The organism is Trichocoleus sp. DQ-A3, from assembly GCF_039961975.1.
GTDB lineage: Bacteria > Cyanobacteriota > Cyanobacteriia > Cyanobacteriales > FACHB-T130 > FACHB-T130.
The window spans coordinates 1-45,909 of sequence record NZ_JAMPKC010000036.1 but is presented as its reverse complement, the minus strand read 5'-3'; the positions used below and the strand labels follow the sequence as shown (position 1 = coordinate 45,909).

At 47.6% G+C, this 45,909-nt stretch carries 31 protein-coding genes and 3 pseudogenes; 23 read left to right on the top strand and 11 right to left on the bottom strand.

The features are described 5' to 3' along the window. A pseudogene (locus NDI44_RS26340) lies at positions 1-152 on the bottom strand (IS701 family transposase); the annotation flags it as partial. A gap of 80 nt (positions 153-232) precedes the next feature. Next, a pseudogene (locus NDI44_RS26335) lies at positions 233-1,335 on the bottom strand (protein kinase); the annotation flags it as partial. A 601-nt stretch (positions 1,336-1,936) separates the two neighbouring features. On the opposite strand from NDI44_RS26335, the gene NDI44_RS26330 reads away from it, so the two are divergent. The 4 genes from NDI44_RS26330 to tilS all read left to right on the top strand — a co-directional run bounded on the left by NDI44_RS26330 (position 1,937) and on the right by tilS (position 4,802). Continuing rightward, positions 1,937-2,293 carry a DUF565 domain-containing protein gene (locus tag NDI44_RS26330; RefSeq protein WP_190414525.1) on the top strand — a complete coding sequence of 119 codons (357 nt, stop codon included), beginning with the start codon at positions 1,937-1,939 and terminating at the stop codon, positions 2,291-2,293. Continuing rightward, positions 2,293-3,351 carry a glycerate kinase gene (locus NDI44_RS26325; RefSeq protein ID WP_190414524.1) on the top strand — a complete coding sequence of 353 codons (1,059 nt, stop codon included), beginning with the start codon at positions 2,293-2,295 and terminating at the stop codon, positions 3,349-3,351. The genes NDI44_RS26330 and NDI44_RS26325 overlap by 1 nt, the downstream gene beginning before the upstream one ends. Before the next feature lie 78 nt (positions 3,352-3,429). Then, positions 3,430-3,732: a KGK domain-containing protein gene (locus NDI44_RS26320; RefSeq protein ID WP_190414523.1), complete on the top strand. Its 303-nt coding sequence runs from the start codon at positions 3,430-3,432 to the stop codon at positions 3,730-3,732. After that, positions 3,732-4,802 (top strand): tRNA lysidine(34) synthetase TilS, encoded by a 1,071-nt coding sequence (gene tilS / locus NDI44_RS26315; RefSeq protein WP_190414522.1) that lies wholly within the window; start codon positions 3,732-3,734, stop codon positions 4,800-4,802. Before NDI44_RS26320 ends, tilS begins: the two co-directional genes overlap by 1 nt. 77 nt (positions 4,803-4,879) lie before the next feature. Here tilS and hmpF read toward each other — a convergent pair whose 3' ends face one another. Together hmpF and NDI44_RS26305 are read right to left on the bottom strand one after the other, a co-directional pair. Continuing rightward, positions 4,880-6,691, bottom strand: coding sequence for a pilus motility taxis protein HmpF (gene hmpF, locus NDI44_RS26310; protein WP_242037645.1), 1,812 nt, complete (start codon positions 6,689-6,691; stop codon positions 4,880-4,882). A gap of 232 nt (positions 6,692-6,923) precedes the next feature. Beyond that, positions 6,924-7,106, bottom strand: a complete 183-nt coding sequence (locus NDI44_RS26305) for a hypothetical protein (protein WP_190414520.1) — start codon at positions 7,104-7,106, stop codon at positions 6,924-6,926. Between the two features lie 119 nt (positions 7,107-7,225). Between NDI44_RS26305 and NDI44_RS26300 the strand changes: the two genes are divergently transcribed. From NDI44_RS26300 to NDI44_RS26275, 6 genes are all read left to right on the top strand, one after another. After that, positions 7,226-8,530: a response regulator gene (locus NDI44_RS26300; RefSeq protein WP_190414519.1), complete on the top strand. Its 1,305-nt coding sequence runs from the start codon at positions 7,226-7,228 to the stop codon at positions 8,528-8,530. 33 nt (positions 8,531-8,563) lie between these two features. After that, entirely contained in the window at positions 8,564-8,740 is a 177-nt protein-coding gene (locus tag NDI44_RS26295) for a hypothetical protein (protein ID WP_190414518.1), read from the top strand. Between the two features lie 74 nt (positions 8,741-8,814). After that, positions 8,815-9,180: a response regulator gene (locus NDI44_RS26290; protein WP_190414517.1), complete on the top strand. Its 366-nt coding sequence runs from the start codon at positions 8,815-8,817 to the stop codon at positions 9,178-9,180. Positions 9,181-9,291: 111 nt separating this feature from the next. Further along, positions 9,292-9,822, top strand: a complete 531-nt coding sequence (locus NDI44_RS26285) for a chemotaxis protein CheW (protein WP_190414516.1) — start codon at positions 9,292-9,294, stop codon at positions 9,820-9,822. 85 nt (positions 9,823-9,907) lie between these two features. Next, positions 9,908-12,769, top strand: coding sequence for a methyl-accepting chemotaxis protein (locus NDI44_RS26280; protein WP_190414515.1), 2,862 nt, complete (start codon positions 9,908-9,910; stop codon positions 12,767-12,769). Between the two features lie 229 nt (positions 12,770-12,998). Continuing rightward, a complete protein-coding gene (locus NDI44_RS26275; protein WP_199304916.1) occupies positions 12,999-20,708 on the top strand; it encodes a hybrid sensor histidine kinase/response regulator in 7,710 nt (2,569 codons plus the stop codon). Positions 20,709-20,947: 239 nt separating this feature from the next. Here the strand turns inward: NDI44_RS26275 and prfC are convergent, their stop codons facing one another. Next, positions 20,948-22,597, bottom strand: a complete 1,650-nt coding sequence (gene prfC, locus NDI44_RS26270) for a peptide chain release factor 3 (protein ID WP_190414514.1) — start codon at positions 22,595-22,597, stop codon at positions 20,948-20,950. 742 nt (positions 22,598-23,339) lie between these two features. On the opposite strand from prfC, the gene NDI44_RS26265 reads away from it, so the two are divergent. The 7 genes from NDI44_RS26265 to NDI44_RS26235 all read left to right on the top strand — a co-directional run bounded on the left by NDI44_RS26265 (position 23,340) and on the right by NDI44_RS26235 (position 30,411). Next, positions 23,340-25,559: an ATP-binding protein gene (locus NDI44_RS26265; RefSeq protein ID WP_190414513.1), complete on the top strand. Its 2,220-nt coding sequence runs from the start codon at positions 23,340-23,342 to the stop codon at positions 25,557-25,559. A gap of 138 nt (positions 25,560-25,697) precedes the next feature. Then, positions 25,698-26,042 (top strand): DUF4870 domain-containing protein, encoded by a 345-nt coding sequence (locus tag NDI44_RS26260; RefSeq protein ID WP_190414512.1) that lies wholly within the window; start codon positions 25,698-25,700, stop codon positions 26,040-26,042. A 91-nt stretch (positions 26,043-26,133) separates the two neighbouring features. After that, the gene (locus NDI44_RS26255) at positions 26,134-26,298 is read left to right on the top strand and encodes a hypothetical protein (RefSeq protein WP_190414511.1); all 165 of its coding nucleotides are present in this window, start codon (positions 26,134-26,136) and stop codon (positions 26,296-26,298) included. Between the two features lie 57 nt (positions 26,299-26,355). Beyond that, positions 26,356-27,339 (top strand): alpha-ketoacid dehydrogenase subunit beta, encoded by a 984-nt coding sequence (locus NDI44_RS26250; protein ID WP_190414510.1) that lies wholly within the window; start codon positions 26,356-26,358, stop codon positions 27,337-27,339. A gap of 137 nt (positions 27,340-27,476) precedes the next feature. Then, on the top strand, positions 27,477-28,895 hold the full coding sequence (gene secD / locus NDI44_RS26245) for a protein translocase subunit SecD (protein WP_190414509.1): 1,419 nt from the start codon (positions 27,477-27,479) through the stop codon (positions 28,893-28,895). Continuing rightward, positions 28,892-29,869: a protein translocase subunit SecF gene (secF, locus tag NDI44_RS26240; RefSeq protein WP_190414508.1), complete on the top strand. Its 978-nt coding sequence runs from the start codon at positions 28,892-28,894 to the stop codon at positions 29,867-29,869. Before secD ends, secF begins: the two co-directional genes overlap by 4 nt. A 125-nt stretch (positions 29,870-29,994) precedes the next feature. After that, entirely contained in the window at positions 29,995-30,411 is a 417-nt protein-coding gene (locus NDI44_RS26235; RefSeq protein ID WP_190414526.1) for a hypothetical protein, read from the top strand. Between the two features lie 29 nt (positions 30,412-30,440). On the opposite strand, the gene NDI44_RS26230 is transcribed toward NDI44_RS26235, so the two are convergent. Then, the gene (locus tag NDI44_RS26230; RefSeq protein ID WP_190414507.1) at positions 30,441-32,315 is read right to left on the bottom strand and encodes a PAS domain S-box protein; all 1,875 of its coding nucleotides are present in this window, start codon (positions 32,313-32,315) and stop codon (positions 30,441-30,443) included. 396 nt (positions 32,316-32,711) lie between these two features. Between NDI44_RS26230 and NDI44_RS26225 the strand changes: the two genes are divergently transcribed. The 4 genes from NDI44_RS26225 to NDI44_RS26210 all read left to right on the top strand — a co-directional run bounded on the left by NDI44_RS26225 (position 32,712) and on the right by NDI44_RS26210 (position 35,763). Further along, complete coding sequence (locus NDI44_RS26225; RefSeq protein ID WP_190414506.1) at positions 32,712-33,515, top strand: prolipoprotein diacylglyceryl transferase family protein; 804 nt, start codon at positions 32,712-32,714, stop codon at positions 33,513-33,515. 132 nt (positions 33,516-33,647) lie between these two features. Beyond that, positions 33,648-33,899 (top strand): hypothetical protein, encoded by a 252-nt coding sequence (locus NDI44_RS26220; protein WP_190414505.1) that lies wholly within the window; start codon positions 33,648-33,650, stop codon positions 33,897-33,899. Positions 33,900-33,966: 67 nt separating this feature from the next. After that, the gene (locus NDI44_RS26215) at positions 33,967-35,391 is read left to right on the top strand and encodes a radical SAM protein (protein ID WP_190414504.1); all 1,425 of its coding nucleotides are present in this window, start codon (positions 33,967-33,969) and stop codon (positions 35,389-35,391) included. A gap of 54 nt (positions 35,392-35,445) precedes the next feature. Next, entirely contained in the window at positions 35,446-35,763 is a 318-nt protein-coding gene (locus NDI44_RS26210) for a hypothetical protein (RefSeq protein ID WP_190414503.1), read from the top strand. 408 nt (positions 35,764-36,171) lie between these two features. Here NDI44_RS26210 and NDI44_RS26205 read toward each other — a convergent pair whose 3' ends face one another. Both NDI44_RS26205 and NDI44_RS26200 read right to left on the bottom strand, forming a co-directional pair. Continuing rightward, complete coding sequence (locus NDI44_RS26205; protein ID WP_190414501.1) at positions 36,172-36,498, bottom strand: hypothetical protein; 327 nt, start codon at positions 36,496-36,498, stop codon at positions 36,172-36,174. Positions 36,499-36,680: 182 nt separating this feature from the next. After that, positions 36,681-37,691 carry a phosphoribulokinase gene (locus NDI44_RS26200; protein WP_190414500.1) on the bottom strand — a complete coding sequence of 337 codons (1,011 nt, stop codon included), beginning with the start codon at positions 37,689-37,691 and terminating at the stop codon, positions 36,681-36,683. Between the two features lie 552 nt (positions 37,692-38,243). Between NDI44_RS26200 and petH the strand changes: the two genes are divergently transcribed. Continuing rightward, positions 38,244-39,530 carry a ferredoxin--NADP reductase gene (gene petH / locus NDI44_RS26195; RefSeq protein WP_190414499.1) on the top strand — a complete coding sequence of 429 codons (1,287 nt, stop codon included), beginning with the start codon at positions 38,244-38,246 and terminating at the stop codon, positions 39,528-39,530. Between the two features lie 554 nt (positions 39,531-40,084). Beyond that, positions 40,085-41,971: an ATP-dependent zinc metalloprotease FtsH2 gene (gene ftsH2 / locus NDI44_RS26190; protein ID WP_190414498.1), complete on the top strand. Its 1,887-nt coding sequence runs from the start codon at positions 40,085-40,087 to the stop codon at positions 41,969-41,971. A 115-nt stretch (positions 41,972-42,086) separates the two neighbouring features. On the opposite strand, the gene NDI44_RS26185 is transcribed toward ftsH2, so the two are convergent. The 3 genes and pseudogenes from NDI44_RS26185 to NDI44_RS26175 form a co-directional block, all read right to left on the bottom strand. Next, positions 42,087-44,123: an ankyrin repeat domain-containing protein gene (locus NDI44_RS26185; RefSeq protein ID WP_190414497.1), complete on the bottom strand. Its 2,037-nt coding sequence runs from the start codon at positions 44,121-44,123 to the stop codon at positions 42,087-42,089. A gap of 170 nt (positions 44,124-44,293) precedes the next feature. After that, positions 44,294-45,682: a photosystem II reaction center protein CP43 gene (gene psbC / locus NDI44_RS26180; protein ID WP_190414496.1), complete on the bottom strand. Its 1,389-nt coding sequence runs from the start codon at positions 45,680-45,682 to the stop codon at positions 44,294-44,296. A gap of 117 nt (positions 45,683-45,799) precedes the next feature. Next, positions 45,800-45,909: pseudogene (locus NDI44_RS26175) on the bottom strand (photosystem II protein D2); the annotation flags it as partial.

The window sequence follows — 45,909 nt, the reverse complement described above, 5'->3', positions numbered from 1 at the left end:
TGAGACAGGTTTTTTCGTTCACTTTCCCCCAATAATCCGCTTATATAGTTCCTAAACTCCCGTTTTTGGGCTTGATGCGTCAATATATCATCAAAGCGTTTGCACCATCTATTGAAGCAAGGGGGCATGGCGGCGGGAGTTGTCTCTTTCATTTATCACACCATAACGTGAAATGGTTGCCATGCCTGTATTATACCTTTTTAGAGTCTTGTTTTTCGTTTAAGCACCGTTAAGGAATATTTCGCTTAAACTGGTCAAACTTACCCGCAATAAAATATCCATGCTGACGCACAACGGGTTTATGAACTTCCTAAACTAAGCAAGATTTACCGATGCCTGAATAACCAGAAACTAGCATCATCTCGGTAGTTCCAGCACTGACTCGGTCAAAGGCATCCATTAGGGTGGTTACTTCAGTTTCACGACCGTACAGTTTTTGGGGGATGAACAATTGCCCAGATTTATCTCGCTGACCTGGAAGGAAGTATTCACTTTTGCCATGTCTTTGCAATTGAACGAGACATTCTTCTAAATCCACCTTTAATCCTTGGGCGCTTTGATATCGAGCTTCAGCGTTTTTAGCTAATCATTTCATTACAATCGCTGAAATTGATGCTGGAATTTTTGGATTGAGCTGGTCGGGAGAAGCAGGTTGTTTAGCAATGTGAAAATGAACGAGTTCCAGCGGGTCAGTAGAAGAGAAAGGTAAATTTCCCGTCAGCATTTGATAAAAGGTGACACCTAAGGAGTAAAAGTCGGTACGGTAGTCAATCGACCGATTCATTCTCCCTGTTTGTTCGAGCGACATATAGGCAAGGGTGCCTTCTAGTAAAGTGGGATGACCTTGTGTCTGAGTTTCTCTAGAAAGACGCGATGAAATACTAAAATCTATAATTTTAACTTGACCAGTTTTAGAATTTATCAGGATATTGTGGGGTTTAATATCTTTATGAATAATCTGTTTTGATGCAGGGCAGCCAGGGTATCTGCTAGCTGAATGGCAATTATAAGAAAATGGTTTAAATCATTTTTTAGGGAAGAATTGATAACTTTTTCAAGAGATTCTCCGTCAAAATATTCTAATACCAGTGCTAGACCGTTGTTATAGTTTTCCAATGCCAGTGATTTGATAACTCCTTCTATATCCAAAGGCAGTAAAATTTTATATTCATGTCTCAATCGAGAAATTTATTCAAGAGTAGGATATTCTGCTTTAAGGGCTTTTATACTCACAGAGGTTAGTTCAGCCTCTCTATTACCCTGATAAATAACCGTTTTGGCTCCTTCATGAAGGGGCAAAGGAGAAAGCTGATAACCCGTTACGTTGATACTCATTTTTGGAAGTTAGATAAGTATAGTATTGATGTGTGATATTGATAGATTCTAGGAGAGGAGACTTCTTTCGAGAAATTCCTCCGGCATAAGTTGTCGCGAAATTGACACAAATTGAATTTATACCTTTTTTTCTATAAACTCCGAATTCAATTTTTAAATCTTATAGAGCGTATGAGAGGTGTTGGGTTTTGGTTATTGCGTTTTATAAGTTACTCACGATTAGAAAATGAATTTGGACGAAGTGCAAACCTACGCTGGATATGTAAAATGGAGCGATCGCTACCCCATTGCCGCAGCGCGATCGCTCCAATCCTAAGTTGTCTCCTGATTACCGTTGCTAGGGCTATCTGTATGCTGGTTGGCATAGGAGAAGGCACGGACACATCATCTCATCTGTATTGAGAATGCCCTTACTTTTAAGAAATTTTTTGATTCTAAATAAATCTCTATATTACAAACACAAATCTTTATTAAGGCGGCGATCGCGCTAAGCGCCGCCTCCAGCTTTATAAAACTTCCCAATCGAGGAAGTGGTAGGAGCATCAGATAATTAAAAAAAGCTTTTGGAAAGCAGGACATTACTTCGGAGTCAGCCTCAACGATGCAAAGGACTCGTCTCAACAATCTCTTTGATGTTGTCAGCCAACAGCTGAGGCGATGGTTTCGCAATCCCTGGCGACGGATATCGCTGGTGGTGATGAGCCTATTAGTGGGCGTGTTTCTAGGAACCGCTATTCCCACAACAGCGGGACAAACCGCTAACTGGGATGTGATTGCCGCTGGATTTTTAATTTTTTTCACCGAAACCGTGAATCGGTTCGTTTACGGCAGAAACCGGCGAGTTGTGCCAACAGGTGAAGGCGTTCCCAACCGCTTATTAGTGACAGAAATGTTGAATGCGCTGAAAATTGGTCTGACTTACAGTTTATTTATTGAAGCCTTTAAACTTGGTTCGTGATGGACTCTCTTCGCCAAATTTTTAACGATTGGATCGCTAGAAAAACGCCGACTTCAGCACAGTTGGAACATTTGGCAGCACAGGCGCTAGCAGATGACTTCCGGGCGAAAGCTTTTGGGATCGCACCCGCCAATGTGGAGGAAGTCATCCGCAAGCGATCGCATTTGTTCCTCTTAATCTATCCCCATCTTTCCTCAGTCCTTAGCCCGCAGTTCCTATCCCTCAGTTTAGAAACGCTGTGGAACCTCTGGCTTCCCCTAGCCACAAAACTAGCGCAGGATCGGCAACAGTTAGGATGCCCCCTCATCCAGGGAATTTTAGGGGGACAGGGAACTGGCAAAACGACTCTGGGAGCCGTCCTTACCTTAATTCTCAAACACCTAGGGAACTCGACACTCAGCCTGTCTCTAGATGACCTCTACAAAACCTATCGCGATCGCCTTGCCTTAAGAAAGCAAGATCCCCGCTTGCTCTGGCGCGGGCCACCTGGAACCCACGATATTCAATTGGGTTTAGACGTTTTGGACTGTCTGCGTCAGCCATCCGGACAACCGATTCCAGTCCCCCGCTTTGATAAATCTGCCTGGGAAGGTGCCGGTGATAGGACGCAGCCAGAAATTGTCCAAGACATCGATATCATCCTGTTTGAAGGGTGGTTTGTCGGCGTCCGTCCCATAGACCCCGCTGCCTTTGACAACGCGCCACCGCCGATTCTAACCGCCGCTGAGCGAACGTTTGCCCGTGACATGAATGCCCGATTGCAGGACTATGTACCTTTGTGGGAACGGTTAGGTCGGCTGATGATGCTGTATCCCGTTGATTATCGTCTGTCTGTGCAGTGGCGACGGCAGGCAGAACACGACATGATTGCTGCTGGTAAATCTGGCATGACAGATTCGGAAATTGATGAATTTGTCAAGTATTTCTGGAAATCGCTCCACCCAGAGTTATTTATCAAACCGCTGACGAGAAATCCTAGGACGGTAGACTTGGTGGTTGAGATTAATCCCGACCACTCTCCCGGTGACGTTTATCGACCGAGCGATCGCACTGATTAAAACCAATAGCAGCCTAACAAGTAAACTCGCGGCTACTTCTGAAAAAATCTAGAACAAGTGCTGGAACTGGAGATTCACATGAATAATGGATTCGAGCGGATAGAAGCGGACAATGTTTTGTGTGTTAATACAAATACTCAGAGACTTTTAATTAATCACTCCACTTTCCAAGTGGGTGAATTCATTAACCGGATGCAGGCTCAGGTAGGAGCAACTGGTGAGCAAATAAAGTGGTTTAGTGAGGGTATAGATTGCAAGGTTCTAAGACCCGGTGCTAACTGGAAACAAGGAAAGGTTAGAGTAACTCTAGAATTTTGCCCGGATGAGCCAGAATCACCACTAGAGGATATTCGTCAGCAACTCAAAGAAGATGATAGCTAATGCCTAATCTTCCGCCTTGGACGCCTCTCCATGCCCAATTGCATCGAATTTTACGCGAGCGCCATCTCTTACCGCGAAACCAGCCCCTATTAGTTGCAGTCTCCGGGGGACAAGATTCTCTCTGCTTAATCAAATTACTGCTAGATTTGCAGCCAAAGTGGGGATGGCATCTAGGAATTGCTCACTGCGATCACCGCTGGCGTCCGGATTCCCAAGCAAATGCTAACCATGTGGAACAGTTGGCGAGAACCTGGCAAGTCTCCTATTACTTGGAAACCGCCCCAGAAACGCCATCTATCACCTCAGAGGCAGCGGCGCGGCAGTGGCGTTATCAAGCCTTGAGTGCGATCGCCCAAACCAACAACTTCCCATACATTGTCACAGGTCATACAGCGAGCGATCGCGCTGAAACCCTCCTCTATAACCTGATGCGCGGCAGTGGTGCCGATGGATTACAAGCCCTAACCTGGCAGCGTCCGCTGACTTCAACACTGCATCCAACACTGCAACTGGTGCGCCCTCTTCTAGAAGTCACTAGGGCACAAACCGCTCAATTTTGCCAAGAATTTCAGATTCCCGTTTGGGAAGATTCCACCAATCAAGACTTTAAGTATGCTCGTAACCGTATCCGCCAAGAGTTACTGCCATACTTACAAACTCACTTCAACCCCCAAGTTGAGCAAACACTGGCGAAGACAGCGGAACTTTTACGGGCAGATGTGCAATATCTTGAAGAAGCCGCTCAGAAGCTGCTGCAACAAGCCCTAGAAAACGAAGACTCGCCACTCAGCCCTGAGCATAAGCAGGAAAACCCCGCCCCTACAGCACTCAGCACTGACTACAGACGTGACCCAAGACTCAATCGCCTCGTATTGCGTCAAGCCCCCCTAGCCCTGCAACGTCGCGTCATGCGACACTTTCTCGCCTCAGTTCTAACCATCACTCCCAGCTTCGAGCAAATCGAAAAACTGACTGCCTTAATTACAGCCCCCAACCGCTCTCAAACCGATCCCTTTCCTGGGGGCGCGATCGCACAAGTAGATGGAGTTTGGATTTCAATTAAAAATTAACAATCCAAAATTAAAAATTCAGAACGACTCATTTTTAATTTTGGATTTTTAATTTTTAATTCTCATGCCGCATTCAACTAACCACCGATCAAGGTGAGGAGAACTTGCCGCATCTCAGTAATTGATTGCAGCTGATAGTCACCCGTTTCCTGTACCTGAGCCAACGTCCCCACGATTGCCTCCAACTTCTGCCGCATCTCATTCAGGCGATCCTGCATTGGCTGTAGCGTTTCCTGATAGGTATTTACCTTGCCCACGAGTTCCGCCGCCGCCGCCCTCATTTCCTGCAATTTCTGCTCTAGCTGCTTAATCTGCTGGCGCTCTTGCTCCTGTTCGCCAGCTTGATGGTCAATCATGCCTTGAGCTTGCTGAATACTCATCCGCACCTGCTCAATCTGGCTTTCCAGCTTTTGTAGTTCCTCTGCCTGTTGTTGTCGTTGTCCCTCCAACTGACTCAGAACCGGACCCAAGTCAATCTTTTGATTGTCCTGCCCTTCATTGTCCACAATCCCTTGCCGTCGCCGCAGCACCCGCAAGTGTTGATTTAAAACTTCTTCTCGCTCCCGCAGGTAGATGCGTTGACCCACCAGCGTCTCATCCAGCATTTGGTAGCAATCCTGCTCCTCTGCTAGCTCATTTTCCAAACTGAGGCGGTCATACTCGCTGGCTTGCTCGATCTTCGTCTGCAATTCCTCAACCGTTTGACGCTGCAAGGTCAACTCTTCTTCTTGGTCATTGACAAAGCGCATCACTTTTTCCAAATCTTGCTGAAGATTTTGCACGGTTTCTTGCAGCTCGCCTAGGGGCATTTTCTCCAGCGCTTCCAGATCCACCTTTTGGCTAATCTTGACACCCGTTGAAGTTGTTGCCAGACGGTGAAGTTGCTCGTACAGCTCCTCCTGATTTCGCAACTGGAGACTCTGCATCTGAGCGTACTCCTGCTTGATCTCCAGGGAATTTTGAAGCACCATCCGCTCTAAACGCACTTTTTCCAGAGCCTCTTGAGCCTGCTTTAACTCCTCCGTGCGCCTTTGCAGTTCCTGAGTTTGCTGGTCTACTTCCGCTTGCTTCTGTTGGGCATTGTTGCGTTGTTGCTCCAGATTTTGCCAGTGCTGGTCTAGGGTTCCCTGCTGCCCGTTGACAATTTCAAAAGCCAGATTCAGTTGTTCTCGCACTGCTTCCGTAGGAGGGATCGCCGAAGCTAAACGATCTAGTAATTCCCGAATCTTTTGACCTTGCTCCTCATCTAATACCGTTCCCTGTTGGAACTCCGCCTGTCGTTCCTCCAAGCGTCGCTGCTCGCCCCGCAAGTGTTCCCACGCTCCCTCCATCTCGATGCGGTTGCGATCGCACTCTTCCCGCAGTCGCTCAATTTCCTCCCGCGAACTGTCAATTTCTTGACGTTGCGCCTCCAACCGTTCAAAGTCTTCCTCCAACTGTTGCAGCTGTTCCACCCGCGCTTCCATTTCCATTTCGCGCCGGTTTAACTCCTGACTCTGATAAGTCAGCGACTGCTTCCACTGTTCAATTTCTTCTTCCTGAGTTTTCGACTTTTCCAGTTGGCGAGAGAAATTCTGCAAAATATTCACCAACTGACGCCCCGCCTCTGTCGGCGGACGCTGCACTTGCCGATTCCCGCTTAGCTCAACCAGCACCAAGACGCCACCATTAAAATTATTGGCTTCTTCAGGAGCGGGAATCACTTCATCAGACGCAGCACGCCAACTCTGGTCATTCTGCTGACAAGCCAGCAGTTTTAGTTCGGCCTTGCCACCACCAAAAACACCGCCACTCTTTTTTTGTACTTCTGCTAGATACAGCACGCTGATGGTCCTCTTGATGTATCTTGTGCCCGCTTGTTGACCGATCTCTGGTCCCACCAGAGCCATGCCGCCATAATTCTCGCCCAGGCTTCATAACCAGAACGATCCTAACCTTTTCAGACCTTGTTGTGGAAGTGCCGACCCACGAGGCGCTTCCACCTTTGAATTCACACCCCGATCTAAAACGCGATCGCCTTTTGGTCAGTTTCTCCCTGAAGACTCCGTAATTTAGCCCGTGTTGGCAGCCACGTCAAGTCTTAAATTAAACTAAATATGTTTCGATTTCTTTCTTATTTACTTATTTAATATTTAACTTGAATCCTAGGCAATCCTGCCACAGACACTTCTCGGCTAGTTCCATTTCTAATTGAACCCAGGCAAAAGCAACCAGACAAATCACTTGCATGGGTTTGACTTCTGCCAGTAAAGATTGTGCCTTCGCCAGAATCTCTTTCCCTGGTACTGTATTATCTGGCTCCATCCTTTACTCAAAGAAAAACTACCTAATTGTAAAGATTTTTATAGCAGGCACCGCGTAAAACTTGACAAATGCAACATTAACTCAGATTCAAACGGTTATTAGGAGCGCATTTTCATTACATGCAGGGAACGTTAAATGAAATTGATATACGCAGCATCCTGCAACTGATCGAATTAGGTCAGCGAACAGGTGAATTATTCGTGGAGGCATACAGCTCACCTGTTCAAGGAACGGGTGAGCATGTAGGGGCGCGACGTACCAGCATCCCCTACCGAGACGCAAAACTCAAAGAACCAGGGCCGTTCTGGTTTGTCTTCTTCCTCAACGGACAAATCGCCTATGCTAGCGATGGAACCGGCAGTTTGTTGCGTTTGCGCGACTACCTACGCCGTTATCGAGCCGAAACCTCCCTCAAAACTCTGGAAGTCCCCTTAATTGATGCGATTAATGCGCCCGAATACGGCTACTTGTGGGCACTGTTGGAAAATCATATTTTGACCCCCGCTCAAGGGCGCAGCATCATCCGCAGTATGGTGCATGAAACCTTATTCGACCTCCTCAGCCTTCATCAAGGCTCCTTCATCTTCGACATTGGCCCAGCGCTAGCACCACAACTTACCACCCTAGAAATTGCCCCCCTCGTCGCCAAGATCATGAAGCAGGTGCAGGAGTGGAAACAATTTCATCCCCACATTCAATCTCCCAATCACTGCCCAGTCATTGCCGATGCAGTTTCTTTACGCGCTGCCCTGCCAGAAAATGCTTTTAAAACCCTAGATCGCCAGCTAGATGGAAAAACCTCCCTACGGCAGCTAGCCCGATATCTAAATCGTGAAATTTTAACTGTGGCAAGAGCCATTTATCCCTATGTACAACAAGGTTGGGTACAACTGCAAAGTTGTACCAGCGACGAAACAGCAGCCAGTCGCCGAGTCGGAATTAGCATAGAATCCGATTCGACCCCAGCCAACAAAATTCCTCGCGTTGTCTGTATCGATGATGACGTTGCCATCGGTAAAACCGTCGAATATATCCTAAAACCACAAGGTTATGAGGCAACCGCGATTAGCAATCCTCTTAAAGCACTCAGTCTCGTCTTCCAACTCAAACCCGACTTGATTCTTTGTGATATTGCAATGCCCGACCTCGAAGGCTATGAAATTTGTGCCATGCTCCGGAAATCAACCGCTTTTCGGCAGACCCCCATCATCATGCTGACTGGCAAAGATGGATTTATCGATCGGGTCAGAGCCAGGATGGTAGGCGCAACCGACTACCTAACCAAGCCTTTTGGAGAAAGTGAGTTATTAATGCTACTAGAGAGATATATTGGCCCTGGTGAAAAAGAATCAACGATATCAGAACCTTTAGACCCTACAGAGTTAAATCGAGAGATAGAAGAAACAGATGTACGAGTCGGGTAAAATTGCCCCACCGATGAGGCGGGGCTTCATTCAATGATGAAATTAGGAATAGACTATGGACTAGGGACTATCAACGACGGGCTACCGACTACAGATACTAAGCAAGTCGTGGGGGCAATCGTTTACCAGCGACTCTCCAAAGCAGGGGAGATATTTCGTAAACAGCGCCCGTACAGGAGTCTAAAGTTAGATGGGATACTTAAGTCATGACATGGTTGAGGGGTGAACCAATCGTGGCTTACGAGCGTTCATGTTTGAACCGGCAGACAGGTAGGTAGGGAGTTATGAGTGTAGTTCTGGTTGTAGAAGACAGTCCCGCACAACGGGCAATGATCTCAGACCTCCTCAAGGGAAGTGGGTTAACCGTAACGATTGCCACTGATGGTGTCGAAGCCTTGGAACAAATTCTCAAGTCTTGCCCCGACTTAGTGGTATTGGATATTGTCATGCCCCGAATGAACGGTTATGAGGTATGTCGTCGGCTCAAAGCCGACCCAAAAACCCAGAATGTTCCTGTGGTAATGTGTTCGTCGAAAGGAGAAGAATTTGACCGCTACTGGGGAATGAAACAAGGTGCAGACGCTTACATAGCCAAACCCTTTCAGCCAACCGAGCTAATAGGGACGGTCAAACAGCTGCTACGAGGCTAACAAGCCATTAGCCATTAGCCCAAAACTACTGACCTCCAAAGTTCTAGTAGCTTTTAGGTTTCGAGAAGTAACAAAAGCTAACAGCTAACAGTTAACAGCTAAGGAGATAGAATGGTCGGCAATCCGGACTTTTTAACAGGCAGCGGTCAAGATCACTCACCCGGATTTCAGGAACTGGAGAGTCCTGAAGGTGAATTACACCTGCGGTTTTACGTTCCATCCGGTAACGAATTTGCCCTAGGAGCTAGTGGAATCCGTGAAGTGGTTTCTCCATCACCAGACAGGATTACTCCAATTCCCAACGCTTCTCCCCTCCTGTTAGGAACCCTGAACTGGCGCGGGCAAGTGATTTGGGTCGCAGACCTCGGGCAGTTTTTAGGGGATTCATCTGCCCTGAACACAGACAAACCTGAGATTCCAGTGATTGCCGTTGAAGACCAGGACACCATGTTAGGCTTAGCCGTTGAGCGCATTGTCGGCATGGACTGGCTTGATATCGATCAGGTACAGATGCTTACTAACGTTCCAGACAGTATGGCACCTTTTCTTAAAGGTGAGTGGTTATTAGACAAAGAGAAAAATCAGTTTCTCCGACTATTAGACCAAGTCGCAATTGTTCGCTCAGCGCGATGGGCAGCATGAAATCAATTAAAAATTAAAAAGTAAAAAGGCAAAATGAATTTTTTAATTTTTAATTTTTAATTTTTACTTGTTTTGGGGGAAGCAAATGAAATCAAGTACAGATTACACACAAGAATATCAACACGCATTTTCGGCTTACACGCTGGGCAACTACGAAGAGGCAGCTGCCATCATCGATCGGTTAGTCGAAAATTTTCCCAATGACCCAAATGCTCGGATTCTACGGGGTCATATTTACTGTTATGGATTACAGCAGTATGCGATCGCGCGAGAACAATACGAGTTGGTGCCTCAGCTCACCGACGACCAAGAGTTTATCGATTATGCCAATCAGGGAATAGAATACGCCCTCTCTTGCGAAAATTACTCCGAATCGGTTGGTGCAACTTCCGATCCCGTTGGGGGCGAGTTGGAACCTGACGAATTTGCACTCAACCATGATGATTATGCGATTCCAGAAGCCAACGCAGCATGGCCATCCCTAGAAGAACCAGAGATGGCAACTCAGGACATCTCTTCTCTAGATGATTTCGACTCCGGAGATTTTCAGGATATAGAGTCTTACTCAGCGGCAAATCCGTTTGTCAGCTCAGACTATACAGATAGTGCAACAGCACAAACACCAGAAGCCTATCACGACCCCTTTGCACAATCATGGTCGCCCAGCTCTCTGGATGACGAAACTGGATCGCCCGCAACCAATACAGATTTTGATGCAGAGGCATTTCCGCTGGACGCCTTTACTGACTTCGATCAGACGGGGACTCCTGAATTTCAAATGCCATCGGGCAGCTTCGAGAATGACAATTCGACATTTGAAATTCCCAATTCTTCCGACACCTTAGAAGAACCCAATTTCAATTACTTTCCTCTGGAAGACGAAACACTGTTAATGAGATCCGGAGAGCTGGAATCCAGAAGAACAGAGGAGGAAAGTTTCGGATATGACAGTCAGGACGCCTTAGGCGATACCGAACCTTATACCAGTAGCAACGATCCGAGCAGATCTCGTCACCGCCCGTTTGAGACTCATTCCTACGAAGACGATGCTACTTATGTCGCCCATTCCGATCAAAACGGGAATACCCGAAATGACCAGTTTGACTTTGAAGCCTTTGACGATGCCATTGGCTATGACTCGTTTTCCTCAGAAAATCAACAGCGCAACCGGCTCAATGAAAGTAGCAGCGACTTCTTAGACGAATTTGGTGATTTTGGAGACGATTTAGGGAGCATTCCGGATTTCGATCTGTCCCATTCAGAAGGCAATAGCCAAGGATTCTCCGCAGGAATTTCCGACTTGGGAACCTCTTCAAGACGGGCATCTGGAGATTCCAAGCGGAAAGTAGAGACGCGAACTTTTACCGAATCCTCCGGAAGTTCAAGCTTGGGCGTTCACGATGATGAATTCAGCATCACCGGAACCTCCGAACAAAGCCCCGGAACGATTTCCTTTACTCCAGAAGGCTCCAAAGCAGAGCCAAATGTCACCATTGAACAAGGCCCTTTGGCTGCCTTTGAAAACGCCCCTCTGAGTAAAAAGCCGCTGATCTCTGCCGCTGCTGCCGGAATTGTCTCCGCCGTTGTCGTTGCACTTGTCAGCTTCATCTCCGCGAGTGCTGCTCCCCAAGACAGCAAAAACACTACAATCTCCCACCTCCGTAACACCAGCTGGGTGATGAGTCTGGCAGCCGGTGCCGCCACCTTTGGGACTACCCTGGCTTTAGGACGAATCACGACTCGGCAAATCAAAAAAACCACCGAAGACCTCCAAGCTCAATTTGAGTCTGTCTCTGGTGGCAACTTTAATGCCCAGGCAACCGTTTACTCAGAAGACGAATTCGGTTCTCTTGCCGCTGGGTTCAACCAAATGGCTCGTGTCATCCTGACCACTACATCCGAAGCTCAACGCAAAGCGGAAGAGCAAGAACAAGCAAAAGAAGACTTGCAACGTCAAGTGATTCGACTGCTGGATGATGTAGAAGGTGCTGCCCGTGGGGATCTGACCGTGCAGGCAGAAGTCACCGCAGACGTTTTGGGAGCTGTTGCCGACTCCTTTAACCTGACCATTCAAAACCTGCGGGAAATCGTTCAACAGGTGAAGATGGCGGCTCGACAAGTCAGTAAAGGGGCAACGGATAGTGAAGTCTTCGCTCGCGGTTTGTCTTCCGATGCGCTGCGACAGGCAGAAGAGCTAGCGGTGACTCTCAACTCGGTTCAGGTAATGACTGGCTCGATTCAGCGGGTTGCTGAGAATGCGAGAGAAGCCGAAGAAGTCGCCCGCGCCGCCTCTGCCACAGCCTTGAAGGGTGGTGAATCTGTAGAACGAACGGTGGCAGGGATTCTGCAAATTCGGGAAACCGTTGCAGAAACGACTCGAAAAGTTAAACGCCTTGCTGAATCTTCCCAGGAAATTTCTAAGATTGTCGCGTTAATTTCAGGGATCGCTTCCCGAACCAACCTTCTAGCACTTAATGCCAGTATTGAAGCAGCACGGGCCGGTGAGGCGGGTCGGGGCTTTGCTGTGGTAGCTGATGAAGTGCGACAACTTGCAGACCGAGCCGCGAAAGCTTTGAAGGAAATTGAACAGATTGTGCTGCAAATCCAGAGCGAAACAGGTTCGGTGATGATGGCAATGGAGGAAGGCACCCAACAGGTAATTGATGGAACGAAACGGGCAGAACAGGCAAAGCGGAGTTTGGAAGACATCATTCAGGTGTCAAATCGAATCGACGCCCTGGTTCGCTCGATTACTGCTGACACGGTGGAACAGACAGAAACTTCTTCTGCTGTTGCCCAGGTGATGCAATCGGTGGAACTGACCGCGCAAGAAACTTCCCAGGAAGCGCAACGGGTATCCACTGCGCTGCAAAACTTGGTTGGAGTGGCACGAGACCTGCTAACTTCCGTCGAACGCTTCCGCATCGAAGCTACTGAGGGGAAATAAATTGAGAAATCAGCAATTGTGGGGCAAAAACGACTGAGAATTGCCCTAAAAACTCGATTAATCGGGTTTCTACAAATCGGGCAAAAATCAATGATGTCGATTCTGTATAGATTGGGTACATTAAAAGCAATCTAGTGGAGAAAAAAACTTCTTTCTCCTACTCAGCACTCCCTACGGGAAGCCGCCGTATGGGCGTCAATAGCACTCAGCACTCTCGAAGGATACTGCTATGCAGCCGGAGCAACAACAGCGAATCATGGGCTACTTCATTGAGGAGGCGAAAGACCACCTCAATACCATTGAACAGGGATTGGTGAATCTGCAAAGCACCATTGAAGATTCTGAGATGGTGAATGAAGTTTTCCGCGCCGCCCATTCGGTCAAAGGCGGGGCGGCAATGCTGGGAATCAACAGTATTCAGAGAACCTCCCACCGCTTAGAAGACTGCTTCAAAGTCCTCAAAGAGTGTCCGGTGAAGATTGACCAAAAACTAGAGTCCCTCTTTTTGAAGGTTTCCGATACCCTCAAGGAATTGATAGAGCAACTCAGCGGCCCATTTGGTCTGACTGAGGAAATTGCTAACGGTATCATGTCAGGCGTCGAGCCGGTATTTGAGGAACTGAACCAGCATATGGCATTCCTAGTGAATGGGGCTGGCGGGAATGTCTCCTTAGAGGCGGCTAGCGGCGCTCAAGAGGCAGGGGTGGCAACAGCGGCAGGCGGCTACCTTCGAGATGGGCAAGCCCAAAAACGCTTTCAAAGCGACGTACTCAACCAGCTGCGCGAAATGTTGCAGCTATTTAAACAAACCGACCAACCCAGGTGCAGACAACAGCTTCAGGAAATCTGCGGTTCTTTGGAACGGATGGGCGAACAATATGAATGCCCGAAGTGGTCAGAACTGATTCAGGCTTCGGCAAGCGCGATCGCAAATCCAGAAAATTCCTATCGCACTCTGGCTACTGTCGTTATTAAAGAAATTAAACAAGCCCAAGAGCTGGTGCTAGCAGGTCGCGCTAGCTCAATTGAGCCGAGTTCCCAGCTCAATGCACTCCTACCATCCTCGGCCACTCCATCGCTTTTGGAGCAACTGGATGCCGAACCCTCGCTCATCTATTCAGCCCAAGAACTAGCTGGAGCAACAACTGCCGATTTACAGACCCGAATTGCGTCTGTACAATCGCAGCATTCTATGACCCCAGCAGAAGCCGGAACCCGTCAAAGCCGACCAAAAGCAACCGACCGTTTCAACTACTCAGAGACGTTTATCCAAGAAGAACGGTTTGCGGCTGGTGAATCGGGGGCTGGTTTGAAAGAACCCTCCCTCACCTCCGCGAATTCAGATACGACGTTCTCTCAACCGAGTATCAAATCAGGTCGGGGTAAGGAATCTGCCAATCATCCAGCCGATCCCAACGGGCCGGAAGTCGGCATGGCAGAACTCAATAGCCTTGCTGATTTGTTTGAAGGGGAAGCCCCGGATCTGGATGAAACCTGGCAAGAAGAACAAGTCATTGGCGATGGGGCAGAGAATATGGGCACAGAGCGTCAGGAATGGTTGAATCTTGAACAAGAAAACGACTTTTCTGACTTACTGGGTGGTGATACAGATGGGTTAGGAAAATCTGCCACTCCAGCAACCGAAGAAGATGATTTAACTTTGTTTGGATTTGGAGAAGACTTAGTAGAGGAAGGCGAAACGCCTTCAGCCGAAAGCGAACGGGAAGATGTCGCACAATTGTTCGCAGGTAGCGTGTCAGATGGAGATGAAGATGATTTTTCTGACCTGCTGTTTGCGGCAGATGCCCCAAGCGCAGCTTCAGAAGCAACCCCATCAGAGAATTTAGCCAATCTCTGGAGTGACAGTTTCTTAGAAGATGAAGGCTTTGAGCAACAGGAGAATGCCAACCCTTTAAGCGAGTCGCTTGCGGCTGCTACAGATGAAGATTTATTAGGCATTCTTACCTCTGAGAATTTGGACTTGGCACTCTTGGCGACAGAATCTGAAGCGTTAAAGTCGGATTCGGATGAAGATCTGTTCGGTGCTGCGGGTATAGATACTAACGAAAATGACTCGATCGAGGCAGCAGCGAATCAGGAGTCGTCAGACTGGGAATTGATGACAACAGGAACGCTGTTTGGCGAAGCAGCCGAGAACAGCAACCAGGAAGTTTCAGAAGAGTTAGAAACTCCATCGATCATGTCTACAGAAGGGTCGGACTGGGCTACAGATTGGTCGAGCGAGGATTTGCAGGTACTCGATAGTGTTGCTGCCGCCGAGCCAATCGCCGCGACTGATAACGATTTGCCAGATTTTGTGTTTGAGGATGAGCAGAGTACGAGTATAGCTTTGACAGGCGATTTGGAGATGGGTAGCCTGTTGGAAGATGAAGTTGATTTAACGGCAGCAGGTTGGGAAGAAGAACCTGACTTTAGCAACTTGGATCTGTTTGAAACCCCACACGCCAGAGCAGACAATGGCGATGTTCTCGATGAACTGATGTTGGATGACAACACAGATCTGTGGCTTGAAGAAACGATGCCAAGAAACGAGACAAACGACTTGCTGGACTTGAGTGCAGCAATAGGAACTCCCTTTGAGTCAGAAGCGATCGCACCCGAAATCGAAGCGGATGCGGTAGGAGATGTTAACCTCGACTTTAATTGGCCTGCCATACCAGGTGTGGAAGATATCGATGCCAGTACAAGCAGCGTTGACAGAGCTTTCCTAGAGGATTGGTCAGCAACAGACTTGGCGTGGGACGAGACAATCCAACCCGCGGGCTTCTCAGAAGTAACAGCAGCTCAAATGCCAGGAACGGCACGAGAAGACCTAGAAGATTGGGAAAACCAACTGGAGTTCAATGAAACTTTGGTTGAAGAGCCATTCTCAGCTTTAGACGATTTAGATATTCCCAGCAATTGGGCGTCTCCAGATGCATTTGCACTGGATACAAGCGCCTCAGACGCAAGGAACGAAGAAGCACTGGACTTGTTGGAGTTGGACAATCCACAAACCAGTCCCTTTAGCCTGGATTGGGAAAGTGAAGCGGAAAGCACTGGTAGCGAGATCGAGAACCTAGCGCTACAAGAAGATGCAGATGCGAATGGGGCGCTAAACGCTGTTCCTAATCTTACCGAAACTGTCTCGGTAGATGAGTTAGGTGATTTCTTTGGGTCGCAAGCAGCAGAGCTAGAAACAACAGAATTCGCATCTTTAGATGAATCTCTTGACATGAATGGGGAAAGCCATGAAGTGCCCCAACTTGACGCATTAGATAACTTCTTTGAGGCAGAGCCAGAAGCAACTGCAACAACTGAGTGGGATAGTTCTCTGGACTTTGCCAGCATGAGCCTATCCGATGGAAATACAGATGCTTTTGATGCTAGCCTAGGCGAGCCGTTATCCAGTTTGTTTGATCCTAGTCAGGAAGAGCCCCTTGTTTCGGCAGACGCCTCCGATGATTTCTTCGCTACAACCGATGCGTTTTTAGAGCTGCCGTCAGAGGAAACATCTCAAGAATCTCTGGATGCCGCAGAAAATCTAGAAACAATGTTAGGCGATGAGCCATCTTCCAGTACCGATGCGCTGGATGCGCTGGATTTGAATGAAGAAAATCTGTTAGCTACTGAATTCGACGCTGAGTGGGGAATCGACTCAGCAGCAGTACCTGTGGACGCAGCTTTCGAGCTTGATGAGGATCTCTTAGATTCCTCGTTGCCTGCGGAAGCCCCAGAGAATCTGGAAGCAATGTTTGGAGAAGCACCTGCACCAACTCCAGAAGCGCTGGAATTAGCAGATTCAGACCTATTTGGCAGCGACATGGACGATGCTGAGTGGGGAATCGACTTGGCGGCGGTGCCGGTGGAGTCAGAGAATTTGGAAGCAATGTTTGGAGAAGAAGCATCATCTGCACCGACTCCAGAAGCGCTGGAATTAGCAGATTCAGACCTATTTAGCAGCGAAACGGAAGCTGAGTGGGGAATCGATTTAGCCGTGATGCCGGTGGAGTCAGAGAATCTGGAAGCAATGTTTGGAGAAGAAGCATCACCTGCATTGACTCCAGAAGCGCTGGAATTATCAGATTCAGACTTATTTGGCAGCGAAACGGAAGCTGAGTGGGGAATCGACTTAGCAGCAGTGCCTACGGAAGCCCCAGAGAATTTGGAAGCAATGTTTGGAGAAGAAGCATCATCTGCATCGACTCCAGAAGCGCTGGAATTATCAGATTCAGACTTATTTGGCAGCGAAACGGAAGCTGAGTGGGGAATCGACTTAGCCGCGATGCCGGTGGAGTCAGACAATTTGGAAGCAATGTTTGGAGAAGAAGCATCATCTGCACCGACTCCAGAAGCGCTGGAATTAGCAGATTCAGACTTATTTGGCAGCGAAACGAGCGAAACGGAAGCCGAGCGGGGAATCGACTTAGCCGCGGTGCCGGTAGAGTCAGAGAATCTGGAAGCAATGTTTGGAGAAGCACCTGCACCAACTCCAGAAGCGCTGGAATTAGCAGATTCAGACCTATTTAGCAGCGAAACGAGCGAAACGGAAGCCGAGTGGGGAATCGACTTAGCCGCGGTGCCGGTAGAGTCAGAGAATCTGGAAGCAATGTTTGGAGAAGCACCTGCACCAACTCCAGAAGCGCTGGAATTAGCAGATTCAGACCTATTTAGCAGCGAAACGAGCGAAACGGAAGCCGAGTGGGGAATCGACTTAGCCGCGGTGCCGGTAGAGTCAGAGAATCTGGAAGCAATGTTTGGAGAAGCACCTGCACCAACTCCAGAAGCGCTGGAATTAGCAGATTCAGACCTATTTAGCAGCGACATGGACGATGCCGAGTGGGGAATCGACTTAGCAGCAGTGCCTGCGGAAGCCCCAGAGAATTTGGAAGCAATGTTTGGAGAAGAAGCATCATCTGCACCGACTCCAGACGCGCTGGAATTAGCAGATTCAGACCTATTTAGCAGCGAAACGGAAGCTGAGTGGGGAATCGACTTGGCGGCGGTGCCGGTAGAGTCAGAGAATCTGGAAGCAATGTTTGGAGAAGAAGCATCACCTGCATTGACTCCAGAAGCACTGGAATTAGCAGATTCAGACTTATTTGGCAGCGAAACGGAAGCTGAGTGGGGAATCGACTTGGCGGCGGTGCCGGTAGAGTCAGAGAATCTGGAAGCAATGTTTGGAGAAGAAGCATCACCTGCATTGACTCCAGAAGCGCTGGAATTAGCAGATTTAGACCTATTTAGCAGCGACATGGACGATGCCGAGTGGGGAATCGACTCAGCAGCGGTGTCTCAAGAGGCAGCTTCCGAGTTAGAGGATCTCTTAGGTAGCGAACCAGTAGAGTTTGGGGATGGATTGGATTTTGAAGAGAATCTGTTAATTGGAGAAATTCCTTCAGAAAACCAAGCGTCAGACGCAGATGAGTTGAAGGAAGTTGGCGATCTCTGGGACTTAGTGACAGAACAACAAGAGATTGCAAATCCTTCAGAGGCTGCTGTTTTAGATGAGTTGTCTTTGCTAGAGACAGTTGGAGAACAAGACCAAGACTTAGCCATCTCATTAGTGGAAAACGATGAGTTTGACGAATTAGAGGCAATGTTGGGTGAGGAAGTGTTCGCAGAACCAGCATCTAACTTGGCAAGTAACGATGAGTTTGACGAGTTGGAAGCACTGCTAGGCGAAGAGGAATCCGTGCCAGCGGCTTTTGATGCAGAAGACATGAATGAGTTTGCTGACTTGGAAGCTCTCTTGGGGGATGATGAACCTCAGCTTGTTCCTCAATTTGCTCAATCGCAGCGTTCTCCTACGAAGCCGATAGCTGAAACAACTACATCCGCAGACGCCCTTGACGATGGATTTGGGGATTTGGAGGAACTGTTGGGACAGGCTGAGGAGACGATGGGTGGGCCACGTAGTGTGAAAACAAGCCCAGGCCAAGTTCGCCCGGTTAATCGTCCCCGTCCGGTTAAAGTGTTTGAACAGACCATGCGGGTGCCGGTTAAGCACCTAGACAACCTCAGCAACCTGGTGGGGGAATTAGTGGTGAACCGGAACACTTTGGAACAGGATCAAGAACGCCTGCGACAATTTCTGGATAACTTGCTGCACCAGGTACAGCAACTCAGTGACGTGGGAGCGAGGATGCAGGATCGGTACGAGCGATCGCTCTTAGAAAGCTCTCTACTCGCCAGTCGTCAAAGCAATCGGTTCAACGCCCGACCTGACCATACGTCGGCAGCGCAGGAGGCTCCCGCCAACAGCCGTTTTGGTTTGGGTGAATTGGAACTCGATCTGTTTACGCCTTTCCACAGCCTTTCCCAAGAAATCATTGAGCTAATTGTCCGCGTCCGAGAGTCGGCGGCTGACATTGAATTCCTCGTTGATGAAACCGACCAAGTCGCCCGGATGCTGCGGCAGGTGACGACTCAGTTGCAAGAGGGATTGACGCGATCGCGCATGGTGCCTTTTGCCCAAACTGCCGACCGCTTGCCCCGTGCCGTCCGCGAGATTTCTCTCAAGTGCGGCAAACAAGCCGAGCTACAGATTGAGGGTCGGGAAACCTTGATCGATAAAGTGATCCTGGAACACCTCTACGATCCGATGACGCACCTGGTGAACAATGCCATCACTCACGGCATTGAACCGCCAGAAGTGCGTATAGCCGCTGGAAAGCCTCCCGTAGGTCGGATTACCATCCGAGCCTTCCATCAAGGCAACCAAACCGTTATCTCCGTCTCGGATGATGGCGCAGGCATTGATTCAGAACGGGTAAAGGCAAAGGCAGTCGAAAAAGGGCTGATTACCGCATCTGAAGCCAAGTCCATGACCCGTCTGGAAGTCTACGATCTGCTTTTCCATCCTGGTTTTAGTACCAAAGACAAAGCCGATGACTTCTCAGGTCGCGGCGTCGGGATGGATGTGGTTTGCACCAGTTTGAACGAAATTCGCGGTGTAATCACAACAGACTCCACCCTAGGCAAGGGCACTACCTTTACCGTTCGTCTGCCCCTTACCTTAAGTATTTGCAAAGCACTTTGTTGCCTGAGTGACAAAGCTCGCATTGCCTTCCCGATGGATGGGGTGGAAGATATGTTGGATGTGCCCCAAGACCGCATTCAAACGAACTCAGAAGGTGAGACCTGTATCTCTTGGCGCGACTCTCTCATGCCCTTCCAACCTCTAGAGGAACTACTGACCTACCAGCGTCACCTCAGTCGAGGCACCGTTTATGGTGGAAACAGGGAAGATGACATGATTTCGGTTGTCGTGCTACGCAGTGCTGGCAATTTTATCGCCGTCCAAGTAGATCAGGTGCTGGGAGAACAAGAAATTGTGATTAAGCAACTGGAAGGCCCTGTGCCCAAGCCCCTAGGCGTCGCAGGTGCTACTGTCTTAGGGGATGGTCGGATCATGCCCATTGCTGACGTTCTAGAGCTGATTGACTTAGCGACGGGTCGGATTGGCAAAGACCGTAACGTTTCTCTGTGGGATAAGGCGGGTGTTTCCCTTCCTGTAGAGGCTCCAGCAGTGAAGACCGATCCGATGGTCTTGATTGTAGATGACTCAATTACGGTGCGCGAACTTCTCTCCATGACCTTTAACAAGGCAGGATACCGAGTGGAACAAGCCCGTGACGGTCAAGAAGCTTGGGATAAACTTCGGTCGGGTCTGCCTTGCGAGATTGTCTTCTGCGACATTGAAATGCCTCGCATGGACGGACTCGAGTTGCTCTCACGGATTCAGAAAGACCCCAGCCTCAACCATCTGCCAGTAGCCATGCTAACTTCTCGTGGCGCTAGCAAGCACCAGCAAATGGCAGCTCAGTTGGGAGCCAAGGGCTACTTTACCAAGCCTTATCTGGAAGAAGCGCTCCTCGATGCCGCCCAACGGATGATCAAAGGTGAGGTGCTGCTGAGTATTAACACGAATGCCTAATAGAAAGGGCGGGGAAACCCCGCCCTTTCTAGATAAAACGGAAGATGAGAGTAGGTAAGGTAGGCAAGTGTCCACCTTCTAGATAAAACGGAAGATGAGAGTAGGTAAGGTGGGCAAGTGTCCACCTTTTTTGATATCCGGCTCCGGCGGGACAGTGGCACCCAGCCTGAAACAGGCTGGGAAACATCAATCATGACCCAGGAAACCAGTGAGGTATTGGCTTTCACCAAGCGCTTGGGTCAAAAATCTACTGGTTGTTGCCCCGCCGCTACAGGCGCTACAGAATTTAACTTCAACTCTGGATGATCCGCTTGCACCTGCTGACAATTCCATTCGTTTCGGAACAACAGCACCGGACGCCCCCAGCTATCCTTCACCGTCACAGTGTTGAAAAGACGTCCCACTTTTTGCAGAGCCTCCCAGCCACCGGCTACCCAACGAGCCACACTATAAGGCAATAATTCTGTGTGAGTTTCAACACCGTATTCATTCTGCAAGCGAAATTGCACTACCTCAAATTGCAATTGTCCCACCGCTGCTAGGATTGGGTCGCGTTTGCCTTCATCCACTGAGTACATGATTTGCACTGCACCTTCTTCCCGCAATTCCGAAACCCCCTTGTGGAATTGCTTGAACTTAGAAGGGTTGGGGTTTTTCAGATAAGCAAACAATTCCGGAGAGAAGCAGGGAATACCTTCGTACTCTAGCTTCTGACCCGTATAAATCGTATCGCCAATTGCGAAGACGCCAGGATTGTTCAATCCAATAACATCGCCGGGATACGCTTCTTCAATCGATTCTCTATCTTGGGCAAATAGTTTCTGAGGACGAGACAAGCGAACGGTTTTGCCAGTACGGGCATGATTCACTGTCATGTCTTTTTCAAACTTGCCGGTACAGACGCGCACAAAGGCTATCCTGTCGCGGTGCTTCGGGTCCATATTGGCTTGCAGCTTGAAGACAAAACCCGTGAATTCTGGGTAAGTGGGTGGAATTGCACCATTACTGCTTTGCCTGGAACCGGGTTTGAGGGCGTAGTCGAGAAACGCATCCAAAAATAACTCCACCCCAAAGTTGGTCATGGCGCTACCAAAAAACACGGGCGTCATGGTGCCATTGTGAACGAGGTCTAGATCCAGTTCTGAGCCAACGCCTTCCAGGAGTTCTAAATCTTCTTTGAGCTGATAGTAAAGTTCTTGCTCTAGCAGTTCTTCAATTCGGGGATCTCCCACGTCTACAACGGTATCCAGGGCTTCCCGCTTGCCATGTGCGCTGCGCTCAAATAGGTGAATTTTCTGCTGGCGTCGGTCGTAGACGCCCTTGAAGCGATCGCCCATTCCTATTGGCCAGTTTACGGCATAGGTTTGCAATCCCAATTCCTGCTCAATTTCATCCAGCAGTTCCAATGGTTCCCGTCCGGGGCGGTCGAGTTTATTCACAAAAGTGAAGATGGGGATTTTTCTCATCCGGCATACTTCAAATAGCTTCCGTGTTTGCGGTTCCAAACCTTTCGCTGCGTCAATCAGCATCACCGCATTATCTGCTGCCGCCAGCGTCCGATACGTATCTTCACTGAAATCTTGGTGTCCCGGAGTATCCAGTAAATTAATCTGACAGTTGTGATATGCAAACTGCAACACCGTCGAGGTAATCGAAATTCCCCGCTGTTGCTCCATCTCCATCCAGTCAGAAGTTGCCTTTTTTTGCGCTCGACGCGCCTTCACCGCCCCCGCTTCGTGAATCGCACCTCCGTACAGCAACAGCTTTTCGGTCAGCGTCGTTTTACCGGCGTCAGGGTGAGAAATAATCGCAAAGTTACGCCGACGCTCAACCGCTGCTTGTATTTCAGATTGAGTGGTTGCTTCTGGGGACTGGAAATCAGTAAACATTCGGATGCCTGGTTCGGTACTTTCAACAAAAATTATAAAAGGTTAGATTGTGAAACGATGAAGCGTATCCGTATACAACAGACAGAACAACCCAAACCGGAGATAGCCTTTTTACTTTTATTCGTTCTAGCGTTCCGATTGGACTAAGACGCGATCGCTTCTTTCAGTAACATTCCCGATTAACAACTCTCACCTTCATCAAAAATTTAGATTCACTCCTGCTAGCCGCAATTCGCTAGCAGTTTTGTCTAAGGAGGTAAGTCCAATTAACCGGAAGACCTTGCCCATGCGCCTGCTGTGTTGACAAGCGTTGCTCTTCCATTCGCGAGAACCTAATGCTAACAGAGGAAACCTCTGTTTAGACTTTTCGCCCCGAAAAAGGGAGAAAGTTTCTCTCTTTCGTCAATAAAAATTCTCACCATTCTTCCCCTGACTTGTGGGTGAACTGAGAACGCAGGGAAGTTTCGTTTAAGGTTGCACTTTCTTTATATCTATCTACTTAATTTAATTCTAAGCGGATATATTCCGTTAATACTCGTCTCCTATCTAAAATTACGCACTGCTGACGAATCCAAATACAAGGCGCTAAGCAAAGCAAGTTTTTTTTAAGTTCTACGCTAAGAAACCAACCGTCTTTTTGCAAGAGCAAAACAACTGTAATTTATCCGGTGCAGACCTACCCGTGCCAACTCTCGCAAGCGAACGATATTCAGCTATAAAGTAGCAACCCCAAGGAGACTTTATGCCATCACTCTTGCACAATCTTTTTACTTCCGGGCAATTTATCCCGCACGGACACTGCTATTTGTGGAAAACAGGGCTAGTGTGGCTGCATATTCTGTCAGATGGTTTAATCGCCCTGGCTTATTATTCAATTCCGCTGCTGTTGGTTTACATTGTCCGCAAGCGAGGCGATTTGCCCTTTGATTGGGTATTTCTGTTGTTTGGCAGCTTTATTATCGCTTGTGGGACAAGTCATGTGTTGGAAATCTGGACCCTATGGCACCCAATGTATTGGCTGTCAGGGTTAGTGAAAGCTGTAGCTGCTGTGATTTCTGTGGCGACAGGTATCGTATTGATGTCATTGATTCCTAACATCCTAGCACTGCCCAGTCCCGCTCAGATCGAGGAAGCCAACCGCCGACTGAAATCAGAAATTCAGGAACGTCAGCAGATAGAGGCGCAGCTGCGAAGTCAAGAATACTGGCTGAATACCCTGATTGATGCGGTTCCGAACGTGGTGAATATGAAAGACGGCGAAGGACGCTGGCTGATCTCGAATCAAGAAGGACTGAAGCTTTTTCAGCTCGAAGGTGTCGATTATCAGGGCAAGACAGACGCAGAACTAGAAGAGTATACAGAATTTTATCAAGAAGCTCTTTTTGGTTGTCAAGAATCCGATGAAAGAGCGTGGCGTGCAGAAACCATTAGCCATTACGAAGAAGAGATTTCATTACCCGATGGTTCAGCGAAGAAGTTTGATGTCGCCAAGGTGCCCTTATTTAACCCAGATGGAAGCCGTAAAGGGATTGTAGTCGTAGCAAGCGACATTACTCAACGCAAGCAAGTAGAGGCGGCATTGCGTGAAAGCGAAGCGAAAAATCGCGCCTTCATCCAAGCCCTACCGGATATGTTGTTTCGGATTTGCAGTGATGGGACTTTTATGGACTTTCAAGCGCCCAGAGAAGATGCTCTGGCGATGCCTCCCAGTCACTTTTTGGGGAAAAGCGTGTGGGAGGTATTACCTGCCGAGTTGGCTGAAGCTACCATGTACAACGTATCGAAAGCGATCGCTTCCGGTGAAACACAACTCTACGAGTATCAAATGACTTCCCTAGACGGCAACCAGCACGATTATGAGGCTCGGTATGCGCGTAGCTTAGAATCAGAAGCTTTGGTAATAGTACGCGATATTAGCGAACGGCAAGCCGCGCTTCGCGAACGCAAGCAGGCAGAAATCGCTTTACAAAAATCGGAAGCGCAATTAAGAGAACAGACGCTGCATCTAGAAAAAACCTTATGTGAGTTGAAACAAACCCAATCTCAATTGATTCAGAGCGAAAAAATGTCTAGCTTGGGTCAATTGGTTGCTGGTGTTGCTCACGAAATTAATAACCCTATTAACTTTATTTACGCCAACCTAATTCACACCGACGAATATACAAAAGAATTACTACATCTGATTCGCCTCTATCAGCAACACAATTGCGAACCTGTTCCTGAAATTGCCGCAGTCGTGGAGAACCTTGACTTAGATTTTCTTCAGGAAGACTTACCCAAAATGCTGTCCTCAATGAAGGCGGGGACGAACCGTATTCGCGAAATTGTCTTATCGTTGCGAAACTTCTCGCGCTTGGATGAGGCAGAGGTGAAGGCGGTTAATCTCCACGAAGGCATTGACAGTACCCTGCTGATCCTGCAAAACCGCCTGAAAGGGAAACTGGGACGCCCAGCGATTGAAATTATTAAAGAGTATGGTAATCTGCCCCCCATCGAGTGTTATGCGAGGCAACTGAATCAAGTATTTATAAATATCATCACCAATGCAATTGATGCCCTGGAAGAGGTAGAGGCACAGAGGCGCAGAAGTGCAGAGGAGAATTTGGTACACTCTCCCCAGCAGCTTTGTTCCCCAGCGTCCCTGCCTTGGATTCGGATTCGCACTGAAGTTCAAGACGACCGTCAAGTTGTGGTTCGGATTTCTGATAATGGTCTTGGGATAACGGAGGAGGTACGCCAAAAGCTTTTTGACCCCTTCTTTACAACTAAACCTGTTGGTAGCGGCACAGGTTTGGGGTTGTCCATCTGTTATCAAATTGTGGTCGAAAAACATGGTGGCAGCTTGAAATGCATTTCAGCACCGGGACAGGGGGCAGAGTTCGCGATCGCAATTCCCGTTCAGCAGCAACATCAGCAAACGGCTGCGGTCAGTGACCGAAATTCTGCCGCTGTTTCCGGATAAATTCTCTCTGCTTTAGTACCAGAAACTTTTGTGCCTTTCGGGTACGGAAAGCCGTTCGCTAGCGTGCGGCTCACCCCCAGCGATCGCGTGTTACAGTCTTGACTAGAGGCAACGCAACAGAAGCATTAGGGGGTTTAGATGTACGACACGGACAAGCGAAAGTTGTTGTCGGTACTATCTCATGGCTCGATCTTTCTTAGTACGACACTGGTGTCTATCGGGATACCCGTCGCGATGTTATTTGTATCCGATGATCCAGTTGTGAAAGACAATGCCAAAGAAGCAATCAACTTTCACTTCAATGTTTGGTTCTATGGAGCGATTATTGCCTTCTTAACTTTTATCACCCTTGGTTTATTGGGCTTTATCCTCGGACCTATCGGGTTTATCGTTCATTGGGCACTGACGATTCTGGCAATTACTCACTGTTTGGGTAATCCCGATCAACCCTACCGCTATCCCTTCACCTTCCGCCTGCTTTAAAAAAGGGAAAAGTAAAAAGGAAAAATTGTTTGAGTTTCACTTTTTACTTGCATGGCTCTTAAAAGGTACGTGAAGTCAAAAAAGCTGTAGGTTGATTAATCATAATTTTCCCATAAAACCCGTCTTCTTTGAGAAAACGGGTTTCTGCATATTTTTAAGCTTTTGTCAATACTGCGATAGATTTGCCGATGAACAAAGTGCGATCGCTTCCGGTTCACCAATCCAGAGCGATGTGCGATCGCTGGCAAAATTCTAGAGCCTCAAGAGGTTAAAATCCTAATCTGACCCGATCAAACTCCTCTCTCCTGTACCGATGGCAGAAACTTTATTCTTCAACGCCCTCCGCGCAGCCATAGACGAAGAAATGGCCCGCGACTCAGCCGTATTTGTCCTTGGTGAAGATGTCGGTCACTATGGCGGCTCGTACAAAGTCACCAGAGACCTGTACAAAAAATATGGTGATCTGCGCGTACTCGACACCCCCATTGCCGAAAACAGCTTCACCGGCATGGCAGTAGGTGCTGCAATGACAGGTCTCAGACCGATTATTGAAGGCATGAACATGGGCTTTTTGCTCCTTGCCTTTAACCAAATTTCTAACAACGCTGGAATGCTGCGCTATACTTCCGGCGGCAACTTCAAAATTCCGATGGTGATTCGGGGGCCAGGTGGCGTCGGTCGTCAATTGGGTGCCGAACACTCTCAGCGCCTAGAAGCTTATTTCCAAGCAGTACCGGGTTTAAAAATTGTCGCCTGCTCCACACCTTACAACGCCAAAGGATTGTTAAAGGCAGCCATCCGCGACGATAATCCGGTTTTATTCTTTGAACACGTCCTCCTCTACAACTTGAAAGAAGATTTACCAGAGGAAGAATATGTGCTGCCCTTAGATAAGGCAGAAGTCGTGCGGCAAGGCAAGGATGTCACGATCCTCACTTATTCGCGGATGCGTCACCATGTCATGCAAGCGGCAAAACAGATGGAAAAAGAAGGTTTCGATCCGGAAGTGATTGACCTGATTTCCCTCAAACCACTGGATTTCGATACCATCGGCGCTTCCGTCCGGAAAACCCACCGGGTGATTATCGTAGAGGAATGCATGAAAACCGGCGGGATTGCGGCAGAATTGACAGCCTCAATTAACGATCGGCTATTTGATGAGCTAGATGCGCCCGTTCTGCGGCTATCTTCCCAGGATATTCCCACACCTTATAATGGAGCGCTGGAGCGGTTGACGATTGTCCAACCAGAGCAAATTGTGGAAGCCGTGCAAAAGATGATGGCACTCCAAGTGTGATTGGTCATTAGTCCTTAGTCCCTAGTCTGAGTCAATTGCCAATGACGAATGACTAATGACTAATGCCCGCTGACAATCAATCCGGATCGACCAGCCCAAAAGGGATTATCATAGCATTTGTTTGAGCGGGTCGTGGTATGCAGAGACAGCGTTCTTTATTAGCCTTAATTCTGGTTCTGGTGATTGCTTCTATCACCGTGCTTGCCAGGATTCCAATTCGGCTGGGATTAGACCTTCAAGGGGGATCGCAACTGACGCTTCAGGTGAAACCCACTGAAGGCAAAGAAATCACGCGAGAAGATTTAGAAGCAGTTCAGAAAGTCGTAGAGAACCGGATTAACGGTCTTGGGGTCTCTGAAGCAATTGTGCAAACGGTCGGACAAGACCAGGTTTTGGTGCAGCTACCGGGGGTCAGCGATCCGGAGCAAGCAGAACGGGTGCTGGGTGGCACTGCTCAATTGGATTTCCGCGAACAAAAACCGGGTTCGGAAACCCAGTTGCAAATTGAACAACAGCTGCGACGGGAATTAAAAGCGAAGCAGGATGAGTTGAGAAAGACGAAAGACGAAGCGGAGATCGCTAAAAATCAGGAAGCTCTTCAGCGGAGTAACCAAGCGATCGCAGCTTTGTTTGAGCGCACCAACCCCCCACTTACAGGCAAAAACCTCACAGGAGCCACCGCTCGACCTTTTCAGACGAGCGACAACTGGAGTGTCAACATTTCCTTTGATCCTGAAGGAGGCGGACGCTTTGCCCAGTTGACCAAAAATATTGCTGGGACGGGACGCACTTTAGGAATCTTCTTAGATGAAGAACTGCTCAGCGCTGCTACCGTTGAAGTGAAGTATGCCCAAGAAGGCATCAGCGGCGGCGGTGCCGAGATTACAGGCAACTTTAGCTTAGAAGAAGCCAACGAGCTAGTCGTCCAGCTGCGGGGCGGTGCCCTACCCTACCCAGTGGAAATCATTGAAAACCGTACCGTGGGGGCAACCCTGGGGCGAGATAGTGTCCAAAGCAGTATCAACGCTTCTATCGGCGGTCTGATTCTAGTGTTGATCTTCATCGGTGTCTATTACCGCTTACCGGGGGCAATTGCTGGGATAGCCCTATTCATATATTCGCTATTGTGCTTATCTGCCTTTGTTTTACTCGGCGTTACCTTGACTCTCCCTGGGATTGCTGGTTTTATTCTCAGTATCGGGATGGCAGTAGATGCCAATGTACTGATTTTTGAGCGGACGCGAGAAGAATTAAGAGCCGGGAAGAGTTTATATCGCTCGGTAGAATCTGGTTTTTATCGGGCATTTTCCAGCATTTTGGACGGTAACGTCACAACGTTAATTGCTTGTGGTTTTATGTTTTGGCTGGGTTCGGGTTTGGTCAAAGGGTTTGCTCTGACGCTAGCAATTGGAGTTTTAGTGAGTATGTTTACAGCGATTACTTGTAGTCGCACCCTGCTCATGACAGCCATCAGCTTTCCAGAATTACGCAAGCCACAATGGTTTTGTCCAAATCTACCAGCATCAAGGAAGTCTGAGCCAGGGGTAGGATCATGAAACTAAATCTAATCAAACGGCGATCGCTCTGGTGGACGATTTCTGCCGTCCTTATCCTGGTTGGGCTGATTGCAATGGCAATCAACTGGACGCAGATTGGTGCGCCGTTACGTCCCAGTTTAGATTTTGTCGGCGGTACGCGGTTACAGTTTGAACTCGACTGTTCTAAACCAAATAACTGCGATAAACCGATTGATATCGGGGCAGTTCGGGAAGTTATCGCAGCTCAGGGTTTGGGTGACAGTAGCATCCAAGCTTTAACTCAAAACGCTTTAGGGCAAACTCAGCCGGGTTTGTCCATCCGCACCAAGGCGTTGGATGTTAACCAACGTACCAAACTGCAAAATGCCTTAAACCAACTCAGAGCCTTCGATCCCCAAAAGACTCAGATAGACACGGTTGGCCCTACCCTCGGACGCCAGTTATTTGCCTCTGGTTTACTGGCGATCTTGCTCTCCTTTGTGGGTATTTTTGTTTACCTGACCTTTCGCTTCCAGTTCGACTACTCCTTATTCGCCTTTGTTGCCTTGCTCCACGATGTTTTGATCACCCTGGGGTTTTTCGCCATCTTGAGCTTGGTGTTCGGTACTGAGGTAGATAGCTTATTTGTCGTTGCTATCTTGACTATCATCGGTTTCTCGGTGAACGATACGGTGGTGATCTACGACCGGGTTCGGGAAGTCATTAAACTGAATCCCGGAGAGCATATTAACCAGATTGTCGAGGATGCGGTGAATCAAACCCTCACCCGATCGATCAACACTACATTTACGGTGTTGTTGACTTTGTTTTCCATCTTTTTCTTTGGTGGAGAAACGCTGAAAAACTTTGCCCTAGCCCTGATTGTTGGGTTTGCCGCCGGTGCTTATTCCAGTATCTTCATTTCGAGCACCCTTTTAGCTTGGTGGAGAGAACGGACGGGTCAAGCGATCGCTATTGCGGCAACGGAACCCAAAGCTTCTGATGAAATCTGAAGGGCATAAGGCAAGAAGCAATGAATCAGGCAAGAGACGATCGCTGGGAGCAAGGGCGCAGAGGAGCTGGAGAGCCGGAGAGTGGGGAAGTACAGGATAATCTAGATTCAACTTCTCCTCTACCCCTGTGCCCTTCTGAACCTCTGACCCGCAACCCCCTCAGCCATGCTGATGACCCAAGCTTCCAACAGCAAGTGCAAAGGTTACACCGGCTGACTGTCTACGGCAGGTGGTTGGTCGCCGGGTTGCTTTGGATTACGATTGGTCCCTTGAGTCTCTGGGGCTTGCGCTACCCAATTTTTCTATTGCGGGAATACTTTACCTGGGCGGCAGTGCGATATGGACTTTATTACAATCCACTGCCAGCTCTGGGACTTGCTTTGTGCATTGGCATGACAGCTTCTGTATTGGTGTGGCAAAGCCGGAATATTTTACTAGGAATATCCAGCCGGGAACAACATCGCTTAGAGCAACAGGTATATCGGATTCGCCAGCAAGGGAAAAGTCATCCACTTTGGAAGTGGGTTTGTCAAGTCAATTAAAACTTTAATTTCTAACTTTTAATTGTTTCTCAGGCGCACCGAGACAGAGCTGGTTCGGAACGAGTCTGCCGAATCGGAATTTCAATTAAAAACTCTGCCCCCTTTCCCGGTTCGGAAACACAAGTCAATTGACCGCCGTGCTTTTCGACGACAATCTGATAGCTAATGGACAAGCCGAGTCCCGTACCTGTGCCTATCGGTTTCGTGGTAAAGAAGGGGTCAAATAACTTACGACGGACTTCCTCGTTCATCCCAGGGCCATTATCAGCAATCCGGATGGCGATGCGATCGCAGTCTTTGACCTCGGTACAAATCCGAATACAAGACTGGGGAGTCGGAGAGCCAGAAAGCCAGGGAGATACCATCTCCTGTGCCTGTTTGCTTCTGGGTCCGTCTGCCTCCTCCAGGGCATCAATCGCATTATTGAGGATATTCATTAATACCTGGTTGAACTGACCGGCATAGCACTCCACCAATGGTAGGTCGCCATATTCTTTAACGACCTCGATCGCCGGATGGGTAGCGGTAGCTTTTAAGCGGTCTTGCAGCAATCTCAGAGTGTTGTCAATGCCTTCGTGAATGTTGACCGACTTCTTTTCTGCTTGGTCATGGCGCGAGAAGTTCCGCAGAGAGGCGACAATTTGCCGAATGCGGTCAGCCCCTAACTTCATTGAGGAGAGCAGTTTGGGCATATCTGCGATCACGAAATCGAGATCGATTTCATCAATCAGATCCTGGATTTCCTCAGGGGGTTCGGGGGAGTGTTTTCCATAAAGTTGCAACAACTCGATCAAGCTTTGAATATAGTGAATGGCGTAGTCGAGATTCCCGTAGATGAAACTGACGGGATTGTTGATTTCGTGGGCAATACCGGCAACCAACTGTCCCAGACTGGACATTTTTGCACTTTGAATCAGCTGGGTTTGAGTTTGTTTTAATTCGCTTAAGGCTTGTTTTAGCTTTGCTGCTTTTTCCCGCAATTGCGCTTCTGATTGTCGCAAAGCTTTCTCCGCTTGCTGACGCTCTTTAACTTCCCTTTTTAGAAGCTCATTGGCGGCTTTTAATTCAGCGGTGCGTTCCTCGACTCGTCTTTCTAAGTCGTTATTTGCTTGTTCCAGTGCTGCTTGCGATCGCTTGCGTTCGGTGATATCCCTCGTTATTGTGGCAAAGCCGCGCAGCCGTCCATCTTCGCCTCGTAAAGCTGTCACGACAACATTTGCCCAAAACTGCGACCCGTCTTGGTGTAAGCGTAAAGTTTCCCATTCACACCGACCGTCTAATGCTGCCTTTTGTAGAACTTGCTCAGGTTTGCCGCTCCTGCTCTCGCTGGAAGGAAAAAAGCAGGAGAAATGCCGACCAATAATTTCCTCTGCCTGATACCCGTTGAGCCTCTCCGCCCCTTTGTTCCAACTAATAACTTTCCCGCTGGTATCGAGCATATAAATTGCATAGTCTTTGACATTTTTGATTAACAAGCGGAAACGCTCTTCGCTTTGCCGCAGTTCCTCTTCTGCCTGTTTGCGCTCGGTAATGTCACGGGCAGCGGCGTAAATTAATTGTTCTTCCGCGCACAGGGCGGCATTCCACAGCAGCCATTTGTAGGTTCCGTCTTTGCAGCGAAAGCGGTTTTCAAAAGTGACCGTCTCCCCGGTGCTGGATAGTTCCTGCAATTGAACCAGAGTAGATTCCCGGTCTTTGGGATGAATAAATGCAATCCACGGCTTGGCTAGAAATTCCTCAGATGTGAACAGGAGCGTTTTTTCGCACATCGGGTTCAGTCGCTTGAAATAGCCATCGAAACCAGCGATGAAAAACATATCCAGTGAGAGCGTGAAGAAACGATTATTCTCTGCTTCCACTTTGCTGCTCTCGGTAATTGGGGATTCTGCCGCTGGGATTGCCATTTTTCACTTTACCTACCTAGTTCGCTCAAATCATCTCCTTGATGCTTTCCCTGATGTTGACGGAGACTCTAGTCCTGATTAATTCTCAAATCTGGCGATGCATGTTTACACATCATATAGTTTTTTATTTATTACTTGACAGTTATTAACAATTTTTATGCGGAAGATTTAGATTTTGCATGTAAAATGCCTTGCCATATATTGCTGGCAAGAAATTTTTAATCCTTTAGCAGAGGATAGCAATCTTCTGTGAAGAGTTCCAGGAAATATAGCTTCTACAAGCTTGGGTGGGTATGATATCGTCTAGGCAACCTCTGTCTAGCTCCAGGCAACAGGGCTTGTCGGGTATATTTTCAAGCCACGAGGAGGCACTATCCTCAAGCGGAGATACAAATAATGAGTTTCCCGGTTTATTTGTGGCTGGGTTCGGTGCGGATTCACCCTCATATTTTGTTTGAGTCGTTGGCGTATGCGATCGCTTTCCGTTTATTAATCAAAAATGCTCGCAAAGATGCGATCGCACCCACGCAGCGCAGTTCGGTAATTGTCGGTGGCTTGGTAGGGGCGCTAGTTGGTGCGAAAGCGCTGGTTTTACTACAGCACATCGATTTAATTGGGAATAATTGGCAACTATTCTTTTTGGTTCTCCTTCAAGGAAAAACGGTCGTAGGGGCGTTACTCGGTGGATTGATTGGTGTAGAAATTACCAAGAAAATGATTGGTGTCAATCGATCTACCGGCGATGTTTTTGTTTATCCCTTGATTATGGGAACGGCGGTGGGACGGATTGGCTGCTTTTTGACGGGATTAAGCGATCGCACTTACGGCATTCCCACTCAATTACCTTGGGGAGTAGATTTTGGTGATGGCATTCCCCGGCATCCGACTCAATTATATGAAGTTATTTTTTTACTAATTTTAATGATATTTTTACAAATTCGCAGCTGCTACCATCGGCAAGAAGGCGAATTATTTAAGTTTTACATGGTTTCTTATTTAAGCTTTCGTCTATTAATTGATTTCATTAAGCCAGATTTTCATCCCATCTACGGGCTAAGCGCCATTCAGATTGCTTGTTTATTGGGAATTTTATATTATCGGAACAGCATTCTAAAATTGTTCGTTTTTGAATCATCTAATGCAATTTACTGTCAAGGGAAATCAAGAAAAAGTAATCATTCGCATTCAAGGGATAAATAATCTCATTGCAGACGATTATTGGGATAGAAATTGGATTAATTCAGAAATTGAGATAATCTTACCTGGCTATCACGCTAATTTTTTGGGTGATATACGGACTGAGGAAATATTTAGTTTCAAATATTTAGTTTCTTGGAACAACTTATAGAGATATCTCAAACGCTATCTGGTATTGCAGAGCTAAATACAATGGAAGGATTGATAAACCTAAAAGCAGAAATTAATAATTTAGGACACATCCAATGGACTGGAAAAACAACTTATCCAATTGGTAATGGCAACACTTTAACCTTTAATTTATCTAACGATCAATCTTTTCTCTCAAATCTTATAACTGAGTTGCAAATGATAACGAAGCATTTTTCTATAATTGGAAACCTGTGAATCCATACACCTAGAATCAATCAGGAAAGCTGCTCAACCGATTGTAATCATTTTAACAAAAAAATATATGCCTACTCGAAACTACCTTTTCTATGCTTTAACTAACAGCGTTTGCTCAAAATGTCTCGTCAAAGTCGAAGCAAAAATCATCTTTAAAGATGATTGTGTTTACCTAGTAAAGCACTGTGCTACTCACGGACATCAAGAAGTTTTAATTGCTGATGATATCGATTATTACAAACTATCCCAGGAATTTATCAAACCAGGGGATATGCCGCTGAAATTCAATACTCCTATAAAATATGGCTGTCCCTATGACTGCGGACTTTGCCCCGATCACGAACAACATAGCTGTTTAACTTTAGTAGAAGTAACAGACCGCTGCAATCTTTCCTGCCCAATTTGCTATGCAGATTCCGGAACAGAAGAAGTTTCTCAACATTCTAGTCAATACCGACGTCATCGCACCTTAGAGCAAATTGAAAGAATGATTGATGCAGTGGTGGCGAATGAAGGAGAACCCCAGGTTGTGCAAATTAGTGGGGGCGAACCAACGATTCATCCAGAGTTTTTTAAAATTCTGGATATTACTAAAAGTAAGCCAATTCGCCATTTAATGATCAATACCAATGGTATTAAAATTGCCAAAGACCGAAATTTTTGCGATCGCTTAAGTCAATATATGCCCGGAATTGAAGTCTATCTCCAATTTGATAGCTTTGAGGCGGCAGCATTAGAGGAGTTACGTGGGGCAGATTTGCGAGAGATTCGGGAACAAGCGATCGCACATCTCAACGAGTTTAACATCTCTACAACTTTGGTCGTTACCTTGAAAAAAGGGCTAAACGACGGCGAAATCGGCAAAATTATCGAATACGCCTTGCAGCAGCGATGCGTGCGGGGTGTTACCTTTCAACCGATTCAGGCAGCAGGGCGTCTGGAGGGATTCGAGCATGAGCGCGATCGCTACACTCTCACAGAAGTTCGTCGCTCTATCTTACAGCAGAGTCCCTATTTTAAACCAGAAGATATTCTCCCAGTTCCTTGCCATCCCGATTGTTTAGCAATGGCTTATGCATTGAAAGTAAAGGGCAAAGTGATACCCTTAACTGGACTTTTAGAGCCAAATACCTTTGTAAAAATCATGCCAAATTCTGTTCTTTATGAACAGGATGATGAGCTAAAGCGAAATATTTTTAATTTGTTTTCCACTAGCCATTCACCCGCATCTTCTGCAACATCTTTAAAACAGTTACTTTGTTGCTTGCCACTACTACCTGTTCCTGAAGGAATTACCTACGAAAATATATTCCGGGTGATGATTGTACAGTTTCTCGACCCCTTTAACTTCGATGTCCGTTCTGTGAAGCGTTCCTGTATCCACATTGTGCATCCCGATGGGAGGATTATTCCATTTGATACGTTTAATATGTTTTACCGCGAGGGAAGTGCTGGATATCACTTGGTTAATAATCGTCCCCTCTTGGTTTAATCTATCTAAAACCATTATTAACAACAAATATTAGTTTAATTCAGCAGGAGTTTTATGGAACATCAAAATGAATTTCTTGGGGTACTTTCCGGAATGCTGTTGTTATTAGGTATGCATCTTATCGCCGGTCTAGCAGTATTTTTAGTAAGTTTTCCTATTGCTGCTTTGCTAGGAGGAGGATACGCTATTTTAATCGTTTGGGCGTTTTCTGCTATTTCTATATTCTTATGGCAGCTTTTATATGTGATTCCGCTTATTTTTTGGCTAAGACGGCGACAGCGAAGGGCAATGGTGAAAGGGGTAATTATTTGTGCAGTTCTTACCGCTTTATTAAATGGAGCCTGCTATTTACTGTACTTTAGTCCTAAATAAAACCCTAGATTTTATAACACTTTAATATAGCAGCAATAATTTCATGTTTATAAGAACAAAATTATGCGCTCAAGGAATGAAATCACTGAAATGATTAGCGGTATATTCTTAGTATTAGGAATACATATTTTAGTTTGGATTATTTTAGAATTTTTATCGTTTATAATTGTAAATTTATTGTCTATTTATAGCATTGCTCAAATTCTAGCAATATTAATTTTTTCTATTGGATTGTCTCAACTTCTGTATGTAGTCCCAATAATTTTTTGGCTAAGACGGCAACAAAGATGGGGATTGATGAAAGGAGTGATTATTGGTGCAGTTCTTACTGCTTTACTCAACGGTGGTTGCTGGATCTTAATCCTTTCGGTAAGCCGGTAAATATTACAATTCTCCGACCCAGTGGCACTAGATTGAGTGGCTGCTATTCGCGCCTTTTTTAGTCTTCTTTTCGATTTTGAAAGAAATGGGACGAGGCGATTGAGGCGTGAGGTTCGATGGAGATTGGCTAGAAACAGAACGCATGGCTAGCGGCGTCTGGCCTTTAATCGACGCTGGTTCGTCTTCGTGGCTTCGCAAAAAAGGAAAGCTAGATAGTTTGTCGTAGTTAGATGCGATCGCTAAAAACGCACCTCCCAGAATATACACCGGCAACGGCAGCGTGAACTGTTTCAACCACTGATAGATTTCTGCAAAGCCAAACAGCAGCAAAAAACTGGCAACCCACACTCTCATATTTCTACTCAACCCAATCCCAAAATTTATATCTCTATTAAAACCTAGATACCTAAAATAAAATGCGAGAGCCTTTTGTCAGTCTCTCGCGTCAGCAATTCACTTAGATAGCCCTTGCTAGAAGGCTTTGAACGCAGTCGTAGGGACTCACGAGCGTGCATCCCTACCCTTGGGGGTCTAGTTTATACTTTCGTCGCTGCCAACGGTTGGCTCTTTCCAGACGTTAACCGCTCGTAGGTTGCCCGCATCTTCAGACCGACCAGCACTTGGAACAAGCCAGTTCCGTTATTAGAGCCTGGATATTCCCGATGCTTGAGCAACAGTTCGGTCAGTTCCCCGTGGTACTTAGCCGCAGTCTTGCTGAGGTGGCTTTCAATGTAGATGACTTCCTCTAGCTTGTCGAACTGACCATCTACTTCCAGAACGGACACCTCATGACCATAGTAAGAGTCTGGGCCATAGTACATCTTGATGCCAGGGTAGCCGCAGGTTAGCTTACGACCGCAGGGTCTCCAATCAATCGTAGACCCTTCATCAAATAGATAAGCTGGCTCAAAGCCTTCCACGCCATCGCGCTGAAGCAAGCGCACCCGCAGGATTTGACCTACCTTCTCTTCCTTGACTAATTGCGTCGGCAACACCTGGATCACAACGTCAGCGTGTTCCTTCTGCGGCTCGATGTAGGCAGTAAAATCTGGGCGGCGAGCGTTGATGGCAGCGAGTACGTCTTCGTATCGGTGCCCGCGCTCAGCCATATCCCGCTGAATCTTCCAGGCAATCTTAACGTCATCGCTGATGTCGAGATAAACGCTGAAGTCGAGGAGCGATCGCACCCGCTCATCATACAAAGGATGAAGCCCCTCAATCACAATAATATGGTTAGGATCGACTCGCTCTGGAGGATCGATCTCGCCGGTTTCGTGGTTGTAAATTGGCTTTTCAATGGACTGACCGTTCTTGAGCGCTTTGATCTGCTCGGCCATCAGATCGAAGTTATTCGCCTTGGGGTTCAGCGCCGTAATTCCAGTTTCTTTGCGCTGTTTCCGATCCAGGCTATGGTAATCGTCCAGGCAAATCACCGTGACGAAATCTTCCCCAAACAAATCTGTTAATCGGCGCAAAAATGTAGATTTACCGCATCCGGAGTCTCCAGCAACACCAATTAGAACCACGCGATCCAGCTGACTGGTCATAGCTTCCCTCTAACGCAAAAAATTTTTTCTCATTGAGTTTTAAGCAATCTAAATCCTCAGCCCGGAGGGCACCCCGTTGGTTACTCTTGCAGCTCTTGCGACACAGCAAGAAGGCATAACCAGTAGGAGCTTACAGCACCCTAGAGTAAGGCCCGTTGGGGAAGACTCAAGCTTCGTCCAGTAAGTATTTAATACTAGATGTTACACAGTATCTTACCAGAACGGGATAGACGCTACAAGCTAACCCCAGTGGAATCATCTCGCTCAGTATTTATGCTACGGCGTGCCGTGCATTTTTAGAAAGGAAAAATTAAATTGACTCAATGGAGACATTATTTAAATAAATTGCTGGCTACCCTAAAAAAAGCTAGCGAAGGGTTTCCGAATCGCCATCCGGCGAGGAAGAATATCCCTAATATTAGCGACGTTAACTATCCAGATTCAGTCATTGCCCTCTTTTACCTGCCCTCGGTCAGCAGAGCGATATGTGGTGGAAAGACCGCTTTGTAGCAGAATGTTAACAGAAGGTGGGTTCGGAGATATTTAAGAGCAATGTACAATTCCACAGCAGCCAACGGTACTGCCAATTCAGAATCTGGTAGCCGCGTCTTTGTTTATGAAGTGGTGGGCCTGCGTCAGAACGAAGCAACTGACAACGTAAACTACCCGATTCGTCGTAGTGGCAGCGTGTTTATCACAGTGCCCTACAATCGCATGAATCAAGAAATGCAACGGATCGCTCGTTTGGGCGGCAAAATTGTCAGCATCCACCCTCTGGGTGCTGACAACGGAGCAAATGGCTCTAAGGGTAGCTCCCCCAGCTCCCCTGCTGCCGCAAGCGTTGAGTCAAGTGCAACGAATGCTCCTGCCACTTCGCAAACCGTCGCACAGGACACTCAAGCACCAAAAGAGAGTAAGCCTATGACTCAAGCGAAGGAAAAAACGGAAAAAGATATTCCCGTTAATATCTACCGCCCGAATAATCCCTTTATTGGTAAGTGTCTGAGTAATGAAGAGTTAGTTGGTGAGGCTGGGATCGGCACCGTTCGTCACCTGATCTTTGACATCTCCCAAGGGGATCTCCGTTATTTAGAAGGTCAAAGTATTGGCATCATCCCGCCGGGAAATGACAACAAGGGCAAACCCCACAAACTAAGACTGTACTCGATTGCCTCGACTCGTCATGGCGACAAGGTTGATGACAAGACTGTATCGCTGTGTGTCCGGCAACTAGAGTATAAGCATCCAGAAACGGGCGAAATGGTCTATGGTGTTTGCTCTACCCATCTGTGCAATCTCCAGGTTGGGGACGATGTGAAAATTACCGGACCAACTGGTAAAGAAATGTTGTTACCAGAAGATCCGAATGTCAACGTGATCATGTTGGCAACCGGAACGGGTATTGCGCCATTCCGCGCTTACCTGTGGCGGATGTTCAAGGAAAATGAAAGAGCAGTTAACACCGACTACGAATACAAGGGTTTAGCTTGGCTCATTTTCGGGATTCCCACCAGCCCCAACATCCTGTACAAGGAAGAACTTGAAGAACTGCAACAGCAGTACCCTGAAAACTTCCGCCTCACCTATGCCATCAGCCGGGAACAGAAAAACCCCGAAGGCGGCAGAATGTACATTCAGGATCGGGTGGCTGAACACGCTGATGAACTCTGGAAAATGATTCAGCAAGAGAATACCCACACCTATATCTGCGGTTTGAAGGGTATGGAAGGGGGCATTGATGAAGCCCTCTCCGCCGCTGCTGCCAAGGATGGGGTGACTTGGAGCGAATACCAAAGAACGATCAAGAAGGCTGGTCGTTGGCACGTAGAAACCTACTAGGTTACTACTGGCTGGAAGTCCTGCCTAGTCGTCTCTCCTTGACTCTCATAAAAACCCAGTTTCTTAAAGAAACTGGGTTTCTCAGTTTGATGGCGCTCGCTTCAAGTTAACTGGCGCGTCTGTCTTACCAGAATTGAAACTGGGAAGCAGGCGCGTCAATCCTTTGGAGGAAGGTTATTTTCCTGATTCATTGCAAGATATTCAGGCGTGGGTCTAGATTAGCACAGCCGAATATCTTCAATGATTATTTTTTGTTGACAAAAACCCTTAAATAATATATGTAAAGCAGTTGGTTGATCCAATGATGAGAATTAAGTTAAATTTAATTAAGTTCACGTTTAAGGTGCCAATGTTCGCTCTATAGGGACAAGCCTAAATGTCCTGGTGGTAGCAAATCCAGCTCTTGGCTGGAATTTCCTGCCTAAAGTTTTGCTCGATTAGGTAAAAAAAAGGAATGTTTCAGTTCCTTCAATCAGCCCTCATCCCTAGTTTGTGATAACGCTTTATCTGCGCTGAATCTGCTTCTATTAGCCGTATCTAGAGACAACCGATTTATGAAATTTTCCTGGAGAATATTAGTACTTTGGACATTACCCGCCTTAGTCATAGGGTTTTTCCTCTGGCAAGGGGCATTTGCTGCTGCTCCCACCGACCTGGGCAAAAACACTGCTAGTACCCGCATGACCTATGGGCGCTTTTTGGAATACCTAGATGCCCAAAGAGTTACTAGTGTTGACCTCTACGATGGGGGTCGGACAGCAATTGTCGAAGCCGTCGATCCGGATCTGGATAACCGCATCCAACGGCTGCGGGTAGATTTGCCAACCACTGCCCCAGAATTGATTGCTAAGCTCAGAAACGCGAATATCAGCTTTGATACCCATCCCGCTCGCAATGATGGAGCTATCTGGGGATTTTTGGGGAATTTAATTTTTCCGATTTTGTTGATTGCTGGGCTGTTCTTCCTATTCCGTCGCTCTAGCAACATTCCTGGCGGTCCGGGGCAAGCCATGAACTTCGGGAAATCAAAAGCCAGATTTCAGATGGAAGCCAAAACCGGCGTCAAATTTGACGACGTTGCTGGCATAGAAGAAGCCAAAGAAGAACTCGAAGAAGTCGTTACCTTCCTCAAACTACCAGAGAAATTCACCGCCGTCGGTGCGAAAATTCCCAAAGGCGTTCTGCTAATCGGTCCTCCCGGAACCGGGAAAACATTACTCGCCAAAGCGATCGCTGGGGAAGCCGGAGTTCCCTTCTTCAGCATCTCCGGAAGTGAATTTGTGGAAATGTTCGTCGGCGTCGGTGCATCCCGCGTCCGCGACTTATTCAAAAAAGCCAAAGAAAACGCACCCTGCTTAATCTTCATCGATGAAATCGACGCAGTGGGACGGCAAAGAGGCGCAGGCATCGGCGGCGGAAATGACGAACGGGAACAAACCCTCAACCAGCTCTTGACAGAAATGGATGGGTTTGAAGGTAATACCGGGATTATTATCATTGCCGCGACCAACCGTCCCGATGTTCTGGATTCAGCGCTGTTGCGTCCGGGACGTTTTGACCGACAAGTGATGGTGGATGCACCGGATCTCAAGGGACGCCTTGCGGTTCTGGAAGTCCACGGACGGAACAAAAAAATTGCTCCCGAAGTTTCCTTAGAAGCGATCGCCCGACGCACCCCAGGCTTTACAGGTGCTGACTTAGCGAACCTGCTCAACGAAGCCGCCATTTTGACCGCTCGTCGTCGCAAAGAAGCCATCACAATGATGGAAATCAACGACGCCGTTGACCGGGTGGTAGCGGGGATGGAAGGCACGCCGTTAGTGGATAGCAAGAGCAAGCGACTGATTGCCTACCACGAAGTGGGACACGCGATCGTCGGTACCCTAGTGACTGACCACGACCCAGTCCAAAAAGTCACCCTTGTGCCAAGAGGTCAAGCGCGTGGCTTAACCTGGTTCACTCCCAATGAAGATCAAGGCTTAATCTCCAGATCCCAGCTACTAGCACGCATTACCGGCGCTTTAGGCGGACGTGCGGCGGAAGAAGTCATCTTTGGCGATTCCGAGATTACGACTGGTGCTGGCGGAGACTTGCAACAGGTGACCGGATTGGCACGGCAGATGGTGACGCGGTTCGGAATGTCTACCCTCGGCCCACTGTCGCTAGAAAGCCAAAGTGGTGAAGTGTTCTTGGGACGCGATTGGACGAGCCGTAGCGAGTATTCTGAGGAAATTGCTTCCCAGATTGATGTGCAAGTGCGGTCCATTGTCGCTAAATGCTACAAAGATGCCTGCAAGATCATGAGCGACAACCGGGAAGTCATCGATCGACTCGTAGACTTGTTGATTGAGAAGGAAACCATTGACGGTGAAGAGTTCCGCCAAATTGTTGCTGAGTACACAGATGTACCGGAAAAAGAGCAATTTGTGCCGAGTTTGTAAATAGTTTTGAGTTTTGAATTAATTCATAACTCTTGAGAATATGGGGATGAGGTGACTCATCCCCATTTTTTGTTTGTGCTGGGAGGAAGGTGAATGCGATCGCGATATCTTCCCATTAAAAATTTTGCGACTTAGTAGCACCCGCTTGCTTGAGTAATTCAATCACCTCAGCGTGTTGTCCGCCTTTGTGATGTCCCTCCAGAATGCCCAACTCAGCATATTCAATAGGATTACAGAAACCTTCTGCATTCACATCTGCACCTGCTTCTATCAAAGCACGAACAATATCAAGATATCCCTTATTGGCAGCATAAAGTAACGGATTAAAATATCCTTCAATGATTCTTTGGTTTACGTCTGCACCCGCTTCAATCAGCATTCTCACGATTTCATAGTGTCCGCTTGAAGCTGCATTGCATAACGCGGTGCTATTGATCCTGTGATTAACGTTTGTGCCTGCTTGAATTAACGCTCTAACCTGTTCTACATTTCCGTCATCAGCTGCTTGAATTAAGGCAATTTCATTCATTCCCTCTTCTGAAGCACCAGCTTGTTTGAGCAGGCGAACAATTTTAGGATGTCTGTCACCCTCAGCCAGCATCATCGCTGTATTGCCATTATCATCTCTGGCATCCAGGTCGGCTCCTGCTCCAATTAACGCCTGTGTTGAATCCGCGTAGCCAGCGATCGCAGCACACATCAGGACGGTACGACCATCCTTACCTTTGAGGTTGATGTTCGCCCCCGCTTCCACTAACATTTTGACCACCTCAGCGCGTTTGCCTGTTGCGAAAAAGCTTTCAGCTACGTGCATCAAAGCGGTTTTCCCCTCACCAAGTCCATCTTCTTCGCTCAAAATATCTAACTCAGCACCTGCATCAATTAGAGTTTGAACTACGGGAATATGAACGTAATTAGCCGAATACATTAGCGCAGTTTGTCCGTTAGAGCCAATGGCATTGATGTCTATCCCCTTCTCAATAGCTGCTTTTACCGCTTCGACTTTTCCAAACATTGCCGCATCCATGAAATTTTCGACATCCTTCTTCTGTAATCGCTCCTTTTTCTTGACACCTTTCTCAATTTCTCTCTCCCCATACTTCCGGATATCTTCAGCAACTAAGGGATACAAATAGTCGTAGATTTCACGATGCCCGTTATAAGCTGCGTAGCGCAAAGGAGTATTAGAGCCTTCATACCAAGCATTAACATCAGCTCCTGCTTCTACCAGCATTTGCACCATCTTAAATTGACCGTTGTTAGCCGCTCCCATTAAAGCTGTGTAACTACCTTTGGGGTAGTTGATATCTACGCCAGTCTTCAGCAGAAGCTGCATGATTTCTATATTTCCATGTTCCGCAGCTAATGCTAGAGAAGAGCAACTAGTATCTCCTCCTAGAGGGTTAGCGCCTGCCTCAAGAAGAACTCGAACAATCTCAACTTGTCCATACTCAACTGCTATGCCTAAAGGTGTGAATTCAGAATTCAGGTCAAATCTATTAACTTCAGCACCAGCAGCAATGAGGGCGTGGACAATTTCAAGCTGTCCATGTTTGGCAGTAACTACAAGAGGAACCGGATCATCCCAAGCTGTTGGATTGACCTCAGCGCCTGCTATCAGCAAAGCTTTTACAACTTCAACATGACCGGAAGCGATCGCTACTATCAATGCCGTCTTTTCTTCCTCCTCATCAAAATTTTCCTCTTCGTCAAACTCTACACCTTCATCTTGGGAGGAGTTTTGCTGCTCATTGGTACCCGCACTACTGATGCTGTTTTCATCTGAGAAAGCATCAACGAACTGCGTAAAGCCTGCAAAAAAGCCTTTTGCTTGATCGGGGGCATCTTCAAGCGCTTCGCTTATCATCTCGCCTAAACTGGCATTTCCCGGTACGGATGACACAGAAATAGTTGGGTTAAACTTGGGACTTTTAGCTATTCCAGACTTAGCATTGACATTTGCCCCTGCCTCCAGCAATGCCTCCACAATGTCTAGATTTCCGATGCTAGAAGCTAACACCAGTGGATGTTGACCCCTGGAATAATTCTTGCGGTTAGCATCAACTCCAGAATCTAGAAGTTGATTGACTTGCTCGACATCAGATGACTGAATTGCCTCAAATAATCTTTCAGTTTTGTTTTCAGCATTCACAAGTTTTCTGCACTCCAATATTGCACGGTAGCTGCAATTGATGCCGATAGCGTAGCCCTGATTTGAGGCAGCGTCCTGCGTGATTTTACCAATAACAAAAAGGCTCCTGTTGGAAAACAGGAGCCTTTTTATTTATCAGTTATAAGTCTCTAATTCAAAACTCAAACTAATTAGTCGAGGTCAGGCATAGATAGCACTGGCTCGGTTTCACGGTCAATTCCTTTCTCGAAACCAGCAGCAGCAGCGCGGGCGCGACCGGCGTGCCACAAGTGACCGACTAGGAAGAAGAAACCCATGACAAAGTGGAAACAAGCCAACCAAGAACGGGGAGACACGTAGTTAAACGAGTTGATCTCCGTAGCAACACCACCCACAGAGTTCAGTGAACCCAAAGGAGCGTGGGTCATGTACTCAGCAGCGCGACGCGCTTGCCAAGGTTGAATGTCGTTCTTGATCTTGTTCAGGTCAAGACCATTGGGACCGCGTAGCGGCTCCAACCAAGGGCCACGGAAATCCCAGAAGCGCATTGTTTCACCACCGAAGATGATTTCGCCGCTAGGAGAGCGCATCAGGTATTTACCTAAGCCAGTGGGACCTTGTGCAGAACCGACGTTCGCACCTAAGCGCTGGTCGCGGATCAGGAAGGTCATTGCTTGAGCTTGAGAAGCTTCAGGGCCAGTGGGACCGTAGAATTCGCTGGGATAAACAGTGTTGTTAAACCAAACGAAGCAAGAAGCAATGAAAGCCATCAAGGACACAGCACCGATGCTGTAGGAGAGATAAGCTTCTCCAGACCAGATCAAGGCACGACGTGCCCATGCAAAAGGCTTGGTGAGAATATGGAAAATGCCACCAGCAATGCAAATCAGACCAACCCAGATGTGACCGCCGACGACATCTTCCAGGTTATCAACGCTAACAATCCAGCCGTCGCCACCGAAGGGAGACTTGAGCAGGTAGCCGAAGATCACTGCTGGGTTGAGCGTAGGACTGGTAATGACACGAACATCACCACCACCAGGTGCCCAAGTGTCATACAAACCACCAAAGAACATTGCCTTAATCACCAACAGGAAGGCACCGATTCCCAAGAGGATCAGGTGAATCCCGATAATGGTGGTCATTTTGTTCTTATCTTTCCAGTCGTAGCCAAAGAAACCGGAGTATTCTTCCAGAGTTTCCGGACCGCGAATTGCATGGTAAATTCCACCCAAGCCTAGAACAGCGGAGGAAATCAGGTGCAAAACACCAACGACAAAGAAGGGGAAAGTGTCGATCACTTCTCCACCTGGACCCACACCCCAGCCTTGAGAGGCTAGGTGAGGCAGCAGGATTAATCCCTGTTCGTACATCGGCTTTTCGGGCACAAAGTGAGCGACTTCAAACAAAGTCATCGCTCCAGCCCAGAAAACAATCAGACCAGAGTGGGCAACGTGAGCGCCCAGCAGCTTACCAGACAGGTTGATTAGACGGGCGTTACCCGCCCACCAGGCGAATCCAGACGACTCTTGGTCGCGTCCGGCACCTGATACGAAACCACTATTAAATGACGTTTGCACGGGGTAAAACCTCTATTGTCATTAACCAAACAAGGTACCGACCTTAAGATTTTAAATTTTAGATTTTAGATTTTAGATGAATAATTATCCAAAATCTAAAATCCAAAATTCAAAACATTACAGTGCGTTACCGCGAGGCAGAACCTCTTCAGGGAAGATAAAGTTCTCGTGGGGTTGATCCTGAGGAGCCATCCAAGCCCGAATGCCCTCATTGAGCAGAATATTCT

What these genes read in the sequence shown, in the direction of transcription:
- NDI44_RS26330 (WP_190414525.1), top strand. Translation starts at nt 1,937, where the DNA reads ATGCAAAGGACTCGTCTCAACAATCTCTTTGATGTTGTCAGCCAACAG.
- NDI44_RS26325 (WP_190414524.1), top strand. Translation starts at nt 2,293, where the DNA reads ATGGACTCTCTTCGCCAAATTTTTAACGATTGGATCGCTAGAAAAACG.
- NDI44_RS26320 (WP_190414523.1), top strand. Translation starts at nt 3,430, where the DNA reads ATGAATAATGGATTCGAGCGGATAGAAGCGGACAATGTTTTGTGTGTT.
- tilS (WP_190414522.1), top strand. Translation starts at nt 3,732, where the DNA reads ATGCCTAATCTTCCGCCTTGGACGCCTCTCCATGCCCAATTGCATCGA.
- hmpF (WP_242037645.1), bottom strand. Translation starts at nt 6,691, where the DNA reads ATGGCTCTGGTGGGACCAGAGATCGGTCAACAAGCGGGCACAAGATAC.
- NDI44_RS26305 (WP_190414520.1), bottom strand. Translation starts at nt 7,106, where the DNA reads ATGGAGCCAGATAATACAGTACCAGGGAAAGAGATTCTGGCGAAGGCA.
- NDI44_RS26300 (WP_190414519.1), top strand. Translation starts at nt 7,226, where the DNA reads ATGCAGGGAACGTTAAATGAAATTGATATACGCAGCATCCTGCAACTG.
- NDI44_RS26295 (WP_190414518.1), top strand. Translation starts at nt 8,564, where the DNA reads ATGATGAAATTAGGAATAGACTATGGACTAGGGACTATCAACGACGGG.
- NDI44_RS26290 (WP_190414517.1), top strand. Translation starts at nt 8,815, where the DNA reads ATGAGTGTAGTTCTGGTTGTAGAAGACAGTCCCGCACAACGGGCAATG.
- NDI44_RS26285 (WP_190414516.1), top strand. Translation starts at nt 9,292, where the DNA reads ATGGTCGGCAATCCGGACTTTTTAACAGGCAGCGGTCAAGATCACTCA.
- NDI44_RS26280 (WP_190414515.1), top strand. Translation starts at nt 9,908, where the DNA reads ATGAAATCAAGTACAGATTACACACAAGAATATCAACACGCATTTTCG.
- NDI44_RS26275 (WP_199304916.1), top strand. Translation starts at nt 12,999, where the DNA reads ATGCAGCCGGAGCAACAACAGCGAATCATGGGCTACTTCATTGAGGAG.
- prfC (WP_190414514.1), bottom strand. Translation starts at nt 22,597, where the DNA reads ATGTTTACTGATTTCCAGTCCCCAGAAGCAACCACTCAATCTGAAATA.
- NDI44_RS26265 (WP_190414513.1), top strand. Translation starts at nt 23,340, where the DNA reads ATGCCATCACTCTTGCACAATCTTTTTACTTCCGGGCAATTTATCCCG.
- NDI44_RS26260 (WP_190414512.1), top strand. Translation starts at nt 25,698, where the DNA reads ATGTACGACACGGACAAGCGAAAGTTGTTGTCGGTACTATCTCATGGC.
- NDI44_RS26250 (WP_190414510.1), top strand. Translation starts at nt 26,356, where the DNA reads ATGGCAGAAACTTTATTCTTCAACGCCCTCCGCGCAGCCATAGACGAA.
- secD (WP_190414509.1), top strand. Translation starts at nt 27,477, where the DNA reads ATGCAGAGACAGCGTTCTTTATTAGCCTTAATTCTGGTTCTGGTGATT.
- secF (WP_190414508.1), top strand. Translation starts at nt 28,892, where the DNA reads ATGAAACTAAATCTAATCAAACGGCGATCGCTCTGGTGGACGATTTCT.
- NDI44_RS26230 (WP_190414507.1), bottom strand. Translation starts at nt 32,315, where the DNA reads ATGGCAATCCCAGCGGCAGAATCCCCAATTACCGAGAGCAGCAAAGTG.
- NDI44_RS26225 (WP_190414506.1), top strand. Translation starts at nt 32,712, where the DNA reads ATGAGTTTCCCGGTTTATTTGTGGCTGGGTTCGGTGCGGATTCACCCT.
- NDI44_RS26215 (WP_190414504.1), top strand. Translation starts at nt 33,967, where the DNA reads ATGCCTACTCGAAACTACCTTTTCTATGCTTTAACTAACAGCGTTTGC.
- NDI44_RS26210 (WP_190414503.1), top strand. Translation starts at nt 35,446, where the DNA reads ATGGAACATCAAAATGAATTTCTTGGGGTACTTTCCGGAATGCTGTTG.
- NDI44_RS26205 (WP_190414501.1), bottom strand. Translation starts at nt 36,498, where the DNA reads ATGAGAGTGTGGGTTGCCAGTTTTTTGCTGCTGTTTGGCTTTGCAGAA.
- NDI44_RS26200 (WP_190414500.1), bottom strand. Translation starts at nt 37,691, where the DNA reads ATGACCAGTCAGCTGGATCGCGTGGTTCTAATTGGTGTTGCTGGAGAC.
- petH (WP_190414499.1), top strand. Translation starts at nt 38,244, where the DNA reads ATGTACAATTCCACAGCAGCCAACGGTACTGCCAATTCAGAATCTGGT.
- ftsH2 (WP_190414498.1), top strand. Translation starts at nt 40,085, where the DNA reads ATGAAATTTTCCTGGAGAATATTAGTACTTTGGACATTACCCGCCTTA.